We start from the raw sequence: 57051 nt of genomic DNA on the forward strand, positions 1-57051 counted from the left end.
ATCACCGGCAGCGTGGGTTACGCCCTGGCCACAGAGGTCCCGGTGCTGCATGACAGCAGCGATCTCGACCTGGTGATCCGCAGCCCTGAGCCGCTGGCGGAGCAGGCGCTGCGGCGCTGGCAGGCGTTTGTCAGCCAGCTGCCGTGCCGTGCCGATACGCAGGTCGAAACCCCCTGGGGCGCTTTTGCCTTAAATGAATGGCTGCGCGATGGACAGGTGCTGCTGAAAACCAACGCAGGGCCACGTATGACCCCCCGGCCGTGGAGTGCAACATCATGAAAATTCTCTTCTCTTTTCCCGGCCAGGGCGCGCAGCGTCCTGGCATGCTGCAACACCTCCCCGGCGGCGCGATGCTGCTGGACGAGGCCAGTGAGATCCTGCAGCAGGATGCGCGTCTGCTGGACGGCGCGGCTGCTCTGCAACACACCCGCGCCGTCCAGCTCTGCCTGCTGATTGCCGGGGTGGCACACGCGCGTGAACTGCGTCGGCAGGGCATTGAAGCGGATATGACCTGCGGCCTGTCGATTGGCGCGTTTCCGGCGGCCGTGATTGCCGGCGCACTGTCCTTCAGCGATGCCGTCCGTCTGGTGGCCCTGCGCGGCACGCTGATGGAGGAGGCCTACCCCGAAGGCTATGGCCTGACGGCGATTGTCGGTCTGAGAGAGGCGCAGCTTGTGCCGCTACTGGGCAGTGAGTGCTGGCTGGCCAATATCAATTCGCCGCTACAGATGGTGATTGCCGGCAGTGAGGCGGCGATGAGCGCCGTGGCCTCCCGCGCCCGCGCCGCCGGGGCACAGAAAATTCACCGGCTGGCGGTCAGCGTACCCTCACACTGTGCGCTGCTGGCGGAACCGGCCGCGAGACTGGCCGACGCCTTCCGTTCGGTGACCCTGACGCGCCCTTCGTGTGCGTACCTGAGCGGCAGCACCGCCCGCGCGCTGTGGCAGCCAGAGCAGATAGCCGACGATCTGGCGCACAATATGGCGCGAACCGTGCGCTGGCATGAGGCCATGGTGGCGGCCAACGAACGCGAGGTCCGGCTGGCGATTGAGATGCCGCCCGGTGCCACGCTGACCGGTCTGACGCGCGTGGCATTTTGTGGCAGTGCGGGGGAGGCGGTGTCGCTGGAACAGAGCGGCGAGCTGCTGGTGCGTCGCCTGGCAGAACGCCTCAGGGCGGCGTCGTAGTCAGCAGGCGCTGGCGGCTGTACATGCGGCCCTCAGCGACCAGCGCCAGCAGATTAGGATCGTGTTCGCGGTTGCGCTCAAAGACAATGGCGATGTTCTGGCGCATCTGATAAGGCTGCGCCAGCCTGAGCAGCTGAACTGAGTTTTCATACACGCGCTTCATCCTGCCCGGCAGCAGCGTATAGCCGACACCCGCCTGGACCAGACTCAGCATGGAGAAAATATCGTTAACCCGGGTGACAATATTCGGCTCATAGCCGGCGATATTAAAGGCCTCCTGGAAGCCCTGCCAGGTGGCAAACCCTTCCGCCAGCGAGACAAATTTTTCCTGACGAAAGTCACGCAGGTCGGCGGGGAAACGGGTGTCCAGCCCCGAGGCCGCCGGGGCCGCAAGGAAAATGTCATCGTCAAACAGCGGCAGGCTTTCAAAGCGGGCGTGGTCAAGATCGTCGGGGGCCACTGCAATCAGAATGGCATCCAGCGATCCCTCCTCCAGCCGTGCGGTCAGCATCTGGTTTGAGCCCATGGTCAGCTCCATCTCCAGGTCCGGGCGGCGTAATTTCATCCCCATAATCAACTGCGGGATAGTTTCCAGCGTCAGTGAATAGAGGGTACCAATGCGTATTCTTCCCTGGCCTACGCCAGCTGTTTTTCGCGTCTCCTCCACCCCGCGCGACATCATGTCCAGCGCTTCCTGACTGTATTCCCACAGGGTATGCGCCGCAGGCAGCGGCACCAGATTACGGCCTTTATGAATAAACAGCGGGCAGCGTACGCTCTCTTCCAGGCTGTGTAAGGCCCGGTGTACGCTGACGCTGCTGATCCGCAGGGCGTCGGCGGTACGCGCCAGATTGCCCAGGTTCATAAAGGCGATGAAAATTTCCAGTTTACGAAAAGTAATATCCGAATCGATGTTCATAACAGCCTTTATTCAGATGGCAGAGTGGAGAAGTGGATAACCTTATTCTAGGCGGTAACGGAACGCACCGTATAAAGCAATCATGCGTTATCGGCTGTAACGAGGTATGTCTCCGCACGTAATGAAGTCGATAAATAATATTAATATCTTACCGCTGTTTTGTGCCTTTCAGTCGTGATGATAGAAACAGACCGTCAACGGACGTGAATTTCCTGATTAAATGTCTGTGTTAGAGGATTAATTAACCATCATGTGATTAAAATCGCTGATGGATTTCTGCTTACATTTCCCGTTTGTTCCGCCAGATATTCCACTGGAAGGGCAAAAAAACATCGCATAGGCTTATCGATTATCGGCATCGTTCGGTGTGCCGTAAGTGATGTACATATTTGTCTGACATAAGGAAATCACGGGATGAATCCTCTTTCACGTCGCAGTTTTATGGCTTTTGCCGCTGGCGGCACCGTGGCGCTGGCTGCCGGTAAGGTCCACGCGCATGAACAGCCCGCTGCACGGCCCTTTAACGGGACAATGGGCGGCACTGACCCCGGCCCGCACGACCCAATCCGTGAAGCGGAAAACCCGGATATTGTGAACCCGCCGTCGACCGACAGCGGCACGTTACCTAACTTGCGTTTCTCCTTCAGCGACGCGCACGTGCGTAAGGGCAGCGGCGGCTGGACCCGCCAGGTGACGCAGCGTGAGCTGGGCATCTCCACCACTATTGCCGGGGTGGATATGCGCCTGAACAGCGGCGGTATCCGGGAGCTGCACTGGCACAAGGAGGGGGAGTGGGCCTATATGCTTTACGGCAAGGCCCGCATTACCGCCCTGGACACCGACGGCGGCTGGTTTGTGGATGACGTCGGCGTGGGCGACCTGTGGTATTTCCCGTCAGGCATGCCGCACTCCATTCAGGGGCTGGGGCCCGACGGCTGCGAGTTCCTGCTGGCCTTTGACGACGGCAACTTCGATGAAGACAGCACCTTCTTACTCAGCGACTGGTTTAAACATATCCCGCCGGATGTTCTGGCGAAAAACTTTGGCGTACCCGCCAGCACCTTCAGCTCGCTGCCGTCACCGTCCGATGAGTATATCTTCGCCGGTCAGGTGCCGGGTGCGCTCAGTGCCGATGCGATCGCTGGCGCTAAACGCTCTACGCTGCAGTTCAGCCACCGCATGATGGCGCAAAAGCCCATTACGCTGAAAGGCGGTACGGTGCGCATTACCGACTCCTCCAATTTTAAAATCTCCAAAACCGTGGCCGCTGCGCTGGTAGAACTGCAGCCGGGGGCGATGCGCGAACTGCACTGGCATCCCAATAATGACGAGTGGCAGTATTATCTGGAAGGGCAGGGGCGCATGGGGGTCTTCGCCTCATCGGGCGAGGCGCGGACCTTTGATTTTCGCGCGGGGGATGTGGGCTATGTTCCCTTTGCCATGGGCCATTACATTGAAAACACCGGCGATAAGCCGCTGCGGTTTTTAGAGCTGTTTAAAAGCGATTACTATGCAGACCTGTCGCTTAACCAGTGGCTGGCGTTGACCCCTCCGGCGCTGGTGAAGCAGCACCTGCATCTGGACGATGCCTTTATGAACGCGCTGAATAAAACCAAGACGCCGATCGTCGGATAATTTTTGCGGGCCGGTCAAAAAAGAAGATCGGCCCCTGCGATCCCGCCGCCTGTTTTATCTCCGGGGCGGACCTGCTGTTCCGGTTCGTCCGCATCCCGGGGGGCAACAATGGGCGAGGCTCCCGCCTTGTCACCTGTCTGTCATCTGCGCTCAGTATGTTTTAACCCGTTGCTGTTACCAACGGAGACGCGCCGTATCCATGTCTGAAATTCTGATCGACAACCTGAGTAAGTCCTTTGGCACGCAGCCGGTGCTGCGCGACGTTTCGTTGCGCATAGAGCACGGCGAATTTATTGCGGTTCTCGGCCCCTCAGGCTGCGGTAAAACGACGCTGCTGCGAACTCTCGCCGGTTTCGAAACGCCGGATGCCGGCACCATCGTCGTGGGGGAGCGCTGCTACAGCGCTCCGGGGCAGCATCTGCCGCCGGAGCAGCGCGACCTGAGCATCGTCTTCCAGAACTACGCCCTGTGGCCGCATATGTCGGTGTCGGAAAACGTCGAGTACGCCCTGAAGGTGAAAGGAATGACGCGCAGCCTGCGGCTGCAGCGCGTGGCCGACGCCCTGCAGCAGGTGGGACTGGCGGAAATGGCTGCGCGTAAGCCCGCCGACCTCTCCGGCGGTCAGCGTCAGCGCGTAGCGCTGGCCCGCTGCCTGGTCACGCGCCCGCAGCTGGTGCTGCTGGATGAGCCGCTGGCCAACCTCGATGTTCATCTGCGCGCAACGATGGAAGAGGAGTTCACCCGCTTCCACCAGCACTCCGGTGCCACGCTGCTGTATATCACCCACGATCAGCACGAAGCGATGGCGCTGGCCGACCGGATTGTGGTGATGCACGCCGGGCGCGTAATGCAGTTTGCCAGCCCGCAGACCCTCTACCGCCAGCCTGCCTGTGAAATGGTGGCACGCTTTATTGACGATGGCCGCGTTGTCACGGTCAGCGATATTGAACCCGATGGTCACGGCCGTGCCTGGGTCACCCTGTACGGCCAGCGCATTGCACTGCGTGCCAGCCCGCAGCAGGCGGTTCTGCCGGTGGGGAAAATCTGCCTGCACGCTGCCGACCTGCGGCTGGCAGAAGACCCACAGCCGGGGTTCTGGGGCACCATCCAGCGGGTGATCTACCGGGGGGGCTACCGCCAGCTGGAGATCGCCCCGGAGGCCGATCCGCAAAATCGCCTGACCCTGATGCTGACCGATGAACCGCTGTGGCAGACGGGCGACCGCCTGAAGCTGGCGGTGAGCGACGGCTGGGTCATTCCTGCTTAATTTTTTTCTTTCATTACCTTAAGGATCTCAGGGATATGCGTAGCACAATAACTGTTCTGGCTCTGCTTGCTGGCTTCTCTTCACTGACCGCCGCCGCCGCCGATGGCAGGCTGGTGGTCTATACCTCACAGGCACCGGAAATTGCCCAGCAGACCATTGATGCGTTTAAAGCCGCTAACCCGGGAATAGAGGTGCAGTGGACGCGCAACGGCACCACGCAGCTGATGAACGTCCTGCGCACGGAAATGATGAGCGGCGATGTGAAAGCTGACGTCCTGCTGGTGGCAGACTCCATCAATCTTGGCGCACTGAAGAAAGAGGGCAGGCTGATGGCATATCCGCAGGCCCCGGTCAGTCATATCAGCCCGGACTTTTATGACAAGGATAAGACCTGGTTTGGTACCAAAATGATCGCCACGGTGATCGGCTATAACACCCAGAAAGCGAAACCGGTCAACAGCTGGATGGCCCTGACCGCCCCGGAGAACCGGGGACAGGTGGCGGTCCCCAGCCCGCTTTACTCCGGAGCGGCGCTGTATCATCTGCACACCGTGATTGGCACGCCGTCCATTGGCTGGACATTCTATAAAAAGCTGGCGGCCAACGGCATCACGCCAGAAGGTGGTAACGGTCCGGCGCTAAAAGCGGTGGCCAGCGGGATGGCGAAGTACGGGGTGATCACCGATGCCGATCTGATCCGCGCGAAAAAACAGGGATCGCCGGTCGATCTGGTTTATCCGCAGGAAGGGGTGTCGTTTGTTACCGAACCCGTGGCGATCCTGAAAGATGCACACAACGTGGCGGCGGCGAAAGCTTTCGTGGATTTTATGCTGTCAGAAAAAGGTCAGCAGCTGGTGGCCCGGCAGGGTAACCGCCCAATCGATAAACGCGTGGCGGCCCCGGAGGGCTTTGCCCCGCTGGACAGCATTACGCTGCTGACACTGGACAGCGACAAGGCGGTGGCCGACGATAAACAGGTGCGCGACCAGTTCACTGAAATCTTCGGCGGATAACGGATGAGCGTGCTGCCCTCTCTGACGCGCTGTCTCCCCCGGCAGCGGTTCAGCCGCTGGCCCGGCAGTGAACGCTGGGTGCTGTGGCTGCTGGCGCTGATGATTGGCCTGCTGTCCGTCGCGCCGCTGGTGCGGCTGGTCTGGGCGGCGGTGGCACCGCAGGGCGTGCCGGACCTACAGCGACTGTCCGGGCTGCTGGCGACGCCGCGCGTGCTGCGCGCCACCGCGAATACGCTGATAATTGCCCTGGCCTCGACGGCGCTGGCGCTGCTGCTCGGCACGCTGGCCGCGTGGCTGGTGGCGCTCACTAACCTGCGCGCAAAGTCAGCCTGGGTCTTTGCCTTTATTCTGCCGCTGATGATCCCGCCGCAGGTGACGGCACTCGCCTGGGTACAGGCACTGTCGCCGTCCAGCCTGCTGGTGCAGGGACTGGCGGCGCTGGGCCTGCCGGTGGGCAGCGGGGGGCCACCGCCGCTCTATTCGCTGGGCGGTATAATTCTCCTCCTCGGCCTGCATAATGCGCCGCTGGTGTTCCTGGCGGTGCGTGCCGGACTGCAGCGCCTGCCCGCCGAACTGGTCGAGGCGGCGCGGATCACCGGTGCCTCTCCGCTGCGCGTGCTGCTGACCGTGGTGCTGCCGCTGGCGTGGCCGGCTATTTGTGCCGGGGCGGCGCTGTCGTTTGTGGCTGCCGCCGGCAATTTTGGTATTCAGGCAATGCTGGGCATACCGGGACGCGTGCCGACGCTGATCACTCTGGTTTATCAGCAGCTCAACACCACCGGCCCTGGCGCGCTGCCGGATATGGCGATGCTGTCGCTGCTGCTGGCGGCGATCACCCTGGGCGGCATGCTGTTCAGTAGCCTGTCTGGCGGGCGGCGCGACGTGCGCGTCAACGGCAGCACCCAGCCGTTCACCCAGTCTCTCGGCCGCTGGCGTCTGCCCGTGGAGTGCGCCAGCTGGCTGCTGATGGTGCTGATCCTGCTGCTGCCGCTGTCGGCACTGCTGGCCACCTCGCTGACCCAGGGGTTTGGCCAGCCGCTGAACGCGCAGTCGCTGACACTGCTTAACTACCGCAATGCCCTGTTTGACTACCCGGCGATACGCCACGCTTTTTTCACCAGCTTAGGGTTAACGCTGCTGGCGGTGATGATCCTGACCGTGATGGCGCTGTTTATGGCCTGTTTCCTCAGCTGGCGGCGTAGCCGGCTGGTGCGCGTGTTGCATCTCTCCAGCGAACTGGCTTTTGCCTTACCCGGCGTAGTGACGGGTATCGCCGCGCTGTTGTTCTTCCTGAAGCCGCTGCCGCTGGTGAACGTCAGCCTGTACGGCACAGTGTGGATTATTCTTGCGGCCTACCTGTCTAATTTCCTTGCGCTGGTACTGCGGCCAACACTGGCCGGGTTTGCCCGCATTGAGCGTTCGCTGGACGAGGCGGCCCAGCTGGCGGGGGCGGGATTTCTGCGTCGCATGCGCGATATTGTACTGCCGCTGGTTGCCCCCTCAGCCATTGCCGGAGCGATCCTGGTATTCCTTACTGCGCTGAATGAGATCCAGGTGTCGGTCCTGCTGGTGACGTCGGCGACGCAGACACTCGGCCCGACCATTGTTTTCCTCGATGAGGGCGGTTCCTCAACGCTGGCGGCGGCAGTTGGCTGCCTGATGATCCTGCTGGTGGTCGCCCTGATGCTGGTGGCGTCCTGGCTGGCCCGACGCCATCGCGGCGTGCTGCCGTGGCAGGGGTAAGCTGTTTCAGAACCGGTTTTGCCATAAAAGCGTCATCAGGATGCAGTAGCGTGGCTGTCGGCAGGGTGAAGACTTAAAAAAGATAAGGACGGATGATGCGCTTTCGTTTTACGTTACTGACGGCAGCACTGCTGGTCAGCCCGCTTACCCAGGCGAAACCCCCGCTGCCGCTGTCCGACGCTGCGGCGCTGGCTGACAGCGTTACCCTGGCCAGCGACAGTGCCGACTATCAGGCACTGCAGCAGCGCGTGCAGCGTGCGCTGGTGGAGGCTATCCGGGGCAAACACGACCGCATCGCGCGCAGCCAGCTTGATGAGGCGAAGCAGGGTAAACCGCTGGCGGATAGCGCGTGGCTGAAAGCCAGTGGCTACGATTTCGCTAAAAAAGCCAACCAGCAGGCGGGCATTGCGCTGCTTGGCGCATTCAGTACGCAGCCGGAAAGCACGCTGAAGCAGAATCTGGAGACGGTGGAGAACATCAACCTTAACGCCACCGCCACGCTGCGCCGGCAGGCGCTGATTGACGCTGAAGGGCAAAACTATCTCTACTTTCTTGCGGATGCGCTCGGCCCACGCCTCGGCCAGGCGTTTATCCGCGCGTATAACAAAGGCGAACTGGGTAAAGCGGCTGCGCTGATCAAGGCCAGTGAAGTCAGCACCGGCGAAGCCAAAAAGCATTTTGACAACCCGAGGCCCTTCCTGGTCCCGGCTAACACCATTCATCGGGTAGCGGATAACGTGGTGGTCAACGACAACCAGCCCTATACGGCGGACGGGGGGTCCTTCCCCAGCGGACACACCAGTACCGGCTACACCGATGCGCTGCTGATGGCGCAGATGGTGCCGGAACGCTTTGTCCCGCTGATTGACCGGGGCGCACGCTACGGCTATTCACGCCTCGTACTCGGCGTTCACTACCCGCTGGATGTGATGGGATCGCGCATGGTGGCACAGCGCAATGTGGCGCACTATCTGAACGATCCGGCTTACCGGCGGCTGTTTGACGACGCGAAGCAGCAGCTGCGCAGTGCGCTGGAAAAAGAGTGCGGTATGTCGCTGAAAGCCTGCGCGCAGGTGCCGGCGAAGGATGATCCCTATGCGGCAAAACCGATGCAGGCATTTTACCGCTTTACCATGACCTATAATCTGCCCGCTCAGCAGGGGGAGGCCACGCCGGTGGTGGTGCCGCAGGGGGCCGAAGTGCTGCTGGAAGCGGCCTTACCGGGTATGAGCGCCGCCGGGCGGCGGCAGCGGATGATAAACACGGCGCTGGCGGGGGGCTATCCCCTCTCCGGTAACGCCGACCAGAGCTTCTGGCAGCGGGTGAACCTGCATGATGCCGTCAGGTCGGCAGGGCATTAATTTGTTGCTTTAATGTTGCATAAATGTGATATGGCCCGCAGCCTGTGAACGCCGTCGGCGGGTTACCCTGTTTTGGTTAAAAGTTGTTCAGTTGCACTCTGTAAGCAGGTGAGGTGTCTACCCTACTTACGGAGTCAGTTTTATGACCAACTGTGCAAAAGCGGCCGGGATGCCGCTCTGTTTTTTGGTGCTGATGCTGTGGGCATCACGGACCCGGGCGGAGATCACCGTCATCAGAAAAAACACCTTCAGCGATCCGCTGCTCTCGCCCCTCAGTCTGAAAATAGCCGGCAGTATCCGCCCCGAATTTGTCTGGGATCGCTCTGCGACGCACGATCTGCGCCGGCACGGCCATGATGGCGGCTCACGTTTTCGCTTTACGGCGGGCTATCAGCTGACCCCTGCGCTCTCGGTTGTGGGGCGTTATCTGTGGGGCGTTGATCTCGCTCACGTTCTGGGGCTGAAACATCACTATAACCCTCATCAGCACTGGGATATTCAACGCCAGATGTTTGGCGGCATAGCCCTGCGGCACGTCGGCCAGCTGACCTATGGTCACCAGCACGGGGTTTATTACGACGTCATCGGCAGTAAAAGTGATATCTGGGATTTCGACGGTAATGCCAGCGCAAACTGGATTGGCGTCCCGGGGGATTATGGCGGCGGCGATCGGCCACGCAACGCGTTTAAGTATAAAAACACGCTGGGGCGTTACACACTCTATGCCGACTATCTGTTGCCGCAGCACGCTGCCCCGCTGGCGGATGACAGGCACTATCAGCGTCGGCACGGGGAGGGCATCGGCGTCGATTATCAGGCCCGGCGCGATTTAACGCTCAGTGCCGCCTGGGATCAGACCAATGCGACAGTGACGGATGCCCGGGGAGAACGACGTCATTACCGGCAACACTTCAGCGGTGCGGCGCTGCGCTGGCGACCGGGCCGCTGGACGCTGGTTGGCACCGCGACCTGGTACCGGCACTATGTGCCGGTCAGCGGCAGGAAGTCGGTCGCGCGCTATTTCGCCCGCCACGGTTACGGACTGGAGACGTTTTTTGGCTATACGTTTTTACCGGGAAAAACCTGGCTGCACGCCGTGCAGCCCTATCTGGCGGCCGATACGTTACGCCTGCGCGGCAACGAGCATTACCATGCCCGTCACGCTTATCTCGGGGCGTATGTCCATGTCGCTTATGGTCTTTCCTTCTACCTGGAACACACCTTCACGGCCACCAGCGACGGGCTGCCGGATACCACCTGGCTGACCTTCTTTTATAACTTTTAACCCTCAGACCGGCCCCTTACGGCATGGAAGGGTAGACGCCCGGTCCAATGGGCAGCCCCAGGGCGTACCATGCCAGCAGCAGCAGGATCCACACGGCAAAGAACACCAGCGGGTAAGGCATGATCAGCGTGTAATAGGTGCCGAGCTGTGCATCCTTGCGGTAGCGCTGCAGAAAGCCGAGGAACAGCGGCAGAAACGGCGACATCGGGGACAGCGGCAGTACAGCAGAATCCGCGATGCGGAATATCATCTGGGCGAAGGCCGGATGAAAGCCGAGCAGCATAAACATCGGCACGAAAATCGGTGCGAGGATCGACCAGATAGCCGAACCGCTGGCAATAAACATGCAGAGGAACGCGGACAGGAACATCAGCCCGATAAACGCCGGGGCACCGGTCATCGCCATCTGCTCCAGCAGGTCGGTCAGCCCCACCGCCATAAACGTCCCCATATTGCTCCAGTTAAACATCGCCACGAACTGGGCCAGCGGGAACACCATGACGATGAATCCGGCCATACTTTTCATCGGTTCAATCAGCAGAGCGGGAATATCATCGGGCCGTTTGATTTGCTTCGTCGACACGCCCCAGGTGATGGAGACCACAAAGAAGAACAGAATAATCAGCGGGACGATGCCCTTAATAAACGGCGACGGGATAATCGACCCGCTGGCCGGATCGCGCAGCATGGCCCCCTCCGGTACCACCATCAGCGCCACCAGAGCGATAAATATCAGCGCGGAAATCCCGCTCATCAGCAGGCCACGGTTCTGCAGGGGGGTCAGGCTGGCCAGCGTCTCTTCGCTGTTACCCTGCCAGGCGGGCAGGCGCGGCTCCACGAATTTATCGGTCAGCAGGCCCCCGGCAACGGTCAGCACTATCACCGAGCTGGCCATAAAGAACCAGTTATCCACCACGCTGACGTGAACCGTATCGCTGACCGCTTTGGCCGCCTCACTGCTGATCCCGGACAGCAGCACATCGGTCGTGACGATCAGCAGGTTGGCGGTAAAACCGGAGGCGACGCCGGCAATCGCCGCCAGCAGCCCGGCAACCGGATGGCGGCCAACGGCGATAAACATCAGCGCCCCCAGCGGCGGCATCACCACCAGCGCGGCATCGGAGGAGATATGGCTGAAGAAGGCGATAAACAGCACCATATAGCTGGCATAGCGGGCGCTGACAAAGGAAGCCATCTTGTTCATCAGTGCCTGCAGCAGCCCGGTACGCTCCGCCAGCCCGGCCCCGATCATCAGCGCGAGGATCGACCCCAGTGGGGCAAAGCCGCTGAAGTTCTTGATAATATTTGGCAGGATCCACTGGATGCCCGCGACACTCAGCAGGTTTTTAACCTCCACCATTTTGCCGCTGGCCGGGTTTTTCACCGCCACGCCGAACCAGGAGAGCAGTGCGGTCGAGACCATCAGCACCACAATCAGATAGACGAATAACAGAAACGGATTAGGCACCTTGTTGCCGATGCGTTCAATCCAGTAAAAGATCCTTCCCGGGCTTTTGTTCGCTGCCGTTGTCTCGCTCATTGGTGTTCACCCTATGCCTTGTCGTCGTTGTGTTGTTGTTTGCGTTTTGTTTTTTTAACGGGGCCGGGATCGAGCCAGGCCTCCGGGTCTGTCTGGAATCGCTACGCCAGCGGCGTTGGTGTTACCCCTGCCGGGATCGGGCAGCGATAGGGCTGCTCCGCGCGCTGGCGGCGGAACGCCTGCTGTGCTTCTGCCAGCAGGCTGTTATCGCTGAACAACGCCAGCGCGGTTGCGGCCAGGGTCTTGCCTGCAAGACACATGCCTTTGTGTGCGACGGAGGTGCGGCCCTGGGCCACCAGCTGCCAGCTGTGCAGCGGCGTGCCGAAGGCAAAGCAGGGGGTGAAGCACTGCGCGGTCGGGGCCACCCAGCTGACATCACCGACGTCAGTCGAGCCGTACAGCACCTCTTCACTGGCGGTGTACGGTGCCACACTGTCCATCAGTACGCGATCGCCCAGCGCGGCTGCCCACTCGCCGCCCGCCGATCCCCCGGTTCGCGCGGCGTTCAGCCGGGCATTGCGCAGATCGTCGGCGCTCAGCGTCTGGCGGATCTCGGCGGCAAACTGGCGTTCTTCCGCGCTGTAATCAGGCAGGCCAAAGTGACAGAGACGATCGTACATCAGCCTTTCCAGCGCCCGGTTGGGCTGATAGTTGGAGCAGGCTTTCTCAAAGCGCACGGTCATTTCAGTGCCGGTCATCAGGGCGGCCCCCCTGGCGATATCGGTCACCCGCTGGTAAATATCCTGCAGCTGATCGAGCTGCGGGGCGCGCACCAGATAGAGCACCTCCGCCTCCGCCTGCACCACATTGGGGGAACTGCCCCCGCTATTGGTCACTGCATAGTGCAGCCGGGCGTCGGGAATAATGTGCTCACGCAGGAAGTTCGCGCCGGTGTTCATCAGGGTCACGGCATCCAGCGCACTGCGCCCGAGGTGGGGCGCGTTGGCCGCGTGGGCCGCCACGCCGCTGAAATGAAATGCCGCCTGAATATTGGCCAGCGTGGCGGTATTAAACATGCCGCTGAAGCCCTCCGGGTGCCAGGTCAGTGCGGCATCGACGTCGTCAAACAGTCCTTCGCGGACCATAAACGTTTTCCCGGAGCCGCCCTCTTCGCCGGGGCAACCGTAAAAGCGAATCGTGCCCGTAGTGCCGTTCTGTTGCAGCCAGGCTTTGACGGCACAGGCGGCGGCCAGCGCCGCGGTACCCAGCAGGTTATGGCCGCAGCCGTGGCCGTTGCCGTCTGCCAACAGCGGGCGGCGCGTGCTGCATTCTGCCTGCTGGCTCAGCCCCGCCAGGGCGTCATACTCGCCCAGCAGGGCGATCACCGGCTGACCACTGCCATAGCTGGCGATAAAAGCGGTATCGATGCCCCCTGCGGCCTGCTCAATGCGAAACCCTTCCTGCTCCAGCGCCGTGGAGAGCAACCCGGCGGCGAAGGTTTCGGTAAAGCGCGTTTCAGGCCGATCCCAGATGGCGTCGCTTAACGCACTGAAGCGTGCCTGATGCCGGTCGATGTAGTCCGCCACAAAGTCATTTATTTCCGCGTCCATCACGCCTCCGGTTCGAATTCGGCAATATTGACCGCAATCGCCGCCAGCGTTTTCACCGCGACGGCCATCACCTGTTCGTCAAAGTCGAATTTTTCGTTGTGGTGCCCGGCGCTCAGATCGGTACCGAAAATAATGTAGGAGGCCTGGCCACCGCGCTGCTTTACCCGTTCCATCATGAAGGTGGCATCTTCCGACCCGGCGGCCATGCCACGCGTATCGACCAGCGAGGTCAGTTCCGGAATGTGTGCCGCCTGACGGCGGATATAACGCACCCAGGGGGCGGTCGGCTGACTGCTGCGCGCCTCACCCATCAGCGCGATCTGATGCTCAACGCCGTACATTGCGGCAGCACCGGCAAGCGCTTGCAGGGCGCGCTGGTAGATAAAGTCGTTAATTTCATTCGTCGCCCCGCGCGTTTCCACCTTCATCGTGGCGCGATCCGCGACCACGTTACGCCCGGTGCCTGCCTGCAGTACGCCCACGTTGACGCGTGCGCTGCCGCCGCTGTGCTGGGTCAGGGTATGCAGTGCCAGTGCAGCCTGTGCGGCGGCCAGCAGTGCATTGCTGCCTTCTTCCGGGCGTGCCCCTGCATGGGCGGCGTTGCCGCGAAAGCTGACGTCGAGCTTGGTGGTGGCCATAAAGTTATCGCTGCCGCACACCAGTTCGCCCGCCGGCACGCCGGTACCAATGTGGATGGCGGTAAAGAAGTCGACGTCATCAACCACGCCGGCCGCAACCATTGATTTTGCCCCGCGCGTACCTTCCTCGGCGGGCTGGAAGATCAGCTTAATGGTACCGACAAGATCGGCTTCAAACTGCTTCAGCACCTGAGCCAGGCCCAGGCCAATGGTGGTATGGCCGTCGTGCCCGCAGGCGTGCATCATGCCCGGGTTCACAGAGTCAAAGCCTTCGGCATACGGGCGGTGCGCGGAGGTCTGGTTTTCAATCACGTCCAGCGCATCCATATCAACGCGGAATGCCATCACCGGGCCGGGGCGGCCGGTGGCCAGCGTGGCAACAATGGCACAGAAGCCGCCGGAGAAGTGCGGCATCCACTCCGGCAGCGCACCCTGCTCCAGCGCACGCTGCTCGTGCTGTGCCAGCACCTCCGCGGCGGGGACGCCCATGCGCTCCTCCGCCTTTACCACTTCCCGGCCAAGCTGGAGTGCATAGCCAAGGCGGTGCAGTTCAGCGGCTACCTGCGTGGCGGTACGGAACTCCAGCCAGCCGGATTCGGCAAATTTATGCAGGTCACGCCGCCGTTCCTGCAGGCGGGGAACCATCTCTTTCACAACGTCAGCAATCGCCTCGTGCATAGGATCATCCTTCTGTTTGGGCATCGTCATTTCAGGGTTATCACTTTCTGTTCTACACAATGGAATCCCCAGGCAGAAGATGCCAATATCTTGTGACTGATAAACAGGGGTTATCATCAAACGGAGATCCCATGCCCGCATCCATTAAGCTGCATCAGCTGCGCGCCTTTGTTGAGGTGGCCCGTCACGGCAGCATACGTGCCGCCAGCCGCGCCGCCGGGCTGTCTCAGCCTGCACTGACTAAATCGATTCAGGAACTGGAGGCGGTACTGGGTGCCAGGCTGTTCGTTCGCCGCAGCCAGGGGGTGGCGCTAACCGAAATCGGTGATAACTTTTTCCAACATGCGAGTCTGGTCATCGAAGAGCTGCGCGTCGCGCAGGAGGATATTCAGCAGCGGTTAGGGCTGGCGGGCGGCACGGTCAATATTGGGGTCGGGGGCAGCATTGCCCGCACCCTGATGCCGCAGGTGATCACCCAGTTCCGCCGCCAGTTTCCCCGGGTTAAGATCCGCATCGTGGAGGGGCAGCTGGTATCGATGATCCCCGAACTGCGTCAGGGCGAACTGGATTTCACCATTAATACCTCCTATCCCGGCCATCTTGACAGCGAACTCAGCTATGAACCCCTGATGGAGCGCGAATATCGGGTGGTGATGCGCAAAGGGCATCCGTGTGAACACGCCACCTCACTGGCGGAGTTGCAGCACTGCGACTGGACCATGCCCACCCCGCGCGGCAGTTATTACCGCCTGCTGCACGACCTGCTGCACGATATGGGCATGGCCCCGGCGATCGGCGTCACCTGTGAAACCTTTATGGCCTGCACCAGCCTGATCGCGCAGAGTGATTTTGTCAGCATCCTTTCCAGCGACGTCATCGGTGACCCGATTCTGGGTAATCAGCTGGTGGCGCTGACGATGAAAGAGCCCCTGCCGAAGGCCACGTTTTATTTGATTCAGCGTAAAGACACCACCCTGACGCCGATGGGGGCTGAGCTCGCGCGTTTATTTCGCTTTCATTGCCGGCAGGCCGCGACCGGCTGATGCGGAGCACACCCCGTGTGTGAGGAAAGAAATTCATCTTACTGTGGATGATTTTTCATTCGCCAGCGCGGGAGTAAAAGCGATAGATTGAAACCGCCAGTAACCTGTTCTTTTAACCCCAGTGGAGCGAGAGATGATGCCTACCGAGCTTGTGACTATTCAGCGTTACCGGGCAAAATATCAGCCGGGTGTGGTCGGGCTGATCCTGCCGATCCAGAATCAGGAGTTCGGCATTGCGATCACCGCAGAGCAGCAGCCAGACCTGAGTGATATTGAACATTTTTATCAGCAGGGGACGGGGGATTTCTGGCTGGCGCAGATTGATGACCGGGTGGTGGGCTGTATCGGCCTGAAGGATATCGGCCAGCAGCAGACGGCCCTGCGCAAAATGTTTGTGGCTGCTCCTTACCGCGGGCGGGAGTGGGGGGTGGCTTCTGCGCTGCTCAATACGCTGATGATGCACGCCCGCGATCGGGGTGTGGTGGATATCTTCCTCGGGACCACCGCGAAATTTCTCGCGGCCCACCGTTTTTATGAAAAAAACGGCTTTCAGGCTATCCCGCCCGCCGACCTGCCTGCACGCTTCCCGTTAATGGCGGTGGACACCCGGTTCTACCGCTTCTCCTTCCAGGGTCATGTCTGAGCCTCCCTGTGCGGCTCAGGCAATATTTTCTGACACATCTTGTAATGACCTCCCTGCCGTCGTAGCATTCCTGCGCAATTCTGAGATTGAGAATAATAATTATTTCCTTTGTGGAGAGTGCGATGACGTTCTGGGGTAAAGCAGTGATTCTGATGGGGAGCCTGATCCTCTCCTCCAGCCTGATGGCGGCACCGTTTGTGGTGGAAGACGTCAGCGGCCGTAAAGTCGAAATTAAATCTGAGGTGAAGCGGGTGATCCTCGGGGAAGGGCGGCAGATCTATCTTTTGGCCGCTTTTGACACCGATGCGCCATTCCAGCGCGTGGTGGGCTGGCGCGACGATCTGCCAAAAGCCGATTTCGACAGCTATCAGATCTACGCCAAAAAATACCCGTCAATCACCGCTCTGCCGACCTTTGGCGGAGCCAAAGACGGCACCTTTAACGTTGAGCAGGCGCTGACGCTGAAGCCCGATCTGGTGCTGATGAATCTGGAGTCGAAAGCGGCCACCGATGAGTCTAAGCTCACCGAAAAACTCGCTAAACTCGGCATTCCGGTGGTGTTTATCGACTTCCGTGAAAAGCCGTTTGAGAATGCAGTGAAAAGTATCCGCATTATGGGGCAACTGGTCGGCAAGCCCGCGCGTGCGGAAGAGATCATCGCCTTCCGCCAGCAGCAGATCGACATCGTGACCGAGCGACTGAAAAACTATCAGGGTCCGCGCCCGAAGGTGATGCTCGATCGCGCCGGGGGCTATACGGAAGAGTGCTGTATGTCATTCGGTGATGAGAACTTCGGCCGCATGGTCGAAGTGGCCGGTGGCACCAATATTGCCAAAGGCCTGATCCCGGGCACGTTTGGCACGCTGAACCCGGAGCAGATTATTGCTTCGCGCCCGGACGTGGTGATCGTCACCGGGGCTAACTGGAAAAATTACAACACCGCCGGCGGCTGGGTAGGCGTCGGGCCGGGAGCCGATCTTACCCTGGCAACGCAGCGTTTAACCGCGCTGATGGCGCGCCCGGCGTTCCGCACCCTGCCGGTGGCGACCAACGGCAATGTCCATGCCATCTGGCATCAGTTCTACGACAGCCCGTACCAGTTTGTCGCCATTCAGATGATCGCCAAATGGCTGCATCCTGAGCTGTTTAGCGATATCGACCCGGACGCCACCTTCCGTGAATTCCATCAGCGTTTCCTGCCGGTGACCTACCAGCCAGGTTACTGGGTGACGTTAAAAGCGACGCCATAGTCGTTGATGTCAGGGTGCGATCCGCACCCTGACATCATTCCGTTAGAATTGAACCGGCTGAATCGGTTATCCAGGAAGATTCCTTCTTTTTTCTCATATTCCTTAACAGTTTTCCCCCTCCGTCATTTTTCTTTTTTCTGCGCAGTCGCCTATGTTATCCCCCGCAAAACGCATGGTTTTTTGCTGATGCACTGGCCCCAGTCCGGGGTGGCTCTGACTGTTCACTGGAAGAATACAATGGCAAATCACGATGAGGTCGCCCGTGGAAGGCGACGTTTTCTACAGCAATCTGTGGCGCTGATCCCGCTGGCTGCGGTGGCCGCTCGCGGGATTGCGCCGTCCGCCGCACTCGCGTCGGGTACCCCTGCCCGTGGCGTCTCTTCTGAACCGGTTCCCCTGTGGTTTAACCCGGGCGAATGGCGTTTTATTATCGCGGCCTGTGCCCGTCTGATCCCCGAAGACGACCTCGGCCCCGGTGCCGTCAGTGAAGGCGTCCCGGTGTTCATTGACCGGCAGATGGAGCAGCCCTACGGCTACGGACAGCTCTGGTATATGCAGCCGCCGTTTGCCGAAGCCATCCCGCAGCTGGGCTATCAGTCTTCACTGGTTCCGCGTGAGACCTACCGCCGGGGGATTGCCGCCGCCGACCGCTACTGTCAGCAGCAGTATCATGCGGATTTCGCGGATTTGACGGCAGCACAGCAGGATGAGGTGCTCACCGCACTGGAAGCCGGACATCTCAATTTAGAACAGGTACCCGGTGCCTTATTCTTTACCCAACTGCTGGAAAATACCAAAGAAGGGTATTTTTCCGATCCGCAGCACGGCGGCAATCAGACGCTGGCCAGCTGGACGCTGATTGGCTTCCCCGGGGCGCGGGCCGATTATCTGGATCAGATGGATCATCCCGGGCAGCGCTATCCGCTGCCGCCGGTGAGCATTTCCGGCCGCAGGGGGGGGTGATAATGAGCCGCTTAAAACATCCTTCGGTTGACGTGTTGATTATCGGCTTCGGCTGGACCGGCGCGCTGATGGCGCGTGAACTGGCAGAAACCGGGCTGAATATCCTGGCGCTGGAGCGGGGAGAAAATCGTGACACCTGGCCTGATTTTGCCTATCCGCGTATTACCGACGAGCTGACGTACGGCATTCGCCTGAAACTGTTCCAGAACGCCGCCCGTGAAACGGTGACGGTACGCCACACCTCTGCCGACCGTGCCATGCCCTACCGGCGCTTTGGCTCTTTCCTGCCCGGTAACGGCGTGGGCGGTGCAGGCGTACACTGGAACGGCATGCTGTGGCGGCCGCTGGAGGCCGATCTGAAACTGCGCAGTACCGTGACGGAACGCTACGGCGTCGGAGTGATCCCGGCGGATATGACGCTGCAGGATTATCCCGTCAGCTATCACGAACTGGAGCCTTATTTTGAAAAGTTCGAGAAGATCTGTGGAACCTCAGGCATGGCCGGCAATATTGACGGTCTGCACATTGCCGGAGGCAATCCGTTTGAAGCCCCGCGCCGCGCCCCTTATCCGACAAAGCCGCTGAAGCAGCAGTACGCCGGACAGCTGTTTGCACGGGCAGCCGAAAGTCTGGGTTACAGCCCGTTCCCCATTCCGGCGGCAAACTGTACCGGGGCCTGGAAGAACCCCTACGGCGTGCAGCTCGGCGTATGTAACTATTGCGGATTCTGCGAACGCTTCGGCTGTTTTAATGGTTCAAAAGCGTCGCCGCAGTCAACGGTGCTGCCTTCACTGCGTCAGTTTTCTAACTTTTCCCTGCGCACCCGGGCGCAGGTCATTCGCATCAACACCGATGCCAGCGGCAAAAGGGCCACCGGGGTGATCTGGGTGGATGAGCAGGGACAGGAGCATGAGCAGCCTGCGGAGCTGGTGATCCTCAGCGCTTTCCAGCTGCATAACGTCCGGCTGCTGCTGCTGTCGGGGATCGGTAAGCCTTACCATGCGCAAAGTGGGGAAGGGGTGGTTGGTCGTAACTACGCTTACCAGATGAACGGCAGCCTCGATCTGTTCTTCGGCAACAGGCATAACTTCAATCCGTTTGCCGCCTCCGGAGTGACCGGCACGTTTATTGACGATTTTAATGCTGAGAATTTTGACCACAGCGGGCTGGGCTTTATTGGTGGGGCCACCCTGGGGGCGGCGACCAGCGGCGGGCGACCTATCCAGCAGATGAAGTTGCCTCAGGGCTCCCCGCAGTGGGGCTCCGGCTGGAAAAAGAGCATCCAGCAGCACTATCTGCACACCATGAGCATCGGATCGTCCGGCTCGGTCATGCCTTACCGGCAGTGTTATCTGGATCTTGACCCGACGTACCGCGACATCCACGGCCAGCCGCTGCTGCGAATGACGTTTGACTGGCAGCCCAATGAGCTGAAGATGACGCAGTTTATGCAGGGTAAGGCTGAGCAGATTGCCCGTGAGATGGGAGCGCAGCACGTGGAGTCAGGCTTTATGAAGCCAGGTGACCACTACGACGTGCGGCCCTATCAGTCGACCCATACCACGGGCGGGACGGTGATGGGGGATAACCCGAAAACCAGCGTGGTGAATAAGTATTTACAGAGCTGGGATGTGCACAACCTGTTTGTGCTCGGGGCATCGGTCTTTCCTCAAAATCTGGCCTACAACCCCACCGGGATTGTCTGTGCCACGGCGCTGTGGGCGGCGCATGCCATCCGCACCGATTATCTTGCCCAGCCCGGACCGCTGGTACAGGCCTGACAGGGAGTCAGTGATGAATATACGACACTATGGTTTGTGTGTGCTGCTGGTGGCCGCCAGCGGAAGTCGTGCCGCCGCCCCTGACAGTCTTAGCGCGGGGCATTACCTGGCGCTGGCCTCGGACTGCGCGGCCTGCCATACCGCCGAAAAAGGCCGACCCTACGCCGGCGGACTGAAGATGGAGACGCCCATCGGGGCGCTCTATTCGACCAATATTACCCCGGATGCCCGGACGGGTATCGGTGATTACAGCTATCAGGATTTTTCCCGCGCCCTGCGCGAAGGCAAGGCCCGTGACGGAAGGAACCTGTATCCGGCGATGCCTTATACCGCGTTCAGCAAGTTTGATGACCAGCAGGTGCACGCGCTGTATGACTATTTTACCCAGGAGGTGCCTGCCGTGCGGCAGGAGAACCGCAAAAGCGATATTCCCTGGCCGCTGAGCATACGCTGGCCGCTTGGGGTGTGGAACCTGCTGTTTCACGATGACGAGCGCTATCTTAACGATCCGCTGCACAGCGAACAGTGGAACCGCGGGGCATGGCTGGTACTGGGGCCGGGACACTGCGGCAGCTGCCATACGCCGCGCGGTTTCGCCCTGCAGGAAAAAGGGCAGGACCACCACGACAGCGCCTATCTTACCGGTGGTACCCTTGGCGGCTGGCATGCGCCCGACCTGCGGGGTAACAATGTCCGGGGACTGGGGAGCTGGACGCCGCAGGATATCGTCACGTTTCTGAAAACCGGGCAGAACGACCGCACCATGGCGTTTGGCCCGATGGCCGATGTGGTTGAACAGAGTACGCAGTACCTGACACCGGCCGATCTCAAGGCTATCGCGGTATTCCTGAAAAGCCTGCCCGCCGGCACGTTCTCCACGGCGCTGGCGCGCGAGGATTATGCCGATCTGAACTCCCCCGGCGCGGCGCTGTATCAGGATAACTGTGCGGCGTGCCACCGCAGCGACGGCCGGGGCTATGCCCGCACCTTCCCCGCACTGGCGGGCAACGCAGCGCTGCAGGGCAACGATCCTTCATCACTGATTTCAATGATCCTGCACGGCGGCAGGGCACCTGTCACCCGACAGGCGCTGACTGGCATGAGAATGCCGGATTTTGGCTGGCGATTGACGGATCAACAGGTCGCCGGGTTGAGCAACTTTGTGCGTAACAGCTGGGGAAATCAGGCCAGTGAGGTGACGCCGCAGCAGGTAAAGGCCGTGCGGGAGGGGCAGTAACAGGGTTAATACAGGAAGGACAGCTTCTCAGCAGGGGCGACCGGAAAAGGTCGCCCCCGTTTAGCGGGACCGCAGCGATTAGGCCTGGTGCGCGCCGGGCTCACTCAGTTTCTGCAGGTCTTTATCCACGAAGAACAGTGCCTGACCGCTGTTACCCACCAGCGCCAGTTTATCCAGGACAGATTTAAACAGTTTCTCTTCTTCATGCTGCTCAGAGACGTACCACTGCAGGAAGTTAAAGGTGGAGTAATCCTGCGTGGTCATGGCGGCATGTGCCAGCTCATTGATTTTTTTGGTGATCAGCTGCTCGTGCTGATAGGCCTGCTCCAGCACTTCGTGCAGGGAGTTAAAGGTGACCGGCGGCGCGTCGATAGTGCCCAGCACCGGCATGGCACCAGTATCACTCAGGTAGTTGAACAGACGCTGCATGTGCTGCATCTCTTCGGTGGAATGCTCACGCATAAACGCGGCAGCCCCTTCAAAACCTTTGTCATTGCACCATGCGCTCATCTGCAGGTACAGGTTGGCAGAGTAGAATTCCAGATTCAGCTGATCGTTCAACTGAGCGGTCATTTCATTCGTCAGCATGGTGACTCCTTAACATTATATTTTTAGCGAGATTTCTACTCTCAATAATTTGCGTTGCAGAGACACGGTAAATGTATCTGGAACGTAAATCATAACGAGTAAAAGAGGTGATTTCTGCGCATTATGCACCCAGACTGATAAAATAAAAACCGTTTTATATAGCATTGGCTAATTTATTTATACACAGCTAAAGGACTGATTGGTAAGTGATAATCATTCCATGATGAATCTGAATTGTTCTGGTTTTTAAATAGTTATGATAACTGTTCTTATTTATATCAAAGCGGGCTATAAAGACGTAATGAGAATTAATCAGCTTTAGGTTGTTTCTGATAACGTATTCATTTTACGTTAATTAGCTGTCTTTGCCCGTTGGACAAAGACAGCCAGCGCATTTATTGAGGGTCACTGACCAGACGGTCGATAATGGCCTGAGCGGTTTTAATATCGGTGACCAGGGCATTGATCATCCCCGAGCGGACGGCCCCGATAATCCCGGCGGCTTTTTCCGGCGTGGCCGCCACGCCGATACACAGAGGCGACTGGCGCAGCTGGTCGGGTGAAGCGGCGATCATCCGCTGCTCACCTTCCCAGTGCAGCACCTCTCCCTGTTCCGTGACGTAGTGGCGCAGCACATCGCCCGCTGCGTGACTGAGGGCCTGCTCATCAGGCGTGGCGGTAGAAGCTTCACTGGCGTGCGGCGCATGATGCGTCAGGCCGACGCCGACAATCGCCACATCCAGCTTATCCCACAGGGAGGTAATTTGCTGCACGCCCGGGTCGCAGAGAAACGCGTCACGCAGCACCGGCGATGAAATATAGGGCGCATGGAGAAAGTGGGGGGTCCCCGCCATCTGTTCTGCGGCCTGGCGCACAAATTCATTAATCTGAAAGTGCGCTGCCGCCTGCTGCATACCGCCGTTAAGCGCCACGGTCAGCACGCCCGGCAGGCGCGGCAGGCCGGATAACGTCACTTCACGCACCGCACGCCCCCAGCCAATCCCCACCACCGACCCGCTGACCAGATCGGCCTGCTGGAGTAATGATGCCAGCGGCGCGCTGAGCGCGCTGAGGACGTTAGCGGGCGGCGACTCAACCACGGCGGCGGTTTTTAACCCCAGCCGGGCGATCAGATCCGCCGTGATCTCCTCAGGTGAGGTCAGCTCAATCACCTCTATGCGCACAATGCCCGCAGCACGGGCTTTGGTCAGCAGACGCGAAATAGTGGCGGTGGAAACCCCCAGCTTTTTCGCGATATCAACCTGCGACATATCGGACTGATAGTGCAGCTTCGCCACCATATGCATCATCGCCCGCGTGGTGGCGGGATCTTGTAAAAGAGGCTCTTTCAGGGTTGTAATTCCTTTCTGCAATGTATTACACTCATTTCATCGGTTGGAGAATTATTGCGCAACACCAGAAAAATTGCAATGTGCACAGGTGGCTGAAACCCCTGACAGGACTGGAGATTCACCGGCATCAGCCCGGCGTCGTGCACTCAGGCTAAAGGTAATTTTCGGGTCGTCGCTGACGGCTTTTTTACCTGGTATCTCTACAACGGAGCACATCTCATGTCACATATGTCCACTTCTGAACTGCGCGGTTATCAGCAAATTTGCGGCAGCAATGGCGCGATGCTGGTGATTGCCTGCGACCAGCGCGGCGCAATGCGTACCCTGTTAAGCGCCGATCCTGAACAACAAAAATCCATCTCCGAGCACCAGCTCGGCGGTATTAAAGCCGACATTACCCGCTACCTTGCCAGTCAGGCCTCCTGCGTGCTGGTGGATGCCGTCTGCGCGGTGCCCGACCTGGTGGATGACGGTATCATTGCCCGAGATACCGCCCTGCTGATCGGCCTGGATGCCTCCGGTTTTGACACCACGCCGGAAGGCTATCGTCATTCGCGTCTGGTCGAGGGCATCAGCGCCCGCCGCGTGCGCGAACTGGGCGGTAACGGCGGTAAAATTATGGTCTATTTACGTGCCGATCGCCCGGATGCCAATCAACATAACCTCGATATCCTGCGTCACTGCATTGAAGACTTTACCCGTGAAGACCTGCTGCTGGTGGTCGAGTTCCTGACCTATCCGCTGCCTGACGAAACGGAGGAAGCGTATAAAAGCCGGGTGCCGTCACTGATTTATGAAGGAACGAAACTGTCGCTGGCACTGGGAGCCAAGGTGCTGAAGATCCCGTATCCGGGGTCGGCTAAGGACTGTGCCGCTATCACGGCGCTTGCCGGCGACGTGCCGTGGGCCGTACTCTCTGCAGGGGTGGATCACAGCACCTTCCTGACGCAGGTGGCGGATGCGATGAGCAACGGGGCTTCCGGCGTCATTGCCGGGCGGGCATTATGGAAAGACTGCATCTCGCTGGACAGCGGCGTCACCCGCGAAAAACTGGAAACCCTGGCCATCCCCCGTCTGCGTGAAATCCAGGCCGTTATCGGGCAGCATTTCCACGCCCGTAAAGCAGAGGAAAAAAACCGTCATGCCTGAGTCGTCTGTTTTGCCGCATTCCGTTCCCCAGCCCGGGGGTAAACGCCTGGTGATGGTGAACGGTGTACCCGCGTCGGGAAAAAGCCATATTGCTACCCGTCTGGCGACGGAAACCGGCTGGCCGCTGCTGACGCTGGATCAGATCAAAGAGCCGTTTATGCGTCAGATCGACGGGATCGATCGCCCGATGAACCGTAAGCTGGGCATTGCTGCTTATCAGGTGATCTGGTCGATTATTGCCGCCGCCCCGGCGGGCCATACCTTTATCGTCGATGCGTGGTTTGGCTTCCAGCCCAAAGCAGATCTGGCCGCTTTTATCCCGGCGGCAGGAATTGAACGTGTGGTGGAGGTCTGGTGTCAGATCCCCGGTGAGATGGCGGCACAACGCTACAGCAGCCGGCTGGGCTCAAGGTTACCGGGCCACCCGGGAGCGGATTATGTGGCAGAACTGCAAGAGCTGGCCGATCGCGCCGAGCCGATGCAGCTGGGGCCGGTGTGGGTCGCCGATCAGCGGTGCGAGACTGACTTCACCCAATTAGTTCACTGGCTACAGGAGAATATCGATCAGGTTGCGTATCTACATTCACAGGGCTAACAATAACCAGGATTAATCCTGAATATTGGCGGCATATTTAATAAAGAGTGTAACCACTGGTTTAATTCGCCAGCGGATAACCATGGCTGTTAATATAATTAACTGATAATAAGTTATTTATTATTAAATAAGTCAGCCCGATCACATTTTTATCTTTCTGCAAAAAGTATAGTGAATTAACGTTTGGGGTAATTAAAAGGCGACGAGGTATGTTAACCGACTGGATTAATCACAGTAATCTGACACTGTTAACGCATACTGATAACTGGCGAAAGGCGGTGGAGATTGCACTGCAACCCATGATCGATAATGGTGCCGTACAGCCCCGATACCTTAACGCTATTTATGATATGCATGAACAGATTGGCCCCTATTATGTGCTGGGTGAGGGGATTGCCATGCCTCATGCCCGACCAGAAGAAGGGGTGAATCATACGGCACTCTCTCTGTTAATTGTTTCCGAAGGCGTGAGTTTTGGCAGTGAAGATAATGACCCGGTATATGTCATATTTGCCCTGGCCGCTGTCGACAGCCACTCACATATTGAAATGATCGCCAGCCTGTCTCAGCTTTTTTGTGAGGACAATGTGGTTGAACAGTTAAGGCAGGCACGGGATAAACCCGCGGTGATGAAGATTCTTCAGCAATTTTAAACCGCAGCAGGGCAGGGATGCCCGTCAACATACCCGCAGTCAGTGGTCGCGGACTTACAGACACTTAATAAGGTATGCCTGATGAAAAAATTATCTATTCTGGCCGTATGCGGTGCCGGGCTTGGCAGCAGTTTTGCCTGCGAAATGAGTATTGAAGCGGCCCTGAAAGATCTGGGTGTTGATGCTGAACTATCACACTGTGATATTTCCAGTGCAACCTCCTCCCGGGCGGATATTATCATGACCGGGGAAAACTTCCGTTCACAGTTTCAGCATTATACGATCAACTCAACCATTATCTACCTGAAGCGCCTGGTAGATAAGAATGAAATAAAATTAAAACTAGAACCGATTCTGAAAGAGAAAGGCTATCTTATTTAATTTCCTTTTAATCTAAACCAATAACCCTCCATTGTTTACGCGGTATTATGCCGCCTGAGCCGGAAGGGTATCTGTGCCCAAAAACAGGGGAGTATTATGTCTTTCCTTACTTTTATTGTCCATGATGTGCTGGGGCAGGCGTCAATTCTTATTTCATTGATAGCCATGATTGGTCTGATCGCCCTGAAAAAAAGTCCGGGTCAGGTTATTACCGGCACATTAAAAACGTTACTGGGTTTTTTAGTGCTGCTCTCCGGAGCCAGTATTATTGTTGCCACACTGACCTTTCTCGGCGATATCTTCCAGAAAGGTTTTAATATGCGTGGCGTGGTCACCGATGTCGGCTCGATTGCCGGTATCGCGCAGCAAACGCTGGGGCGCGAAACGGCACTGATTATGGTGGTCGCTTTTGTCGTTAACATCCTTATCGCCCGGCTGACACGCTATAAGTACATCTTCCTGACCGGGCAGGCTTCCCTGTGGATGGCGACGGTGTGCTCGGTGATCGGCTATATGGGCGGGCTGCGCGGTGTGGAACTGATCCTGCTTGGCGGGGGGATCGCCGGGGTGATGGCGGTGCTGATGCCGGCGATTGCCCAGCCGATCGTACGTAAGATCACCGGCGGGGATGATATTGCCCTCGGCCACTTCTGCACCATCGGCTATATGGTGCAGGCCGGGGTGGCAAAAGTAACCGGTGACGTCAGTAAAAGTACGGAAGATGTGGAGCTGCCGCAGGCGCTGTCATTCCTGCAGGACACCTATCTGTCAATGATGGTGGTGATGATCCCGATCTATCTGATCCCGGCAGTGGCGGCCGGGCCAGAAGTGGTGGCGGCGTCGTCTAACGGCGTCAATTATCTGGTCTACAGCTTCCTGCAGGCGATCCAGTTTGTGGTGGGGGTGTACGTGCTGCTGGCGGGCGTGCGCCTGCTGCTGGCTGAAATTGTGCCTGCGTTTCGCGGTATTGCGCTGCGCATTGTTCCGGATGCGGTTCCGGCGCTCGACTGTCCGGTGCTGTTCCCCTATGCGCCGAATGCGGTGATTATCGGCTTTATTTCCACCACGGCCGGTGCGGTGATCGGGATGTTTCTGTTCCCGTGGGTGGGGCTGGCGATGATCCTGCCGGGAATGCTGACCAACTTCTTTGCCGGCGGTACTGCCGGGATCTTCGCTAACGCGGTCGGCGGACGACGCGGGGCGATCATCGGCGGCGTGTTCCACGGGCTGTTTATTACGCTGCTGCCCGCCCTGCTTCTGCCGCTGCTCGGCCAGTACGGTTTCCAGAATGTCACCTTCAGTGACTCGGATGTGATCGGGGTCGGGCTGGTGTTTGGCCATATCCTTAACTTCTTTCACTAATTGATTCAGGAGGCTTTATGGATGCCATTGATAAGATCTTACAGCAGGCGTTGCCAGCCAGAGACTGTGCAGAGGCGCTGAATGAGCTGGGTAAACAGTTTATGGCCGCGGGAGACAGCGACAGCGCCATTCAGTGCTGGCAGGAAAGTATGTCGCGCTACGGCAAACCGGGTTTTGCCCAGGCGCAGCTGATGAAAGCTTATAACGCTAAACGCCGTGCCTGTTCACAGGCGGGTGACGGTCAGGGGGTGGAACGCTACTCGGAAAAAATCGACGCGTTGATGCAGCAGAGCAAGGATGCGATCCGCTACGGATTTTGAAAGGTAACGCTGGCGGTGATACCGCTAACCGCGTTGGGATGCTTGCCTGCGTGCTGTACCTGACGGGATCTGCTGGCCGGACCGCGATGGGATCTGTACCGGTCAGCAGTGAAGAAAGGAAGGATGTTCCCCGGGGCGACGCTCTTTTCCGGTCGCCCCGGTTTGGCGTTTTGTTACAGATCCGCGCCGTTGCTGGTAATCACCTGCTTATACCAGTCGAAGCTTTTCTTTTTCGAACGGGCCATCGTGCCGGTACCGTCATCGTTTTTATCCACGTGGATAAAGCCGTAACGTTTGTTGTACTGGCCGGTGGTGAACGATACGCAGTCCAGGCAGCCCCACGGGGTGTATCCCATCAGGTCCACGCCGTCTTCCAGTACCGCAATTTTCATCTGTTCGATATGGGCTTTCAGATAGGCGATGCGGTAGTCATCGTTGATCTGGCCGTCGGCTTCAACGGTGTCGTAGGCACCAAAGCCGTTTTCAACGATAAACATCGGCTTCTGATAGCGTTCCCAGAAGGCATTCAGCGTATAGCGCAGGCCTACCGGGTCAATCTGCCAGCCCCAGTCGGATGCTTTGACGTGCGGGTTCGGACGGCTGCCCGGGAAGCCTTCGATATGGCGTCCGTCGTCGCTGTCTTTGGCCGAGTACTGCACCGCATTACTCATGTAGTAGCTGAAGCCCAGGTAGTCGGCACAGCCTTCGCGCAGCGCCTGCTCATCCCCGGGCTGCATCTCAATCTGATAGCCCTTACGCTCCCACTCTTTCAGGATGTAGGAGGGGTAGTAGCCGCGCAGATGCACGTCACCGAACAGGTAGCGCTCACGCATCGACTCCTGTGCAAACATCACATCGTCTGGATGGCATGACCACGGATAGAGTGGGACGATGGCCAGCATACAGCCGATCTGCAGGTCAGGGTTGATCTGGTGGCCCAGCTTCACCACCTGCGCACTGGCCACAAACTGGTGATGCAGTACCTGATACATCGCCTGCTCGGGTTTTTCGTGCTCGTTAAAAATCACCCCGGAATTACAGTAGCCAAACAGCGGGTAGCGCCAGTTACGCTGGTTGTTGATCTCGTTAAAGGTCATCCAGTATTTTACTTTGTGCTGATAGCGTTTCAGCACCACTTCGCTGTAGCGCACAAAGAAGTCCACCACTTTACGGTTCAGCCAGCCGCCATACTCTTTCACCAGATGCACCGGCATCTCGAAGTGGGACAGGGTGATCACCGGCTCGATACCGTGCTTCAGCAGTTCGTCAAACAGGTCATCATAGAACTTCAGTCCCTCTTCGTTAGGCTCCTGTTCGTCACCTTTAGGGAAAATGCGCGTCCAGGCAATCGACGTGCGAAAACACTTAAAGCCCATCTCGGCAAACAGCGCGATATCTTCTTTATAGCGATGGTAAAAATCCACCGCCAGGTGGTTAGGGTAGTGGTGCGCCGGATCGATACCGTCGGTGATCACCCGGTCAACGCCGTGCGCACCGCCGGACAGGACATCCACAATACAGGGACCCTTACCGCCCTGATCCCAGCCGCCTTCAACCTGGTGTGCTGCGACCGCGCCGCCCCATAAAAAATCTTTTGGTAATTGCTGCTCTGACATAATCCGTCCTTTCTGGTGAGATTAACAACGTCTGTAAAAAAACCGTGCCGCAGGGCACGGTGAGAATTAATAATCGATCGCTTTATCTAAGTTCGCGCCGTTGGTGTTGATCACCCTCTGATACCAGCTGAAGCTTTTCTTACGGTAACGTGCCAGATCTTTCAGATCGTGTTCGTCACGGTTGACGTAGATAAAACCATAACGCTTGCTGATCCCCTGATGGGTGCTGACCAGATCGATCGCCGACCACGGACAGTAACCGAAGATCTCCACCCCGTCGCTGATGGCTAACTGCAGCTGTGCCAGATGATCGCTGAGGTAAGCAATGCGATAGTCATCATGGATCTTATTGCCCGCCGCCAGCTCGTCGAACGCACCCAGACCGTTTTCGGTGACAATCAGCGGCAGGTGGTAGCGGTCGTAGATCTCGCGTGCGGTAATGCGGAAGCCGACGGGGTCAACGTACCAGTTAAACTGGTTTTTCTTCAGGTGCGGGTTATTGGTGCCGACGTACACGCTTTTATCAATGCCCGCCATCTGCTGGTCCACTTTCTGCAGCCCTTCACCGTCGCTGCCCAGTTCGGCGGCGACGGTGGCAGAGGCATAATAGTTAAAGGCAATAAAGTCCGGCTTCGCCTGTTTCAGCAGCGTCATATCGCCCTCGGTAATGGTAGGCAGCCAGCCTTTTTCCTGCATAAAGCGCCAGGCGATGGTGTTGTAACGGCCATAGCAGGCGAGGTCGAGGTACAGCCAGTTGCGGATCGACGTGAAGTTATTGGCTGCCAGCATGTCCTCCGGTTTAGCACTGGCCGGATAAACGCAGGAAATATTCGGGGCCGGGCCGATTTTTGCCGCCGGCAGAAGCTCGTGGCAGGCGATCATCGCCCGCGCCTGGGCCAGCATCATATGGTGATTCTGCTGATACAGAGTCTTATGCGGGTCAGGCGTTCCCTCCGGTAGCGTACCGATGACGTCCCCTTTCAGGATCATCATGTTCTGCTCATTGATGGTCAGCCAGTATTTCACCCGGTCACCAAACAGCGCGAAGCAGGTGCGGGCAAAATGTTCAAAGGCGGTAATCGTGGACGGATCTGACCAGCCGCCTTTCTCCTGCAGCGCCCACGGCAGGTCAAAGTGATACAGCGTGACCAGCGGCTCAATCCCCTTATCGGTCAGGGCGGTGATCAGCTTCTGATAGAACTCAACGCCTTTAGCGTTAATTTCCCCGGTTCCCTGCGGAAACAGCCGACTCCAGGAGATCGACAGGCGGTAGGTTTTCAGGCCCAGTTCAGCGAACAGTGCCACATCCTCAGCGAAGCGGTGGTAGTGGTCGCTGGTGACGGTAAAGTCGGTCAGGCGTGGATCAAAACGGGCTTTATCAATGACCGATGGCCCTTTACCGTCCTGGTCTGAAGCGCCTTCAACCTGATAGGCTGAGGTCGACGCTCCCCATAAAAATCCGTCAGGGAAGGGCGTAAGCTCACGATATTGCATCCTGTTCTCCTTGCGTTTTGGACGGGGCAGGCGTGCCTGACCCCCGGGGACGAAATTGTCTGTCACGGACCGGGCGGAACACAGGGTCAGCCCTTTTGTTTCAACGCCTGCACCTCGCGGTGCAGAAGAATGATCTCTTCGGCCAGTTCGCGGCACAGCATGGCGTTCATCAGATGGTCCTGGGCATGCACCAGAATCAGATTGACCGGCACCTTACCGACGCCCTCGTCAGCACCGATCAGCGCCGTCTGGATTTTATGCGCCGCCCTGGCGGCGGCACCGGCGGCAGCCAGGTGGGCATCTGCTTCCTGCCAGTCATAACTGCGCGCAGCGCGCAGCGCCTGCATGGAGCATGAGCGGGCTTCACCAGCATGAATGATCAGCTCCATCACCGTCGTTTCCATATCCATTATCGGTTCTCCACGGCGTTCAGTTCGGCTTCTGCCGGTGCCGGTTTTTCCTGTTTTAACAGTTCGCGTTCGTACATTTTGAAGAAGGGATAATAAATCAGCGTTGAGACCACAATCAGCACGCCAACCAGGATAACCGCGCGGAAGTCCCAGCCGGTAGACCAGGCGGCACCAATCGGGCCGGGGGTGGTCCAGGGGGCCAGCGACACCACGTGGTTCACCAAATCGGTACGCGTCGCCACCCAGGCAATGATCGCATTGACCAGCGGGGCGGTAATAAAGGGAATAAACAGCAGCGGGTTCATCACTACCGGGGAACCGAAGATAATCGGCTCGTTAATGTTAAACATGCTGGGAACCAGGCCCAGCTTACCGATAGAGCGAAGGTGCGCTGAACGGCTGCGCAGATACAGGAACACCAGCCCCATGGTGGAACCGGACCCACCAACGACAATAAAGAACTGCCAGAAGGGTTCGATAAAGATCTGCGTAATCGGCTCACCGGCATTCAGCGCCTGCTGGTTAATCCCGAGATTGGTCAGCCAGAAGGCCTGCAATATGCCGCCGACGATCACCGCGCCGTGGATACCGGCAAACCACAGCAGATGGCAGAGCAGCACGGCAATCAGTACCGCAGGCAGCGAGTCAGAGGCGGAGATGATCGGTTTGAAGACCGCCATAATTGCCTGCGGCAGCAGCATGCCGAACTGATCCTGTACCAGCAGGCTGAGCGGGAACAGCGTCAGGAAAATGGCCAGAATGGGGATCAGCAGATCAAACGACTGCCGGATCTTCGGCGGCACCTGCTCCGGCAGCTTAAAGCCAATATTGCGCTTCTGCAGAAAGTGCATCAGCTCGGTGGAGTAGAGGCTGACGATAATCGCCGTAAAGATGCCTTCTCCCCCCAGCGATCCCACCGGCAGCGCGCCATTGCTCTGGGGGGCGGCCACTAACAGGAAAGACATCAGCGACAGACAGGCGGCCATAAAGCCATTCATCTTGTAGCTGATAGCGAGGTTGTAGGCGATGGCGGCGGCGATATACACCGCCATGATGCCCATGGTCATGTTGTACGGCATCATGATCTGCGCGGAATGGCGCTCGACCATCCCCAGCCACCAGCGGGCAAAGGCCCACTGGCTGTCGGCACCAAACGGCGGATGGGCGAACAGCAGCATAAACGAACCGACGATCAGGAACGGCATCGAGGAGATAAATCCGTCTTTGATCGCCACCACGTGGCGCTGGCTGGACAGCCTGGCCGCGATGGGGCTGATCTGGTTCTCAATCACACCGAACAGGGACTCGCTGAAGCGACTCATTGCTGGGGCCCGCCGTTCTGGATCATCGCCAGCGCTTCCGTGAGGATCTTTTCACCGTTCATCATGCCATAATCCATGGTGTTGATGACCGCAATGGGCTTATTCAGCTCATCAGCCAGCGGCTTAAAGTCCACCAGCTTATATTTAATTTGTGGGCCCAGCAGACAGCAATCATAGTCGGCTATCCGCTCATTAAACTCGTCCAGACCGACGGCATTAATCTCTACGGCAATCCCTTTTTCTTTAGCGGATTTTTCCATCCGCTGGACGACCATGCTGGTGGACATACCAGCAGCACAACAGAGTAAGATTTTATTCATGGTTGTTCTCCGGTCTGGGTTTCCTTAATAAATAGCCGAAAGGAACCTGTTTCTGCAACCGGTTTCATATTCAATAATTTGTTCTGTGAGCAGGATCGCAAAGGTATGGGAGTACGATAAAACAGGCTATTATGACCACAAGAGTTTCGCTTTCAGGATGCCACAATGATTACCATGCTGGACGTTGCAAAGAAGGCGGGCGTGTCAAAAGCGACCGTATCCCGGGTGCTGGCGGGAAACAGTTACGTCAGCAAAAGCACCCAGGACAGAGTATTTAAAGCGATAGAAGAGACCGGCTATCGGCCAAATTTACTGGCGCGTAATCTGGCGACCAGCAAATCACAAAATATTGGTCTGGTGGTCACTAATACGCTGTATAACGGCCCCTATTTTAGTGAGCTGTTATTCCAGGCCGCCACGGTGACGGAACAGCATGGCCGACAGCTGCTGCTGGCAGACGGCAAACATGATGCCCGCCAGGAGCGCCAGGCCATTGAGTTTTTACTCGATCTGCGCTGTGATGCGATCATTATTTATCCCCGTTTTCTCAATACCACTGAGCTGGATGAGATTATTGAAAAAACCCATAAACCGATCATTGTGGTAAATCGCCAGCTGGAAAAGCACCCGCAGCACTGTGTTATTGCCGCCCATGAGCAGAACACGCTGGATGCCGTCAACTATCTGGTGTCCCGGGGGCATCGTGATATCGCCTTTATCACCGGATCCCCCGGTTCCCCTACCGGCATCAGCCGCCTGAACGGGTATACGCAGGCCCTGCGGGCGCACCATATCGCCTTCGACGAGCAGCGCGTGGCGCAGGGAAGTTGGTCATTACAAAGTGGCTATGAGGCGGGGCTCGCGCTGCTGGAGCAGGGCGCAGCATTTACCGCGCTGGTGGCCAGCAACGATGATATGGCGATAGGTGCCGCGAAGGCGCTCTCTGCCGCCGGTAAACGTATTCCGCAGGATGTTTCCCTACTCAGTTTCGATGATATCCCCATGGCATCATTTTTTGTCCCGCCGCTGACCACCGTGCATGTGCCGGTCGGAGAGATGATTATGCATACCCTGGAAAAGCTGGTGATGATGCTGGATGGCCAGTCCGCAGAACCCTTGCCGCCGTTTAACGGCCAGCTGATCGTGCGTGATTCCGTGGTGGCCGGACCCTATCTGGGCCGAACCTGACCCCCCATTCAGGGACACGATTGGGTTTTACAAGCTGTTTGCAAACCTGAAAAATGTCCCTGACCTAAAGAGATTCTTACTTAACGTTAATATCACAAGGTTATTATCGCCTTAAATAACATTGCCCATATTTGTATTTCATCGCCGCTTTTTTATTGATTTGACGTGAAGAAATTATGATAATACGCGCGATAAAATCTATCTTAATTCTCTGAACGTTGTATGGAAATACGATGCGTTTATGCTGTCGGTTTTCCAGTACCCGGTCGCCTTAAAGGAACGGAATCATGAGTGACATCAAAATGGATGATATTTCATCTGCACGTCCTGGTAATCAGGCACTGAAGCCCTATGTGCATCAGGACGATGAACTCGATCTGCTGGGGTTACTGAGTATTCTGCTTAACCGTAAGTTTTTGGTGATGGCGCTTACCGGACTGGCCGTGCTGGCCGGGGCGGGCATCAGTTATATGATACCGCAGCGCTGGACCAGTTCCGCTGTGCTGGTGCCCGCAGAGGCACCACAGCTGCGCAGCATGGAAAAAATCCTGACCGAACTGAACGTACTGGATATTAAAACGGATATCACCCCCGATTCGCTGCTGTCAGACTTTATGCGTAACTTTGATTCGCGCAGCCTGCGCGAGAAATATCTGGTCAATACGACTTATTTTAAAGAGCTGGCAAAAGACAAGGCGGATACGCCGGATACCCGTAACCATCTGGTGAATGCCATTTTGCAGGGGAATATCGATTCGCACAGCTCAATACAAGATAAAGATGCCGCGAAAAAAGAGTATCGCTACTACGAAATTAAATACACTGCCGAAAACCCCGTTGCCGCCCGCGATCTGCTGGAGGGGTACATTAATTATGTCGCAGATGTGGTGCAGAGTGAGTTACATCAGCGCATTAACTACCAGATTGATATGCTAAAAGGCAAAGCGATCGGACAATATAATCTGGATGTCAGCCGTGCCGAAAACGTCCACCGAATCAAACTGGAGCGTTTGCAGTACGCGCTGCAGATTGCTAACTCCGCCGGGCTGAAGCAGCCGTCGTGGAGCAATGGCCGTACAATTCAGGATGACCCGGACTTTTCGGTGACGCTGGGTGCGGATGGCCTGGCGCGCAAGCTTCAGATTGAGCAGGCGATCTCCGATCCTGCCCGGCTGAGTGCCGATTTACAGAACCGTCGTCTGTATATTGAAAAACTGAACGCGGTGAAAATTAATGAGCTGCACGTTGAGCCGTTCAAATACATGCGCGCACCCTATGAGCCTATCCAGCGCGATGCGCCAAAACGGTCGATGATTGTTCTGCTGTTTGGTCTGGCGGGGCTTATCGCCAGCTGCAGCTACGTGTTGCTGAACCATGCGATGAAAAAGCGCAGTCAGCCGGTTGATCTCCTGCCGAAACGCCTGAATTAAACCCCTAACCGGGCAGAGCATGCTGCTGCTGCCCGGTTCACCGGTTTACACCGCTGGGGTCACTGCCCGGTTGCGCAGGGCCAGACACAGCACATAATAAATGACGCAGGAGACCAGCAGCGAGTTAATCGTTGGCACCCCCCACTCGGTCACCAGGCCAATCACACTGCCAATCAGCGTGGCGATAATCGCCGTCCAGCCAATCACCGGTGTTTCGCTCTCACCCGGTAATTTTCCTTCAGCCCGGCTTCTGTCCAGCACGGCACGATGGGAACGCAGCAGCAGGTAATCGACCAGCATAATGCCGAGGATTGGCGGGAATACCACGCCCAGTATGGTGAGGAAATCGACGAAGCGGTCAAGGATGCCAAGTACCGAAAGCAGCGTACCTAACACACCAATCGCCAGCGTGGTGTGACGATATTGCAGCTTCCTGCCACTGATGCCTTCCACGGCGTTAATCACCCCCAGGGAAGAGGAGTAGAGGTTAAGATCGTTCACGCGCAGCGTGGAGAGGATCACCACCAGTAGTCCGACGCCGCCCGCCACCTGTGACATGATGGTCACCACATCGGCGGTTTGCAGCGTACGGGCAATCATGATCGCCAGGCCGTTAACGATAAACTCACCGGCAATGATGGTCAGCAGCGTCACGCCAGCGACATGCTTAGAAGATCGGGAATAGCGCGTCAGATCCGGCGTCATCAGACTGGCGACAATCGCGCCGCCCACCACCATGGTGATTGCCGCGCTGATGTTCAGCGGGCTGCCCATCGGTGGCAGGTCAATAATCTGTTGCAGGGTATGCCCGGACAACGTCTGGAAAGAAATAAAACCGACCAGGCAGATAAACAGCGGCACCGCGATACGCGCCGTGACGCGCAGCGCTTTAAAACCGAAGGTCACCAGCACGGTCAGCAGCAGACCGGAAAGCGTGGCGGCCAGCGGGAAGCCCAGCACACCACCGAGGGCGAAATTCAGCGACTTGGCAAAGATGGCATTCTGAATGCCAAACCAGCCCAGCAGGCTGACGGCCACCACCAGCCCAATCAGGACGGAACCAATACGCCCGAAGCCACACCAGCGGGCCAGCAGGCTGCCTGAGATCCCTTCCTTCATCCCGGCGTAGCCCAGACCGAAGGTGACAAGACCAAAAATCACGCTCCCGGCCAGGATCGCCAGAAACGCCGAAGCGAGACTCATGGAGTCGCCCAGCACCGCCCCCAGCATAAACTGGTCGAGAGCGGTTAGCATGCCCATATGGACAACGGCAACGCTTAAAAAAGAGACGCGTTTATTTTCAGGCACGCGACTGAGTGGGTAGTCTTCAATACGAATCAAGATGAGTTTCCTTCGCAAAAAATCAAATAAACTGGATGCCCTTTTCGATCAGACGATCCGGTATAAAATTATCCAACCCGGCATGGCGGCAATACTCTTCAAACTGGCTCAGGGTATGCACCCCGGCCTTCTGATAGATGTTATAGATGCGGTTTTCTACCGTGCGGTGGCTGAGGTTATAAATCCGCGCAATCTCCTTAGTCGATAAGCGCTGCAGCATCAGAAACAGCGTATCCAGTTCGGAACGGGTAAACAGGTCATTGCTGACTTCGGTGGTCAGTACCCCAGGTTTTTGCTGCGTGATGTACTTCAGGGGTGACATGGTATCCAGCAGTTTGGCGTTCCACGCAATGCCAATAAACTCCCCGTCTGCATCGTGCAGCGGTATCTTCTCGCTGACGTAGGGCGTTAAGCTTTTCTGGCCGAACCAGTAATGGGTTTCAATCACCGCCACGCGGCCGTTAGAGGCCAGCGTCCGGCGATCGTGTTCCACCAGCGCTTCTTCACACTCGGCCCATGAGGCGGGAAAATCGCTGTCCAGCTGGCCTTCGATATTGAATTTCTGCGGCGTATTGGTATACAGATACGCCGCTTTATTCATATAAAGATGGCGCGACGCGGGATCTTTAATACCCCAGGGTTCGGATAAGTGTTCCATCATGGCAATCAGCGCACTGAAGTTTGCCCGTGCTTTATCGTCCGGCAATTCCATTTTTCCCCCTGAGGACTGCCTCGGTTAAATCTTTTTCGCCAGGTAGTGGCGGGTATGCAGATGCGCATAATCGCCAAGCTCGCCGTAAGGCGAATAGCCTAATTTCTCGTAAAACCCTTTTGCCTGAAAATCAAAGGTGTCGACGTAAGCCATATGACAGCCACGCTGTCTGGCTTCTTCTTCTGCCGCCAGCATCAGCTCACGGCCCACACCCTGACCCCTGCAGGCATCGCTGACCCACAGATACTGGACTTCCAGCCCGCCCCACCAGGTTCTTGCCACCAGGCCTGCCGTAATCTGCTGATTTTCATCACGCTGGGTCAGGAAAAGCGGGTGGATATCTACGGGGGTGGTTTTGGCATTGTGCTGCCACAGGCTGTCGATGACGAACGCCTCATCGGCGGCAGATGGACGATCGGTAACGGTAATTTTCATTGGCCTCATGCTCTCATTATGCGAATAATAATTAATAAGATTACTTGTACATTACCAATGCGTAATTATCATTTTAATGCGTCTGTGACAAGAGTGTTTTCCCCCCTTACACCAGCGTGGAAAAACGCTTATGGTATGCCTCACGGACGGCACTGCTATGCAGACACGACTAATATCCTGTCGTCCTTCCAATTTGGCAAGGCAATCTTTAGCCTCACCAGGGAAAATTACACAGCACGCCTCTTTTTCAGCGACCAAAACAGCGGCGGATGAAAAAGCGATAAATAAAGAAGTCTGATGCTGATGAAGGTCGTCACTTCAGTAAATCTTTTCAAAGTACCTGTTTTATCGAAAAAGCCGCTCACAGAGCGGCTTTTTTTATCGTTCACTTCCCCGTCCGACCCTCTCCTGCGGCTCCTGCCGATCTGCACACGTTAAAAAGAAGTAAAGTTTGTAATGGTTTCTGCCGTTAATACTTTTTTAAGGATGCGTACTCTATATTGACAGGGAGAACAGTATGATCGGTGCATCGTTACCTCCGGCCACTGCCGGGAACAGTGAGATTCATTCTCTGGAGAAAATCTGGCGTCAGGCTGACTTACTGATGCTTTTTTTATCGTGGGGGATGTGGGGCATCGCCTGCGTGATCGGTTGGCTGATGGGGACATTCCTGCTGGCACTGATCGCCGGTGGCGCACTGGCCATCATTGCCACGCTGATTCGTTTTACCGGGCCTGGCCGTCTGTTCACCCGGCTGTGGTTTGCCTTTACCCTGCTGGCCTTTTCTGCCCTGTTTATTCAGCTGGGCAAAGGGGAAGTGGAATACCACTTCTCTATCTTTGTTCTTCTTTCCGCCTTACTGGCCTATCGCGATTATCGTCCGCTGCTGATGGGGGCCGCTACTGCCGCCGTTCACCACACGCTGTTTAATTACCTGCAGGAACATGACCTTTACGGCATTGTCTGCTTTACGCATCCCGGCTTTCATATGGTGGTGTTCCACGCCCTGTTTGTTGTGGCGCAGACAGCGATCCTGATCTTCATCGCCCACCGCATGGCGGCGGATGCCCGTGCGGCCTGTGAGGTAGCAAAACTGGCCGCATGGATCAACCGTGAGCCAGGTCGTCTGACCCTGGCGCAGGAAGATAACCGCAGTAAAACCGCGTTTGCCCGCACCTTCAGCAGCACGCTGGGGACCATGCGCAGCACCCTGAACCAGGTGAGTGAAGGGGTCAGTACGCTGCGCGAGGAGTCTGTCAGCATTCTGCAGCGTAACGCTGCGCTCTCTCAGCGTACCGACGAGCAGGCCCGCGCACTGGCCGTAGCCGCTGGAGCGATGGAGCAGATGAGCGAGGCGGCAGCACTCACCAGCGAAAAGACCCATACGGCACAGCAGCTGGCGCAGGGGGCAAACCAGGTAGCCCTGCGCGGCGGGGACAATATTGCCTCTGCGGTCAGTTCGATGGCGCAGATAGAGCAGGAGTCGCAGCGCATTAATGTCATCCTTGAACTGATTGACAGCATTGCATTCCAGACCAATATTCTGTCGCTGAACGCCTCAGTCGAGGCCGCGAATGCCGGTCAGCACGGCAAGGGCTTTGCCGTGGTGGCGGCAGAAGTGCGTATCCTGGCCGGACGGTGCGAAAATGCGGCGAAGGATATCCGACACCTTATCTCAACCTCTGTGGAACGTACCCAGAGCGGAACCGTACAGGTGGCTGCGGCGGGTGAAACCATGCAGGAAATTATTCATACCATTAATGGCCTCAACAATCTGGTGCGCGAGCTGGCCGGGATGAATGACCAGCAGCTCAGTCGTATTACGCAGATGAAGGAGAGTGTGGAGAGCATCGATCTCAGCGTGCAGCATAACCAGCAGCACGTCGCCGAAACGCTGGAAGTGGCGCAGCAGCAGCAGCGCCAGGCAGAAGCGGTACAGCAGGCGATCGCGGTGTTCCGCTTCACCTGATCGTCCTCAACGCCCGGCGGCAGCCATCACCTGAATACAGCTGTCGATGCCTCTGGCCGCCGCGGCCTGTTGATCGGCACTCAGTGCCTGATATTTCTCAATCGACGCCCGGCCAGACCGGTCGTCATAGCTGATCTGCTTGATCGAGTAAGCGCTGTTTTCATTAATGATGACGGTACGGATTTTATTGACGAAATCCCGATCGCTGGTGGGCGCACCGAGGGCGACGACCGCCGCGCAGGCTGCGGCATCATAGTGAGGATCGGGCGCCGGGCTGCGGAACATAAACCACCACAGGGCCAGGGCGGCAACAGCCAGCATCAACAGCGGGAACAGCTTTTTCATGACCAGAACTCAAATTCACCCGGGCGGGCTATCAACAGGGGCGCATTATACGGAGAAATCATCCTGTAGCGACCGAAAACCGTTTTCATGCGTTTGCGCATTCAGGCGACATCTTTTTCAGCAGGGCATGGAGCTGGTCAGCCGGCTGCGGTTTACTGAGCAGGAATCCCTGTAACCTGTCGCAGCCCGCTGAGGCCAGCATCAGCCGTTGCTCCTCGGTTTCCACCCCTTCGGCGGTCACGGTAATGCCCAGGCTGTGACCCAGATTGATCACTGACTCCACGATGGTGGCCGAATTTTCCCTGACGCCCAGTGACTGTGTGAATGCGCGGTCAATTTTAATGGTGTCGACCGGGAACTGCACCAGATAGCTCAGGCTGGAGTAGCCGGTGCCAAAATCATCCAGCGCAATGCAGAATCCGGCAGCACGCAGCGTTTTAATCGTTTTCAGCGCCAGCTGCGCATTTTCCATCAGCACACCTTCGGTGATCTCCAGCTCGATCTGCTGCGGGTTAATGGCATGCCGCGCGATGATCGCCATCATATAGTCAACAAAGCCCGGGGCGAGGAACTGCAGGGGAGACACATTCACCGCCACGATCAGTCGGGGGCAGGTGATGGCCAGCAGACAGGCCTGCTCCAGCACCCACTCTCCCAGAGGAATAATCAGCCCGGTCTCTTCGGCAACTGGCACAAATTCCGCCGGAGAGATCGCCCCGAGCTGGGGATGATGCCAGCGCAGTAGCGCTTCGACGGCAATCAGCCTGGTGCCGCTGACATCCATAATCGGTTGATACCACTGCATCAGACCGCCGCTGTTCTCCAGTGCCAGGCGTAGCTCCTGCGCCAGTCGTTGACGCTTTTGCAGGGCTTCATCCATGGCCGGAACAAACAGGCAGTAGCGGCCGCGCCCTTCCGCTTTGGCCGCATACAGGGAAATATCCGCTTTACGCATCAGCTCCAGCCGATCCCTGCTGTGGCGGGGCGATAGCGCCACGCCGATGCTGACACCTACCCACAGCGTGTGGCCGCGCAGCGTCATCGGTTCGGCCAGGCGGGCAATAATCTGCTGACACACCTCCGCCACCTGCTGTTCATTTTCAACCTCACTGATCATCACCACAAACTCATCCCCGCCAAGACGCCCGACGGCATGGTTGTCGGGCAGCAGCGAGGAGAGCCGCCGTCCGACCTCGACGATCAGATCGTCTCCCGTAGGGTGGCCGTAGGTATCGTTGATCATTTTGAAGCGGTCGAGATCGAGCAGCAGCAGCGCCAGCGAGTGGTTTTTGCCCGGCAGCGAGGACAGCCGTTCCCGGAGCTGCTCTTCAATCCAGGCGCGGTTAGGTAACCCGGTTAACACATCATGGCGCGCCAGATGGCGGGCGTGAGCTTCACTGGCGGCCAGGCGGCGCATTGAGCTGGAAAGCCTCAGTGAGGCGTGCCACAGGCGGCGGGTCATAATAATACACATCAGTGAAATACTCAGGATGGCCACTGCAATCAGCGGGCCGGTCACTATCAGCATCTGGCTGCCGGGGCGCATGGGAACCCACGACACGCTGCTGACCGGGATGCCGGCTGCCGATGTGAGAAGGAACCCTGCGCTGTTGTCCCGATCGGGGGCATTGGGGGTAAAACGGAAATGGCTGACGACGCCGCGATGCTCAAGGAAATCGATAAAGCTGTGATGCAGGTAGCGGATAAACACCAGCGTTTTGCCGGTATTATCGGGCAGGGGGCCGATCGCCACTTCCGCCACCCGGCCGCGCAGGCGGATGAAGTCCCGCGTCATCTCTGTCTTTCCTGGCTGTGGCAGAACATGGTCCAGCGACAGGGCGATGGCCGCAAAGCCGGAGGGGGAAACGGGTTTGCCTTGCTGCCAGCTGACCAGTGGACGGTGCTGGTTATCCAGCAGATAGATTTCGTTGTCACCGGCAAGATTAAAAAGCCAACTGCCAAACTCAGTGGGTTTTTGAATCTGATCGATTAGATCCGGCCTTTTCAATAGTCCTTTATGCTGTAGCGCATAATCATCCAGGTGCTGGGCAAGAATGTTTTGAATTACCTGCTGCTGTTTTTCTTCTGCTTTTGCATTGCTTTGTGCTGTCACCCACCATGCGGTAAGGCCGCAGCCAAAAAGGGAAAAAAGCACTACCGCTACCACCGGTACGACCACATTACGCCTGAATTCACGACGTAATTCAGCAACCGTGCTGTATTCGATTTTCATTGACCTTCCAGGATGTACTCGTCGCAACCTCAGGAAACTACTGGACCTGTAAAGCGCAAACATTACCGCATTGTCTATTATTGGCAAAGTTAAAGAGGTTATACATCTCTGTTTATCTGAATTCTCGGGGCATCCTGCCTGACGGGGGCGCGGGTGAACGAGGTGGGCCTCACCGCCTGCCGCTCTGTTTACGCTTTCACCGGGTAGCTGGTCAGCGACTTGATCTCTTTCAGTACAAACATACTCTGCATCTCTTTGATCCCCGGCAGACGGCGGACCACGGCCATGGCAAAGTCCGCGTAGGCATCAAGATCGCGGGCAACGACCTGAAGCAAAAAGTCGGCATCGCCGCCGATGCTGTAACAGGCCACCACCTTTTCCAGCGCAGTCACTTCCTGCTCAAACTTGCGGGCTTCAGCCTCACTGTGGCTGTCGATCGACACGCGTACAAAGACCATCACCCCCAGTCCAATTTTTTTGCGGTTGAGCACCGCGCGGTAGCCCTGAATGACTTCGTCTTCTTCCAGTTTGCGCACCCTGCGCCAGCAGGGCGAGGCCGACATACCGATCTCATCGGCCAGCGTCTGGTTAGTCATACGCGCATCGTCCTGCAGCAGCGCGAGAATTTTCATATCAACAGCGCTTAAGGTTGTCATGTCAGATTCTTTCCATTTAGTGAGTTATTGGGGTTTATTCTGCCTTTTTTTTACGGTTTAACAACGGATTCAGACAAAATTTTCCTGCCAGGCCGGGCGATAATAAGGACGTTATTCTCTGACTTACTTGAGGACTTTTTGATGAAATTTGACGCCAGTCAGCACCGATGTACGATTATTATCAACAGCCAGCTCAGCCCCGGACTGGCCATGAACGCCGCCAGTGTGATCGGTATCAGCTTTGGCCGTACGGTTGAAAACCTTGTCGGACCGGATCTGCACAGCCTTGATGCGGTCAGTTATCCCGGGGTGATTTATGCTCCCCTGCCGGTTTTACGGGCGGAGGGCAGCTACGTGCAGCAGCTGCTGGCGATAGCCGGGCAGGACGATGAGATGGTCGCCATGCCGTTCAGCGCCCTGGCACAGTCGTGCCGGACCTATGAGGAATATGGCGAACGGATTTCTGCCGTCCCCAGCCCGCAGATTGCGCTGGTGGCGATTGGCCTGCTCGGTCCGAAAAAGAAAATTACAGCACTGACGGGAAATCTGGCGCTGTATAAATAGAGGGTGATAATGAAAATTATTAACAGCGAAATTCGTGATGTGATATCGGGTCAGAATGTACGGGTGATGACGCCAGCCAACCTGTATCAGTGTGAGCTGCACGACGATGTATTTATCGGTCCGTTTGTTGAAATTCAGAAAGGATGCGTCATCGGTCGCGGCAGCCGCATTCAGTCACACACGTTTCTCTGTGAAAACGTCACGCTGGGGGAGCACTGCTTTATCGGGCATAACGTCACCTTTGCCAACGATCTGTTCCACAGCGGGAAGCCCGATGCCGATGCGCAGAACTGGATCACTATCACGCTGGGCGACGGTGTGACCGTGGGCAGTGGGGCCACCATCCTGACGGAAACGGTGTGCAGCGGGGCGGTGATCGGTGCCGGGAGCGTGGTGATCAGGCCGGTGACCATAAAAGGGATCTATGCCGGCAACCCGGCCCGGCTGATCAGGACGTTATGATCGTTTCGGGCCGGGCGAGAGAAAAAACCGGTCCCCGCGCCTGACCGGAACGCCGTCAGCGCACCACGCACATCGGGCGCCCTGAGGCCGGTTCGGGGTAAATCTGTGCATCAATACTGAACACCTTCCTTAGCAGCGCCGGTGTCATCACCTGTTCCGGCGTCCCGCTGGCCACAATCTGTCCGCCAGACATCAGCACCAGTTGGTCGCAGTAGCGGCTGGCCTGATTCAGATCGTGCAATACGGCAACCACGGTTTTCCCCTGCTGCTGCTGGCGGCGCAACAGGGCCATCAGCTCCACCTGGTGGTGTATATCGAGCCAGGTGGTCGGCTCATCCAGCAACAGCAGGGGCGTGTCCTGTGCCAGCATCATGGCGATAAAGACCCGCTGACGCTGGCCCCCTGACAGCTCGGTGACATTTTTCCCGGCAAGATCGGCTATCTGCGCGTCGTCCATCGCCGTGGCGATCAGCCTGCGGTCTGCCGACGAGGGGCGGCCAAACAGATTCTGCCACGGGCTGCGGCCGTAGCCGACCAGTTCCTGCACGGTCACCCCTTCCGGCGCAATGTGCTGCTGGGGTAACAGGGCCAGCGTCTGCCCGAGCTGGCGGGCGCTGAAGCTGTTCAGTGGCTGACCATTCAGACGGACTTCTCCTGAGCCTGGTCGCAACAGCCGCGAAAAGCAGCGTAACAGGGTGGATTTTCCGCATCCGTTCGGGCCGAGCAGAGCGGTAATCTTAGCCGCCGGCAGCGTCAGCGAAATATCCTGCAGGACAGGCGTGCTGCCATAGCCAGCGTGAAGCCGTTCAGCGGCAATCTGCGTCATCAGCGGGTCCTCATTAACAGCCAGAAAAAGTAGGGGGCACCAATAATGGCGGTCAGCACGCCGGCGGGCAGTTCAAGGGGCGGGTGCAGCGTGCGTGCCAGCAGGTCGGCCAGCAGAAGCAGCAGTGCGCCGACCAGCATTGAGGCCGGTAGCAGCCAGTGGTGTCGTCCGCCGATCAACCGCCGGGTAAGATGCGGGGCCACCAGACCGATAAAGCTTAAGGGGCCACACAGCGCAACGCTGACCGCCGCTAATGCGACGGCCAGCAGCAGGGCACGGTGTGGAGTGGCCGGCAGGGCAACCCCGAGAGTGTGGGCCTGCTCCTCACCCAGCGCCAGCAGATCGAGATCGCGGCACAGCAGCAGACTGAGAGGGAGCAGTAGCAACAGCCACGGCAGGGCCACCCAGACAAACGGCCAGCCACGTCCCCACAGGCTGCCGGTGAGCCACAGCAGCGCCTGGTTTATCTCCAGCGGACGTGACAGCATCAGATAGTCGGTGACGCTGGCATAGAGCGCGGTCAGCGCCACACCCAGCAGCGCCAGCCTTAACGGGGCGCTGTGGCCGGCCAGCCTTCGCAGCAGTACAAAGGCCAGCAGCCCCCCCGCAAACGCCAGCAGCGGCAGCCACAGCACCGGCAGGGCCGGGAACAGCATTAGTGCGCTCACGGAGCACAGCCCGGCGGCGTGGTTCACGCCCAGAATTTCCGGCGAGGCCAGCGGATTGCGGATCACGCCCTGCACCAGCACCCCGGAAACCGCCAGTGCAGCACCGACCAGCAGCGCCAGCAGGGTGCGGGGCAGGCGATACTCCATCAGGGCGAAGTGGCGACTGTCGGCAGGATCCAGCGCCTGGCGCAGGGCGTTGAAGCTTAAGGTTTCGCTGCCGTAGCGCAGGGACAGCACCAGGGCCAGCAGTACCAGCACCAGCAGCACGGTGAGCATCAGACGTGGCGATCTCATGTGCGTCTCCGCACCAGCCAGACGAAGAAGGGCGCCCCGATCAGCGCCAGTACCGCGCCGGCGGGCAGTTCGGCGGGATACGTCAGGCCGCGTGCCAGCAGATCAGCGGCCAGCATCAGCAGGGCGCCCAGCAGCATCGCCGCCGGCAGCATCACGCGCAGATCGTGGCCGACCCACGCCCGCGCCATATGCGGCACCAGCAGCCCGAGGAACGCCACCGGCCCGGCAACGCTGACGCAGCTGCCGACCAGCAGCACCACCACGATATTGACCAGCAGACGCAGGCGGCTGAGATTAACACCCAGCGTGCGGGCGCTGTCGTCGCTGACGCGCAGCAGATTAAGGCGTGCAGCCAGCAGCCAGGCCAACGGGGAGAGCAGGATCGTAAACGGAAACAGCTGCCAGAATTCACGCCAGCGCACGTGGGATACGCCGCCCGCCAGCCAGTGCAGGATGCCGTACGCGTGATCTTCGGCCAGCAGAAGCGTGGCTTTCGTCAGGGCGGCGCACAGGGCTGACACCGTCACCCCGGCCAGGATCAGGCGGCTGCGGTCACCCGCCTGCAGCCAGCCTCTGCCCAGCAGCATCACCAGCCCCCAGCTCACTCCACCGCCGCAGGCCGCCAGCAGCGCGATACTGTACCCGGCGACCCAGGAAGGGTTGTACGCGCTGGCCAGAACCATGGCCAGTGAGGCGCCAGCATTAATACCCAGCAGGGAAGGGGACGCCAGCGGGTTACGCGTCAGGGTCTGCAACAGGCTGCCCGCCAGCGCCAGGCTGGCCCCGAGCAGCATCGCGACCAGGCTGCGCGGCAGACGGAGGTTAAGCACCAGCGCCTGCGGCAGCGAAGGGGGGCGTCCGGGAAACAGGGCGCTCAGCGCCTGCCACGGGCTGACGGGCACAGGTGACCAGCAGAACAGCGACAGCCAGAACGTCAGGAGCAGTGCCAGCAGCGGCAGGCCCCACGCCAGCAGCGGGGTCTGGCGCATCATTGCGCAACGGGAACCGGACGGTGATGGAGAAGGGCGACCAGGTCGCTGGCGATATGTTCCGCCGCAAACAGCCCGCGCATTCGCGCCCAGACGTTACTGTCAACGGCCACCACCTGATGACGCTGCGCGGCTTTCAGCATCGGCCATAGCGCATCCTGCTGCCAGTCGCGCACGATGCTCTGCTGGCGGTAGTGGGCGACAATCAGCCAGTCCGGGTCGGTGGCCAGCAGCTGTTCCAGGTTAATGCTGGCCATCGCCGCCTGCCCCACCGGCTGCGGCACCTTCATCCCCAGCGCTGCCAGCACGCTGCCGGTCCAGGACTGGCTGCTGTAGAGGTTGAACTGCTGTTCTCGCGAGGTGCCGAACACCACCGTCTGGTTTTTGGGCAGTTCGGCGGCAAAGGCCTGCATGCGCTGGTGATGCTGAGTCAGGCGCTGCTGCATTTCACCGTCTTTCCCGACAACCTTGCCAATAATTGCCGCAGATTGCAGATTTTCGGCCCAGGTCTCATTGCGTGACTTCAGCATCAGCGTCGGCGCGATGCTTTTCAGCTGCCCGAGAATACCGCCGTGGCGGGCTGCGTCGGCAATAATCAGGTCCGGCTTCAGCGCCGCAATCACTTCCAGGCTGGGCTGGGCACGGGTACCCACCGACTTCCACGGCTGGATGCGCGCCCGCACCTCCGGCAAAATGCGCGTCGGATCATTGTCATCCGCCACGCCCACCGGACTGACGCCGACGGCGGCCAGCGCATCCACAAAGGACAGCTCCAGCACCACGACGCGCTGCGGCGTTTTATCCAGCGTAAAGGGACCGTTGCTGTCCTGTACGGTCACTGCCCGGGCGACAGGCACGATGGCCAGCAGGGTGCTGAACAGAATAAGGATGAGTCGCGTTAGCATGTTTCCTCCGGATCACAGAAACGAAAAGCGAGCTGCCGTAACGCAGCCCGCTGGGGGACGAACGATCAGAACTTCACCGAGCCCTGCATATAAATCGTGCGCGGCTGACCGGCGTACAGGCCCTTGTTATTGTCTTCGGCGGCACGGGTAAAGTAATGATGGTCGAAGATATTTTTCACCCCGACGCCCAGATTGAGGTTGGCGAACTGCGGGCCAAAATCATAGCTGGCGCGCGCGCCCCACAGCATAAAGCCGGGTATGCGGCCAAGGCTGCCATCCGCACTCTCATCCTGCGTGTTGGCGTTGTCCGCGTACTGACCAGACTGATATTCGCTGTTGACGTTAAAGGTCCAGCTTCCACTGAGGTAATCCATCCCCAGCGTCCCCTTATGCTTCGGTGAAAACGGCACCTGATTGCCATAGTTATCTCCGGCCTGACGGATCACCGCATTCACGTAAGCATAGCTGGCGGAAACGGAGAGGTTTTCCAGCGCCGGCGAGACATCGCCCAGGTCATAACGCAGCCGGCTTTCCAGCCCGCTGTGGCGGGTTTTTCCGCGTGAGGTCACGCTGTCGTCAGTCTGGTTAGACTCATACTGGTTGCTAAAGTTAATCAGGAACAGGCCCACTTCCGCCTGCAGGGCCTGGTTATCAAAGCGGGTACCGACTTCCCAGGTCCGCGCCTTTTCCGGCTCAATGCTGCCGCTGCTGACCGCCTTGCCAATCTGGCTGTACTGCACGGTGCCGAAGGAGCCTTCAGTATTGGCATACAGGTTCCACGACTCGTTGAGGTGATACAGCACATTCAGCGCCGGGAGCGGGGCGTTATAGCCAATCTCCTGTCTGCCGTCTTTGACGTAGTCGTTCTGATACGACTGGATATGCTCATAGCGCATGCCCGGCGTCAGGGTCCAGTTACCCACGTCGATGCGGTCATCAATATACCAGGCGTGCGCCTCGGTGCCGGACTGCGTATCCCGGTCGTACGGGCTGTTGCCGGTGGGCAGTCTGCCGCTGCTGGCCGGGCTGGTGTAGCGCACTTCGTGGGTGGATTCACTGACGTAGCGGTAGCCGACGCCCACTTCATGGGCGGTTTCTCCCAGGGTGAAGCTCTGACTGTAGCGCGGCTCCACGCCGCGCACCCAGTATTCACGCGGTGACAGCGTCAGGTTTTTTCCCTGATCGAGATAGCCGCTGCGCAGGGTGTTGGTGTAGAAGGTCAGAACCGAAAACTTGTGCTGCGTGTCCGGCTGATACTGATAGCCGAGGCTGGCCAGCTGGCGGCGGCCCCAGAACTCGTCGTACGGGCGGGTGGACTGGAAACGGTCAGCGTTGTAGTCGGCGCGCGACAGGCCGCCCGGCATCTGCGCCCGGCCTTCATAGTATTGCAGCAGGCTGGTGAAGGTATGTACCTCGTTTGGCGCATAGCGGGTCTTCAGCATCACGTCGTCGATTTTGGTCGAGCTGTGTTCGCGCCAGTCGCTGCCCCGGGTGCCGGAGTAGAGCAGCGCCGCGCCGAGGCCGTTATCGGCGGTGCCGCCGATCATCAGGTTGCCGCTGCCTTTGGGATCGTGCTGGCTGGAGGTCGGGCTCTGTAACCCTTCCATTCCGGCTTCAATGCCAAATTCCTTCGGGATGGCGCGGGTGACAAAGTTCACCACGCCGCCCACGCTCTGCGGTCCGTAGCGCACGGCACCGCCCCCACGCACCACGTCGACGGCATCCATATTCCCGAGCGATACCGGGGCCAGCGACAGCTGCGGCTGGCCGTACGGGGCGAACGGCACCGGAATACCGTCCATCAGAATAGTTGAGCGGCTGGCCAGACGCGGATTGAGGCCGCGAATGCCAAAGTTCATCGCCATATCATGGCTGCCCGTGCCGTTATTTTCCGGGGCGTTGACGCCGGGAATACGGTTCAGTGCTTCGCGCAGGGTGGTGGCACCGGTTTTGGTAAAGTCCTCACGGCGGAGCACATCACGCGCCCCGGCATGTTCGAAGACGTCATTCTCACGGGCTTCGGCCAGCCAGTCACCGACCACGGTCAGCGTTTCGGCGGGGGCTGCTGCTGGCACCGGCGTCACCGTCCACGCGTTATTACCCAGTGATTTCCCCTGCAGACCGCTGCCGTTGAGCAGGGTTTGCAGACCCTCTTCTGGCGTATAGCGGCCGTTCAGCCCCGGGCTTTGTTTACCCTGCGTCAGTGACGCGTCGAGTGACAGGGTGATGCCGGAACGGGCTGCAAACTGGTTCAGCGCGCTGTCGAGATCGGTGGCGGCAATCTGATAGGCCTGGGGCGTGGCCGCTGCTGCGGCGGCAAAAGGTGCCGCCAGCAGGACGGCAGGGATCAGCGCGCAGTGAAGCGCGATAGCCAGAGGTGTTGCCTGGTAAAAAGCGTACTGAATGCGGGGGCTGGGTTCAGACATGACCGTCTCCGAAAAAAATCATTTTTATGTGGTGTACTACAGGAGTCGGATAAGCAGCGCAAAAGGGACAATCGAAATGAAAATATTTCTTATTTTTATTCAGCGTCAGGGATTCAGGCGGCGCTGACCCTGACCCAGTAACGGCTGCGGGTATGAACGGCGATCGGTAACGTCTGCGCCAGCACCCGCAGTAGCTGGTCGGTATCGCGCAGCGGAAAGGTGCCGCTGACGCGCAGATCGGCGGCGCTGGGGTCGCAGCTCAGTATCCCGTGGCGATAGCGGGCCACCTCGGCAAGCACCTCCGACAGGCGGCGATTGCTGACGGTTAACAGGCCCTGCGTCCAGCTGATATCGCCAGGCGTTAATGCGCGGACGGGGTCAAAGGCCCGGTCGGTAAAGCGCAGCGTCTGGCCTGCCTGCACGCGGATTTTCTGCTGAGGGGCGGCGTTAAGCGTGACTTCGACCGCATGCTTTTCTACGGTCAGCTGCGTCTGATGCTCCCACTGACGTACGCTGAATGCCGTGCCCAGCGCACGCAGGCTGCCCTGGCGGGTGGTGACCCGAAACGGACGCTGCTGCGCGTCCCTCGCCGTGTTAATGGCGATCTCCCCCTGCGCCAGATGCAGCACACGCTGCTGCGGGCTGAAAGCCACGCTCACGGCGCTGGCGGTATTGAGCTGCAGCTGTGAGCCATCGTCCAGCCGGACCTGACGCTGTTCGCCGGTACCGGTGTGGTAGTCGGCCCGCAGGCCGACGCCGGTCGGGGACTGCCACAGCTGCCAGCTGGTGCCGCCGACACCCAGCAGCACCAACAGCGATTTCAGCACCCGGCGGCGGGTCAGTTGCGCGCTCTGCTGCGCCTGATGCAGCGTCTGATAGCTGAGATGGCCCGGGATGTTTTTCAGCTCTCCCTGCAGGGATTCCACGCGCTGCCAGGCCCAGCGGTGGTCTTCATGCTGCTGATACCATGCCTGCCATTTTGCGCTCTGCTGCGGGGTGATCTCCCCGGCGCACAGGGTGGCGAACCAGTGCGCCGCCATTTTCAGCGCCAGCTTCTGCCGGTCACTGACCGTTTCATGCCTCATGTCAGCCCAGCCCCAGCCGGAACAGCAGGCAGTGTTCAGTGGCTCTGGCCATGTATTTTTTCACCGAACTGACGGAGACGTTCAGCTGGCCGGCAATCTGCGCATAGGTCAGCCCTTCCAGCTGCGACAGCAGAAACGCCTGGCGCACTTTTACGCCGAGTCCGTCGAGCATCGCATCAATTTCCTGCAGCGTTTCCAGTAGCTCATGCTGAAGCTCGGGGGAGGGCACCTGCGCTTCCGGCAGCTGTTCCAGCATCTCCCGCCAGGCGCGTTCCAGCGCATTGCGGCGGAAAAAGTCGACCATCACGCACCGGGCGACGGTGCAGAGGAAGGATTTCGGTTCGCGGATATCCTGGGCGCTGCCCCCGAGCAGCACCCGAACAAAGGTATCCTGAGCCAGATCGTCTGCATCGCAGCTGGAGCCCAGCTTGTGCTGCAGCCAGTGGCGCAGCCAGCGGTGATGCGTCTGATACAGGGTGTTAAAAGCGTCGGCAGCCAGCGGCGCCGTCAGCGTTGACATAAGAAGTTACATCGCCCGGCAAAAAAATGACGGTGAGAGGATAATTGATAATGGTTATCATTACAATGGTGGCAATTTGTGCGGTGACCGGCGGCAGGGTCGGGTCGCGTGGTCACTGCCCGTGCAGATGAACAACGGGGTTGAACAGCGGCTGCTGCCAGCCGGATCTGCCCTCACTACCCCGCTGCGGTGTCAGTCCGAACGTGCCGACGACGGTACCTGTCGCCAGGCGATTTTTGGATTAAGCCAGCCCGTTATCCACCAGTGCTGAACGCGATATATCCGCGACGGACTTCATTCCGGTCAGCGTCATCGCCACCCGCATCTCTTTTTCAATCAGCGTCAGCAGGTTTTCGACGCCAGCCTGACCGGCCGTTGCCAGCGCATAAAGGTAAGCACGGCCTAACAGCACGGTGTCTGCGCCCAGTGCAATCATGCGCACCACATCCAGACCGTTGCGGATGCCGCTGTCAGCCAGGATGGCAATATCGCCTTTTACCGCATCGGCAATGGCGGGCAGCGCGCGTGCCGTTGACAGCACCCCATCCAGCTGGCGACCACCGTGGTTGGACACCACAATACCGTCGGCCCCGAAGCGCACGGCATCGCGCGCATCGTCAGGATCGAGGATGCCTTTAATGATCATCGGGCCGTCCCAGAACTCGCGGATCCACTCCAGATCGCTCCAGCTTATAGAGGGATCGAAGTTATTCGCCAGCCAGCCAATATAATCTTCCAGCCCGGTGGGCTTGCCGAGGTAGGCGGAGATATTGCCCAGGTCATGCGGCCTGCCATGCAGCCCGACGTCCCACGCCCACTGCGGGTGGGTCACGGCCTGGCCGTAGCGGCGCAGGGCGGCATTCGCCCCGCTCATCCCCGAATGCGCATCACGGTAGCGCGCGCCGGGGGTGGGCATATCCACGGTAAACACCAGCGTGGAGCAGCCTGCGGCTTTCGCGCGTTCCAGCGCGTTACGCATAAACCCACGATCTTTCAGCACATAGAGCTGGAACCACATCGGGCGGGTGATGGCCGGTGCCACCTCTTCAATCGGGCAGACCGATACGGTGGACAGGGTAAAAGGAATGCCTCTGACCTCTGCCGCTCTCGCCGCCTGCACTTCACCACGTCGGGCGTACATGCCGCACAGCCCGACCGGGGCCAGCGCCACCGGCATCGACAGCGTTTCGTTAAACAGCGTGGTGTGCAGGCTCAGGTCGGACATATTGTTCAGCACGCGCTGCTTTAGCGCGATGCTGGCCAGGTCCTCAACGTTACGCCGCAGCGTATGTTCGGCATAGGCCCCGCCATCAATGTAGTGAAACAGAAACGGTGGCAGGATGCGTTTGGCTGCGGCGCGGTAGTCGGTTCCGGCTGAAATAATCATCGATTTTCGTCCCTTGTGATATCGGTATCATCATCCGGCAGGCGGGTGCTGCGCCGCTGCCGGGCTTCATTTTCATGCAGGTTTTTCAGGGTGGTCTGAACAAAACCAAGGTGGTGTCTGGCCGCCTGACTCGCCCGCTCCGGGTCCCCGGCGAGGATCGCCAGCAGCAGCGCCTCATGCTGCTCTGTCAGCCGCGCAAAAATGGTCGGGGCGGTGTACATGCGTTCACGGCTGTGGGCCACGGAGGATTGCAGCAGATCGAAGAAGCCGCGCATGGTCTGTAACAGCACCACGTTGTGCGAGGCTTCGGCAATCGCCAGGTGAAAGCGCACATCGGCCTGGGTGGCCATCTCCGGCGACAGGCTCTCCTGCTGCTGGATGGCGTCAAAGCAGCTTTGCAGCTTCTCTTTGTCGGCGTCGGTGGCGCGCAGTGCGGCATACCATGCGGTGCTGGCTTCAATGGCGTGACGAGCTTCCAGAATATCATTGCGATAGTCCGGATCGTCGGCCACCAGCGCCTTCAGCGGCTGGACGATGCGCTGCTCTGACCACGGTGGCGGCGCATCGCACAGGTAGTAGCCGCCGCCGTGACGGCTGAACAGGATGCCTTCCCCCACCAGCTTCTGCAGCGCTTCGCGCAGCGACGAGCGCGACACGGCCAGTTCTTCAGCCAGCTTACGTTCAGCGGGCAACCGGGCACCTGCCGTCAGCTGGCGGGCGGCAATCAGCGCACGGATACGTTCGACAAGCTGGACGGAGGCGATCATGGGATCATCCAGGTGAGGACGTAGGCCTGCAGCGTGGTGATCACTCCGACCATGCAGGTGAAAATCAGGCTGTGCTTCACGGTAAAGCGGAACAGGTCCGACTCTTTCCCGACCAGTCCGACTGCCGCACAGGCAATGGCAATCGACTGTGGGGAGATCATCTTGCCGGTCACGCCGCCGGTGGTATTCGCCGCTACCAGCAGCAGATCGGACACGCCAATCTGCTGCGCGGTGGTGGCCTGCAGCGCGGCAAACAGCGCGTTAGAGGAGGTATCCGATCCGGTCAGGAATACCCCGAGCCAGCCGAGGAACGGCGAGAAGAAGGTGAAAGCAGGGCCGGTATGGGCCAGCGCCAGTGCCAGCGTGGCCGACAGCCCGGAGTAGTTAGAAATAAAGGCGAAGGCCAGCACCATACCGATAGAGTAGATGGGCAATGCCAGTTCTTTCAGCGTGCTGCGAAAGGTCGACAGGGCATCGGCAGGCTTCATCTTCAGATAGACGATGGAGATCAGCGCCGCCACGATGATCGCGGTGCCGGTGGCCGACAGCCAGTCAAATTTAAACACCGCCGCGTAAGGCGTGATGGCGCTGACCACCGGCGGCATCTTCGCCACCAGCTTGTCGAGAAACGGGATCGGGATATTCACCACCAGGTTGTACAGCGCGCCGCCAGGGGCAAACAGCGCTTTGAATGGCGGGATGCTCCACAGCGTAACGGTGGCGGTCAGGAACAGGAACGGCATCCAGGCACGGATAATCTGGCCGGTGCGGTATTTCTCCACCACCAGCGGCTGTTCAGGGGCATTATCCGCCGGTTTAAAGCGGAAGATACGCACCGGTTTCCAGACGCGCAGGAACAGCGTCAGGCACACCAGTGACACCAGGGACGAGATAATATCCGGCAGTTCGGGGCCGAGGAAGTTGGAACTGAGATACTGAGCGAGGGCAAAGGATCCGCCAGCGACCATTACCGCAGGCCAGGTCTCTTTGATCCCACGCCAGCCGTCCATGATCGCCATGATCCAGAACAGTACGATAATGGTCAGAAAGGGCAGCTGACGGCCAACCATCTGGCCAATTTCAAAGCTGTCCAGCCCCGTGACCTGCCCGGCCACAATAATCGGGATCCCCATAGCGCCAAACGCCACCGGGGCGGTATTGACGATCAGGCACAGACCCGCCGCATACAGCGGATTAAAGCCCAGACCCACCAGCAGCGCTGCGGTGATGGCCACCGGCGCACCGAACCCGGCCGCGCCTTCAAGGAACGCACCGAACGAGAAGCCGACAATCAGCATCTGCAAGCGCTGATCGGGGGTGATCGACAAAATTGAGGCACGAATAATATCGAACTGCCCGGTTTTCACCGAAATTTTATAAACGAAGACAGCGGCAATAATAATCCAGGCGATAGGCCACAGCCCGTAGAAGAAGCCATACACCACCGAAGCCAGTGCGCGATCGACCGGCATGCGGTAAAGAAACAGCGCCACCATCAGCGCCAGCACCACGGTGATGGTCGCGGCAAGGTAGCCCTTCAGCTTGAGCTTAATCAGCGCGAAGAAGAAGAACAGAATCGGAATGGCGGCAATCAGGCTGGATAGCCAGATATTGTCCAGCGGGTCATAGACTTGTTGCCAGGGCTGCATACAGGCTTCTCCAGAGTTTTTCCACCCCCTGCTGATTACGGTCCTACCAATTCAGCAATCTGGGGTTAACAGCTGCTGATAGTTAATATTTTGTTAGTTAAATACAATGATTGTTGTTTGAATTTTGCTTTTTTGTGGCGCTGATTCATCTTTTTTCGGAATTGGTAGGACCACAGGAAAGGGGAGGGAGGAAACACCTGCGATTAGCGTCAGGGAATGGCCTCGGAGATATTCTCAGTCATTCAATGGCTGGATGAACAGCAAAGGGGCTGGGGCCGGTATGAGCACGCCGGACCGGCAAAAGACGCATCCCTGCGGGCCTCGGCACGCACCCTCCCTGGTGCGTGACGTCCGGCTTACCTCATACCGGCCCCAGCCCCTCACACAATCGTGCCCGCTGTGGGTTTGAAAACAGCCACGTCGGAGGCCGCGGATAAGGGAGGAAGGGCTGATTGCAGCAGGCTGCCGGCCAGGGAAGGCCGGCCGCCAGGCTACAGGGATGTGTTTATGCCGTTGCAGCAAGCAGCCCTTCCTCCGTAGACCTGGTACTGCGCCTCCCGCGATAAAGAGCTGGCCATGTTTCCTGAGTGATTCCAGTGGCGGGGCAGGGGGATCAGAATGACATAGTGACGCCCGCATAGTAGGCGCGGCCCGGTTCGTTATAGGTGGAAGCCCCGTCGTTTTCACGGTAAATCTGCTTATCAAACAGATTACTGACGCCGCCTTTCACACTCAGATCTTTGGTGAACTTATAGTTCACATTCAGTCCCACGATGGAATACGCACCAATTTCTCTGTTTGACAGGCCGGTGGTGCCCTCAAGGCGGCTTTCCACAAACTCACGCGGCTTCTGGCGTCCGTACAGCGTCCAGTTCAGCTCGGTGGAGAACTTATCGGTAATCTGA

Annotated in this window: 53 protein-coding genes (2 of these 53 running past the window's edge); 25 read left to right on the forward strand and 28 right to left on the reverse strand. The window is 58.5% G+C overall.

What is annotated here, in order from left to right; translation table 11 throughout:
* Together ACZ3HG_RS08835 and mdcH are read left to right on the forward strand one after the other, a co-directional pair.
* A protein-coding gene (locus ACZ3HG_RS08835) for a malonate decarboxylase holo-ACP synthase (RefSeq protein ID WP_191933770.1) crosses the window boundary here: on the forward strand, nucleotides 1-279 show its final stretch. Its footprint begins 333 nt before the window's first position; the window shows 279 of its 612 coding nt (coding positions 334-612); its start codon lies off the left edge, out of view; its stop codon occupies nucleotides 277-279.
* Nucleotides 276-1187 carry a malonate decarboxylase subunit epsilon gene (gene mdcH / locus ACZ3HG_RS08840; protein ID WP_191936309.1) on the forward strand — a complete coding sequence of 304 codons (912 nt, stop codon included), beginning with the start codon at nucleotides 276-278 and terminating at the stop codon, nucleotides 1185-1187. The genes ACZ3HG_RS08835 and mdcH overlap by 4 nt, the downstream gene beginning before the upstream one ends.
* Here mdcH and ACZ3HG_RS08845 read toward each other — a convergent pair.
* Nucleotides 1171-2106, reverse strand: a complete 936-nt coding sequence (locus tag ACZ3HG_RS08845; protein WP_191933772.1) for a LysR family transcriptional regulator — start codon at nucleotides 2104-2106, stop codon at nucleotides 1171-1173. The two genes, mdcH and ACZ3HG_RS08845, sit on opposite strands and share 17 nt — an antisense overlap.
* Nucleotides 2107-2520: 414 nt before the next feature.
* Here ACZ3HG_RS08845 and ACZ3HG_RS08850 point away from each other — a divergent pair, with 414 nt between their 5' ends.
* From ACZ3HG_RS08850 to ACZ3HG_RS08875, 6 genes are all read left to right on the forward strand, one after another.
* Nucleotides 2521-3741, forward strand: coding sequence for an oxalate decarboxylase family bicupin (locus ACZ3HG_RS08850; RefSeq protein ID WP_465332697.1), 1221 nt, complete (start codon nucleotides 2521-2523; stop codon nucleotides 3739-3741).
* A gap of 199 nt (nucleotides 3742-3940) precedes the next feature.
* Entirely contained in the window at nucleotides 3941-5008 is a 1068-nt protein-coding gene (locus ACZ3HG_RS08855; RefSeq protein ID WP_191933774.1) for an ABC transporter ATP-binding protein, read from the forward strand.
* 35 nt (nucleotides 5009-5043) lie between these two features.
* Nucleotides 5044-6021 (forward strand): ABC transporter substrate-binding protein, encoded by a 978-nt coding sequence (locus tag ACZ3HG_RS08860; protein ID WP_465332698.1) that lies wholly within the window; start codon nucleotides 5044-5046, stop codon nucleotides 6019-6021.
* A gap of 3 nt (nucleotides 6022-6024) precedes the next feature.
* On the forward strand, nucleotides 6025-7764 hold the full coding sequence (locus ACZ3HG_RS08865; RefSeq protein ID WP_465332699.1) for an ABC transporter permease: 1740 nt from the start codon (nucleotides 6025-6027) through the stop codon (nucleotides 7762-7764).
* Between the two features lie 95 nt (nucleotides 7765-7859).
* Nucleotides 7860-9125, forward strand: a complete 1266-nt coding sequence (locus tag ACZ3HG_RS08870) for an acid phosphatase (RefSeq protein ID WP_191933777.1) — start codon at nucleotides 7860-7862, stop codon at nucleotides 9123-9125.
* Between the two features lie 142 nt (nucleotides 9126-9267).
* Nucleotides 9268-10410, forward strand: a complete 1143-nt coding sequence (locus ACZ3HG_RS08875) for a porin (protein ID WP_244633672.1) — start codon at nucleotides 9268-9270, stop codon at nucleotides 10408-10410.
* A 16-nt stretch (nucleotides 10411-10426) separates the two neighbouring features.
* Here the strand turns inward: ACZ3HG_RS08875 and abgT are convergent, their stop codons facing one another.
* The 3 genes from abgT to ACZ3HG_RS08890 all read right to left on the reverse strand — a co-directional run bounded on the left by abgT (nucleotide 10427) and on the right by ACZ3HG_RS08890 (nucleotide 14816).
* The gene (gene abgT, locus ACZ3HG_RS08880) at nucleotides 10427-11950 is read right to left on the reverse strand and encodes a p-aminobenzoyl-glutamate transporter (RefSeq protein ID WP_191933778.1); all 1524 of its coding nucleotides are present in this window, start codon (nucleotides 11948-11950) and stop codon (nucleotides 10427-10429) included.
* A gap of 101 nt (nucleotides 11951-12051) precedes the next feature.
* Nucleotides 12052-13500, reverse strand: coding sequence for a M20 family metallopeptidase (locus ACZ3HG_RS08885; RefSeq protein WP_465332700.1), 1449 nt, complete (start codon nucleotides 13498-13500; stop codon nucleotides 12052-12054).
* The gene (locus tag ACZ3HG_RS08890; RefSeq protein WP_465332701.1) at nucleotides 13500-14816 is read right to left on the reverse strand and encodes an amidohydrolase; all 1317 of its coding nucleotides are present in this window, start codon (nucleotides 14814-14816) and stop codon (nucleotides 13500-13502) included. Before ACZ3HG_RS08890 ends, ACZ3HG_RS08885 begins: the two co-directional genes overlap by 1 nt.
* 131 nt (nucleotides 14817-14947) lie before the next feature.
* On the opposite strand from ACZ3HG_RS08890, the gene ACZ3HG_RS08895 reads away from it, so the two are divergent.
* The 6 genes from ACZ3HG_RS08895 to ACZ3HG_RS08920 all read left to right on the forward strand — a co-directional run bounded on the left by ACZ3HG_RS08895 (nucleotide 14948) and on the right by ACZ3HG_RS08920 (nucleotide 21733).
* Entirely contained in the window at nucleotides 14948-15859 is a 912-nt protein-coding gene (locus tag ACZ3HG_RS08895) for a LysR family transcriptional regulator (protein WP_191933781.1), read from the forward strand.
* 133 nt (nucleotides 15860-15992) lie between these two features.
* Entirely contained in the window at nucleotides 15993-16502 is a 510-nt protein-coding gene (locus tag ACZ3HG_RS08900; RefSeq protein WP_191933782.1) for a GNAT family N-acetyltransferase, read from the forward strand.
* Nucleotides 16503-16624: 122 nt separating this feature from the next.
* Nucleotides 16625-17752, forward strand: coding sequence for an ABC transporter substrate-binding protein (locus tag ACZ3HG_RS08905; RefSeq protein ID WP_191933783.1), 1128 nt, complete (start codon nucleotides 16625-16627; stop codon nucleotides 17750-17752).
* Nucleotides 17753-17989: 237 nt separating this feature from the next.
* Nucleotides 17990-18715: a gluconate 2-dehydrogenase subunit 3 family protein gene (locus ACZ3HG_RS08910; protein WP_465332702.1), complete on the forward strand. Its 726-nt coding sequence runs from the start codon at nucleotides 17990-17992 to the stop codon at nucleotides 18713-18715.
* Nucleotides 18716-18717: 2 nt separating this feature from the next.
* Nucleotides 18718-20496 (forward strand): GMC family oxidoreductase, encoded by a 1779-nt coding sequence (locus tag ACZ3HG_RS08915; protein ID WP_465332703.1) that lies wholly within the window; start codon nucleotides 18718-18720, stop codon nucleotides 20494-20496.
* Between the two features lie 13 nt (nucleotides 20497-20509).
* Entirely contained in the window at nucleotides 20510-21733 is a 1224-nt protein-coding gene (locus tag ACZ3HG_RS08920) for a c-type cytochrome (protein ID WP_465332704.1), read from the forward strand.
* A gap of 78 nt (nucleotides 21734-21811) precedes the next feature.
* Here ACZ3HG_RS08920 and ftnA read toward each other — a convergent pair whose 3' ends face one another.
* A complete protein-coding gene (ftnA, locus tag ACZ3HG_RS08925; RefSeq protein ID WP_191933787.1) occupies nucleotides 21812-22321 on the reverse strand; it encodes a non-heme ferritin in 510 nt (169 codons plus the stop codon).
* 395 nt (nucleotides 22322-22716) lie between these two features.
* Nucleotides 22717-23694 (reverse strand): sugar-binding transcriptional regulator, encoded by a 978-nt coding sequence (locus ACZ3HG_RS08930; RefSeq protein WP_244633673.1) that lies wholly within the window; start codon nucleotides 23692-23694, stop codon nucleotides 22717-22719.
* Between the two features lie 198 nt (nucleotides 23695-23892).
* Here ACZ3HG_RS08930 and ACZ3HG_RS08935 point away from each other — a divergent pair, with 198 nt between their 5' ends.
* The 6 genes from ACZ3HG_RS08935 (at nucleotide 23893) to ACZ3HG_RS08960 (ending at nucleotide 28133) form a co-directional block, all read left to right on the forward strand.
* Nucleotides 23893-24822: a tagatose-bisphosphate aldolase gene (locus ACZ3HG_RS08935; protein ID WP_465332705.1), complete on the forward strand. Its 930-nt coding sequence runs from the start codon at nucleotides 23893-23895 to the stop codon at nucleotides 24820-24822.
* On the forward strand, nucleotides 24815-25417 hold the full coding sequence (locus tag ACZ3HG_RS08940) for a P-loop nucleotide/nucleoside kinase family protein (RefSeq protein WP_191933789.1): 603 nt from the start codon (nucleotides 24815-24817) through the stop codon (nucleotides 25415-25417). Before ACZ3HG_RS08935 ends, ACZ3HG_RS08940 begins: the two co-directional genes overlap by 8 nt.
* Before the next feature lie 209 nt (nucleotides 25418-25626).
* A complete protein-coding gene (locus ACZ3HG_RS08945) occupies nucleotides 25627-26070 on the forward strand; it encodes a PTS sugar transporter subunit IIA (protein ID WP_062745963.1) in 444 nt (147 codons plus the stop codon).
* A gap of 81 nt (nucleotides 26071-26151) precedes the next feature.
* On the forward strand, nucleotides 26152-26451 hold the full coding sequence (locus ACZ3HG_RS08950) for a PTS sugar transporter subunit IIB (protein WP_062745966.1): 300 nt from the start codon (nucleotides 26152-26154) through the stop codon (nucleotides 26449-26451).
* A gap of 96 nt (nucleotides 26452-26547) precedes the next feature.
* Nucleotides 26548-27813, forward strand: coding sequence for a PTS sugar transporter subunit IIC (locus ACZ3HG_RS08955; protein ID WP_191933790.1), 1266 nt, complete (start codon nucleotides 26548-26550; stop codon nucleotides 27811-27813).
* Nucleotides 27814-27830: 17 nt separating this feature from the next.
* A complete protein-coding gene (locus ACZ3HG_RS08960) occupies nucleotides 27831-28133 on the forward strand; it encodes a hypothetical protein (protein WP_191933791.1) in 303 nt (100 codons plus the stop codon).
* A 173-nt stretch (nucleotides 28134-28306) separates the two neighbouring features.
* Here ACZ3HG_RS08960 and ACZ3HG_RS08965 read toward each other — a convergent pair whose 3' ends face one another.
* The 5 genes from ACZ3HG_RS08965 to ACZ3HG_RS08985 all read right to left on the reverse strand — a co-directional run bounded on the left by ACZ3HG_RS08965 (nucleotide 28307) and on the right by ACZ3HG_RS08985 (nucleotide 33295).
* Complete coding sequence (locus ACZ3HG_RS08965; protein WP_465332706.1) at nucleotides 28307-29749, reverse strand: 6-phospho-beta-glucosidase; 1443 nt, start codon at nucleotides 29747-29749, stop codon at nucleotides 28307-28309.
* A gap of 66 nt (nucleotides 29750-29815) precedes the next feature.
* A complete protein-coding gene (locus tag ACZ3HG_RS08970) occupies nucleotides 29816-31243 on the reverse strand; it encodes a glycoside hydrolase family 1 protein (protein ID WP_465332707.1) in 1428 nt (475 codons plus the stop codon).
* Between the two features lie 86 nt (nucleotides 31244-31329).
* Nucleotides 31330-31653, reverse strand: a complete 324-nt coding sequence (locus ACZ3HG_RS08975) for a PTS lactose/cellobiose transporter subunit IIA (protein ID WP_191933794.1) — start codon at nucleotides 31651-31653, stop codon at nucleotides 31330-31332.
* Nucleotides 31653-32975 (reverse strand): PTS sugar transporter subunit IIC, encoded by a 1323-nt coding sequence (locus ACZ3HG_RS08980; RefSeq protein ID WP_191933795.1) that lies wholly within the window; start codon nucleotides 32973-32975, stop codon nucleotides 31653-31655. Before ACZ3HG_RS08980 ends, ACZ3HG_RS08975 begins: the two co-directional genes overlap by 1 nt.
* Nucleotides 32972-33295 (reverse strand): PTS sugar transporter subunit IIB, encoded by a 324-nt coding sequence (locus ACZ3HG_RS08985; protein WP_062745986.1) that lies wholly within the window; start codon nucleotides 33293-33295, stop codon nucleotides 32972-32974. The genes ACZ3HG_RS08980 and ACZ3HG_RS08985 overlap by 4 nt, the downstream gene beginning before the upstream one ends.
* A 165-nt stretch (nucleotides 33296-33460) precedes the next feature.
* Between ACZ3HG_RS08985 and ACZ3HG_RS08990 the strand changes: the two genes are divergently transcribed.
* Nucleotides 33461-34483: a LacI family DNA-binding transcriptional regulator gene (locus tag ACZ3HG_RS08990; RefSeq protein ID WP_191933796.1), complete on the forward strand. Its 1023-nt coding sequence runs from the start codon at nucleotides 33461-33463 to the stop codon at nucleotides 34481-34483.
* 287 nt (nucleotides 34484-34770) lie between these two features.
* Nucleotides 34771-35913, forward strand: a complete 1143-nt coding sequence (gene wzz(fepE) / locus ACZ3HG_RS08995) for an LPS O-antigen length regulator Wzz(fepE) (protein WP_191933797.1) — start codon at nucleotides 34771-34773, stop codon at nucleotides 35911-35913.
* Between the two features lie 45 nt (nucleotides 35914-35958).
* Here wzz(fepE) and ACZ3HG_RS09000 read toward each other — a convergent pair whose 3' ends face one another.
* The 3 genes from ACZ3HG_RS09000 to ACZ3HG_RS09010 are packed head-to-tail and all read right to left on the reverse strand — an operon-like array spanning nucleotide 35959 to nucleotide 38401.
* Complete coding sequence (locus ACZ3HG_RS09000; RefSeq protein WP_465332708.1) at nucleotides 35959-37254, reverse strand: cytosine permease; 1296 nt, start codon at nucleotides 37252-37254, stop codon at nucleotides 35959-35961.
* Nucleotides 37255-37276: 22 nt separating this feature from the next.
* A complete protein-coding gene (locus ACZ3HG_RS09005; RefSeq protein WP_191933799.1) occupies nucleotides 37277-37966 on the reverse strand; it encodes a helix-turn-helix transcriptional regulator in 690 nt (229 codons plus the stop codon).
* Between the two features lie 24 nt (nucleotides 37967-37990).
* Nucleotides 37991-38401 (reverse strand): GNAT family N-acetyltransferase, encoded by a 411-nt coding sequence (locus tag ACZ3HG_RS09010; RefSeq protein WP_191933800.1) that lies wholly within the window; start codon nucleotides 38399-38401, stop codon nucleotides 37991-37993.
* A 517-nt stretch (nucleotides 38402-38918) separates the two neighbouring features.
* Here ACZ3HG_RS09010 and ACZ3HG_RS09015 point away from each other — a divergent pair.
* On the forward strand, nucleotides 38919-40370 hold the full coding sequence (locus ACZ3HG_RS09015) for a methyl-accepting chemotaxis protein (protein ID WP_465332709.1): 1452 nt from the start codon (nucleotides 38919-38921) through the stop codon (nucleotides 40368-40370).
* Nucleotides 40371-40376: 6 nt separating this feature from the next.
* Here ACZ3HG_RS09015 and ACZ3HG_RS09020 read toward each other — a convergent pair whose 3' ends face one another.
* From ACZ3HG_RS09020 to ACZ3HG_RS09030, 3 genes are all read right to left on the reverse strand, one after another.
* Nucleotides 40377-40715, reverse strand: a complete 339-nt coding sequence (locus ACZ3HG_RS09020) for a hypothetical protein (RefSeq protein WP_191933802.1) — start codon at nucleotides 40713-40715, stop codon at nucleotides 40377-40379.
* Nucleotides 40716-40800: 85 nt separating this feature from the next.
* Complete coding sequence (locus ACZ3HG_RS09025; protein ID WP_465332710.1) at nucleotides 40801-42948, reverse strand: putative bifunctional diguanylate cyclase/phosphodiesterase; 2148 nt, start codon at nucleotides 42946-42948, stop codon at nucleotides 40801-40803.
* A gap of 188 nt (nucleotides 42949-43136) precedes the next feature.
* The gene (locus ACZ3HG_RS09030; protein WP_191933804.1) at nucleotides 43137-43604 is read right to left on the reverse strand and encodes an Lrp/AsnC family transcriptional regulator; all 468 of its coding nucleotides are present in this window, start codon (nucleotides 43602-43604) and stop codon (nucleotides 43137-43139) included.
* Between the two features lie 141 nt (nucleotides 43605-43745).
* Between ACZ3HG_RS09030 and ACZ3HG_RS09035 the strand changes: the two genes are divergently transcribed.
* Together ACZ3HG_RS09035 and ACZ3HG_RS09040 are read left to right on the forward strand one after the other, a co-directional pair.
* Nucleotides 43746-44168 (forward strand): DUF2000 domain-containing protein, encoded by a 423-nt coding sequence (locus ACZ3HG_RS09035; protein WP_465332711.1) that lies wholly within the window; start codon nucleotides 43746-43748, stop codon nucleotides 44166-44168.
* Between the two features lie 9 nt (nucleotides 44169-44177).
* Nucleotides 44178-44630, forward strand: coding sequence for an acyltransferase (locus tag ACZ3HG_RS09040; protein ID WP_191933806.1), 453 nt, complete (start codon nucleotides 44178-44180; stop codon nucleotides 44628-44630).
* 55 nt (nucleotides 44631-44685) lie between these two features.
* On the opposite strand, the gene fecE is transcribed toward ACZ3HG_RS09040, so the two are convergent.
* The 11 genes from fecE to ACZ3HG_RS09095 form a co-directional block, all read right to left on the reverse strand.
* Complete coding sequence (fecE, locus tag ACZ3HG_RS09045; protein WP_191933807.1) at nucleotides 44686-45456, reverse strand: Fe(3+) dicitrate ABC transporter ATP-binding protein FecE; 771 nt, start codon at nucleotides 45454-45456, stop codon at nucleotides 44686-44688.
* Nucleotides 45456-46418, reverse strand: coding sequence for a Fe(3+) dicitrate ABC transporter permease subunit FecD (fecD, locus tag ACZ3HG_RS09050; RefSeq protein ID WP_465332712.1), 963 nt, complete (start codon nucleotides 46416-46418; stop codon nucleotides 45456-45458). Before fecD ends, fecE begins: the two co-directional genes overlap by 1 nt.
* Nucleotides 46415-47407, reverse strand: a complete 993-nt coding sequence (gene fecC / locus ACZ3HG_RS09055) for an iron-dicitrate ABC transporter permease FecC (protein WP_465332795.1) — start codon at nucleotides 47405-47407, stop codon at nucleotides 46415-46417. Before fecC ends, fecD begins: the two co-directional genes overlap by 4 nt.
* Nucleotides 47407-48312, reverse strand: coding sequence for a Fe(3+) dicitrate ABC transporter substrate-binding protein FecB (locus tag ACZ3HG_RS09060; RefSeq protein WP_191933809.1), 906 nt, complete (start codon nucleotides 48310-48312; stop codon nucleotides 47407-47409). Before ACZ3HG_RS09060 ends, fecC begins: the two co-directional genes overlap by 1 nt.
* Before the next feature lie 65 nt (nucleotides 48313-48377).
* A complete protein-coding gene (fecA, locus tag ACZ3HG_RS09065) occupies nucleotides 48378-50738 on the reverse strand; it encodes a TonB-dependent Fe(3+) dicitrate receptor FecA (RefSeq protein ID WP_191936290.1) in 2361 nt (786 codons plus the stop codon).
* Between the two features lie 113 nt (nucleotides 50739-50851).
* On the reverse strand, nucleotides 50852-51823 hold the full coding sequence (gene fecR, locus ACZ3HG_RS09070) for a ferric citrate uptake sigma factor regulator FecR (protein ID WP_191933811.1): 972 nt from the start codon (nucleotides 51821-51823) through the stop codon (nucleotides 50852-50854).
* Nucleotide 51824: 1 nt separating this feature from the next.
* Nucleotides 51825-52343, reverse strand: coding sequence for a ferric citrate uptake sigma factor FecI (fecI, locus tag ACZ3HG_RS09075; RefSeq protein ID WP_191933812.1), 519 nt, complete (start codon nucleotides 52341-52343; stop codon nucleotides 51825-51827).
* 241 nt (nucleotides 52344-52584) lie between these two features.
* Nucleotides 52585-53730 (reverse strand): FMN-dependent L-lactate dehydrogenase LldD, encoded by a 1146-nt coding sequence (gene lldD / locus ACZ3HG_RS09080; RefSeq protein WP_465332713.1) that lies wholly within the window; start codon nucleotides 53728-53730, stop codon nucleotides 52585-52587.
* Nucleotides 53727-54497: a transcriptional regulator LldR gene (gene lldR / locus ACZ3HG_RS09085; protein ID WP_191933814.1), complete on the reverse strand. Its 771-nt coding sequence runs from the start codon at nucleotides 54495-54497 to the stop codon at nucleotides 53727-53729. The genes lldD and lldR overlap by 4 nt, the downstream gene beginning before the upstream one ends.
* A complete protein-coding gene (lldP, locus tag ACZ3HG_RS09090) occupies nucleotides 54494-56146 on the reverse strand; it encodes an L-lactate permease (RefSeq protein WP_191933815.1) in 1653 nt (550 codons plus the stop codon). Before lldP ends, lldR begins: the two co-directional genes overlap by 4 nt.
* 613 nt (nucleotides 56147-56759) lie before the next feature.
* A protein-coding gene (locus tag ACZ3HG_RS09095) for a TonB-dependent siderophore receptor (protein ID WP_465332714.1) crosses the window boundary here: on the reverse strand, nucleotides 56760-57051 show its final stretch. Its footprint extends 1907 nt past the window's final position; the window shows 292 of its 2199 coding nt (coding positions 1908-2199); the start codon falls outside the window, past its right edge; it ends in the stop codon at nucleotides 56760-56762.

Source organism: Erwinia sp. PME.40.26/001, from assembly GCF_055556675.1.

Coding starts and splice junctions, on each gene's coding strand:
- fecA (WP_191936290.1), bottom strand. CDS start 50,738: ATGTCTGAACCCAGCCCCCGCATTCAGTACGCTTTTTACCAGGCAACA.
- mdcH (WP_191936309.1), top strand. CDS start 276: ATGAAAATTCTCTTCTCTTTTCCCGGCCAGGGCGCGCAGCGTCCTGGC.
- ACZ3HG_RS09060 (WP_191933809.1), bottom strand. CDS start 48,312: ATGCTAACGCGACTCATCCTTATTCTGTTCAGCACCCTGCTGGCCATC.
- ACZ3HG_RS08885 (WP_465332700.1), bottom strand. CDS start 13,500: ATGGACGCGGAAATAAATGACTTTGTGGCGGACTACATCGACCGGCAT.
- ACZ3HG_RS09025 (WP_465332710.1), bottom strand. CDS start 42,948: ATGAAAATCGAATACAGCACGGTTGCTGAATTACGTCGTGAATTCAGG.
- ACZ3HG_RS08910 (WP_465332702.1), top strand. CDS start 17,990: ATGGCAAATCACGATGAGGTCGCCCGTGGAAGGCGACGTTTTCTACAG.
- fecI (WP_191933812.1), bottom strand. CDS start 52,343: ATGTCAACGCTGACGGCGCCGCTGGCTGCCGACGCTTTTAACACCCTG.
- ACZ3HG_RS08965 (WP_465332706.1), bottom strand. CDS start 29,749: ATGTCAGAGCAGCAATTACCAAAAGATTTTTTATGGGGCGGCGCGGTC.
- ACZ3HG_RS08845 (WP_191933772.1), bottom strand. CDS start 2,106: ATGAACATCGATTCGGATATTACTTTTCGTAAACTGGAAATTTTCATC.
- ACZ3HG_RS09030 (WP_191933804.1), bottom strand. CDS start 43,604: ATGACAACCTTAAGCGCTGTTGATATGAAAATTCTCGCGCTGCTGCAG.
- ACZ3HG_RS08955 (WP_191933790.1), top strand. CDS start 26,548: ATGTCTTTCCTTACTTTTATTGTCCATGATGTGCTGGGGCAGGCGTCA.
- ACZ3HG_RS08940 (WP_191933789.1), top strand. CDS start 24,815: ATGCCTGAGTCGTCTGTTTTGCCGCATTCCGTTCCCCAGCCCGGGGGT.
- fecR (WP_191933811.1), bottom strand. CDS start 51,823: ATGAGGCATGAAACGGTCAGTGACCGGCAGAAGCTGGCGCTGAAAATG.
- ACZ3HG_RS08895 (WP_191933781.1), top strand. CDS start 14,948: ATGCCCGCATCCATTAAGCTGCATCAGCTGCGCGCCTTTGTTGAGGTG.
- ACZ3HG_RS09035 (WP_465332711.1), top strand. CDS start 43,746: ATGAAATTTGACGCCAGTCAGCACCGATGTACGATTATTATCAACAGC.
- ACZ3HG_RS08960 (WP_191933791.1), top strand. CDS start 27,831: ATGGATGCCATTGATAAGATCTTACAGCAGGCGTTGCCAGCCAGAGAC.
- ACZ3HG_RS08855 (WP_191933774.1), top strand. CDS start 3,941: ATGTCTGAAATTCTGATCGACAACCTGAGTAAGTCCTTTGGCACGCAG.
- ACZ3HG_RS08860 (WP_465332698.1), top strand. CDS start 5,044: ATGCGTAGCACAATAACTGTTCTGGCTCTGCTTGCTGGCTTCTCTTCA.
- ACZ3HG_RS08875 (WP_244633672.1), top strand. CDS start 9,268: ATGACCAACTGTGCAAAAGCGGCCGGGATGCCGCTCTGTTTTTTGGTG.
- ftnA (WP_191933787.1), bottom strand. CDS start 22,321: ATGCTGACGAATGAAATGACCGCTCAGTTGAACGATCAGCTGAATCTG.
- ACZ3HG_RS08915 (WP_465332703.1), top strand. CDS start 18,718: ATGAGCCGCTTAAAACATCCTTCGGTTGACGTGTTGATTATCGGCTTC.
- ACZ3HG_RS08970 (WP_465332707.1), bottom strand. CDS start 31,243: ATGCAATATCGTGAGCTTACGCCCTTCCCTGACGGATTTTTATGGGGA.
- lldD (WP_465332713.1), bottom strand. CDS start 53,730: ATGATTATTTCAGCCGGAACCGACTACCGCGCCGCAGCCAAACGCATC.
- ACZ3HG_RS08980 (WP_191933795.1), bottom strand. CDS start 32,975: ATGAGTCGCTTCAGCGAGTCCCTGTTCGGTGTGATTGAGAACCAGATC.
- ACZ3HG_RS09015 (WP_465332709.1), top strand. CDS start 38,919: ATGATCGGTGCATCGTTACCTCCGGCCACTGCCGGGAACAGTGAGATT.
- ACZ3HG_RS08985 (WP_062745986.1), bottom strand. CDS start 33,295: ATGAATAAAATCTTACTCTGTTGTGCTGCTGGTATGTCCACCAGCATG.
- fecE (WP_191933807.1), bottom strand. CDS start 45,456: ATGACGCAGATTGCCGCTGAACGGCTTCACGCTGGCTATGGCAGCACG.
- ACZ3HG_RS08905 (WP_191933783.1), top strand. CDS start 16,625: ATGACGTTCTGGGGTAAAGCAGTGATTCTGATGGGGAGCCTGATCCTC.
- ACZ3HG_RS08890 (WP_465332701.1), bottom strand. CDS start 14,816: ATGCACGAGGCGATTGCTGACGTTGTGAAAGAGATGGTTCCCCGCCTG.
- ACZ3HG_RS09040 (WP_191933806.1), top strand. CDS start 44,178: ATGAAAATTATTAACAGCGAAATTCGTGATGTGATATCGGGTCAGAAT.
- lldP (WP_191933815.1), bottom strand. CDS start 56,146: ATGCAGCCCTGGCAACAAGTCTATGACCCGCTGGACAATATCTGGCTA.
- ACZ3HG_RS08920 (WP_465332704.1), top strand. CDS start 20,510: ATGAATATACGACACTATGGTTTGTGTGTGCTGCTGGTGGCCGCCAGC.
- ACZ3HG_RS09005 (WP_191933799.1), bottom strand. CDS start 37,966: ATGGAATTGCCGGACGATAAAGCACGGGCAAACTTCAGTGCGCTGATT.
- fecC (WP_465332795.1), bottom strand. CDS start 47,407: ATGCGCCAGACCCCGCTGCTGGCGTGGGGCCTGCCGCTGCTGGCACTG.
- ACZ3HG_RS09010 (WP_191933800.1), bottom strand. CDS start 38,401: ATGAAAATTACCGTTACCGATCGTCCATCTGCCGCCGATGAGGCGTTC.
- ACZ3HG_RS08945 (WP_062745963.1), top strand. CDS start 25,627: ATGTTAACCGACTGGATTAATCACAGTAATCTGACACTGTTAACGCAT.
- ACZ3HG_RS08935 (WP_465332705.1), top strand. CDS start 23,893: ATGTCACATATGTCCACTTCTGAACTGCGCGGTTATCAGCAAATTTGC.
- ACZ3HG_RS08975 (WP_191933794.1), bottom strand. CDS start 31,653: ATGGATATGGAAACGACGGTGATGGAGCTGATCATTCATGCTGGTGAA.
- ACZ3HG_RS08900 (WP_191933782.1), top strand. CDS start 15,993: ATGATGCCTACCGAGCTTGTGACTATTCAGCGTTACCGGGCAAAATAT.
- ACZ3HG_RS08850 (WP_465332697.1), top strand. CDS start 2,521: ATGAATCCTCTTTCACGTCGCAGTTTTATGGCTTTTGCCGCTGGCGGC.
- ACZ3HG_RS08990 (WP_191933796.1), top strand. CDS start 33,461: ATGATTACCATGCTGGACGTTGCAAAGAAGGCGGGCGTGTCAAAAGCG.
- abgT (WP_191933778.1), bottom strand. CDS start 11,950: ATGAGCGAGACAACGGCAGCGAACAAAAGCCCGGGAAGGATCTTTTAC.
- ACZ3HG_RS08950 (WP_062745966.1), top strand. CDS start 26,152: ATGAAAAAATTATCTATTCTGGCCGTATGCGGTGCCGGGCTTGGCAGC.
- ACZ3HG_RS08865 (WP_465332699.1), top strand. CDS start 6,025: ATGAGCGTGCTGCCCTCTCTGACGCGCTGTCTCCCCCGGCAGCGGTTC.
- lldR (WP_191933814.1), bottom strand. CDS start 54,497: ATGATCGCCTCCGTCCAGCTTGTCGAACGTATCCGTGCGCTGATTGCC.
- fecD (WP_465332712.1), bottom strand. CDS start 46,418: ATGAGATCGCCACGTCTGATGCTCACCGTGCTGCTGGTGCTGGTACTG.
- ACZ3HG_RS09020 (WP_191933802.1), bottom strand. CDS start 40,715: ATGAAAAAGCTGTTCCCGCTGTTGATGCTGGCTGTTGCCGCCCTGGCC.
- ACZ3HG_RS08870 (WP_191933777.1), top strand. CDS start 7,860: ATGCGCTTTCGTTTTACGTTACTGACGGCAGCACTGCTGGTCAGCCCG.